This window comes from Psychrobacter fulvigenes (assembly GCF_904846155.1).
GTDB lineage: Bacteria > Pseudomonadota > Gammaproteobacteria > Pseudomonadales > Moraxellaceae > Psychrobacter > Psychrobacter fulvigenes.
On record NZ_CAJGZP010000001.1, the window covers coordinates 1,268,006 to 1,325,676 of the forward strand.

Sequence of the window (57,671 nt, forward strand, 5' to 3'; positions counted from 1 at the left end):
AACTAATGAGGAAACAAGACATATTTATTATGAGGTTGAGTCTGGAGTTTTTAAGCAAATAGCTAAAAAAGCAGGAAACACTATCAAAAGTGAGAAGTTTGAGGGGTTATCTAATTCTCCAAAAATATGGAAATTATCAATTGGCGAAGTTAAAGAAAGAGAGTTTAGAAAAAGCTGTCTTGATAACAATGAAGCAAGAATTGGATGGCACAAAACTGGAGATTTGAGTGTTGATTACGATAATAGAACGTTAGTTGAAAAAAGTTACTGGGATAGTCTGAAAAAGGCTCAGTCCTCCCTAAATTGTTTTGCTAACGATATTTCAGTTGGTGACGTAATACTTTGCCTAAAAAGTGAATTATCTATACAAGCTATCGGAATTGTTACTTCAGATTATAAATATGACGAGAATGCTGAAGGTTTAAACAATCACTACCCGCATGTTAGAAGTGTCAAATGGATTGCGAGAGGTGTGAATTTAAATATACTTCCATTAAACAATAATTACAAGATGGTGCCTCAAGCTTGCTATGAGCTATCTAGGTTTAACTGGGACGATTTATTGAATGAAGCAAAAAAACAGAATCAATATCAGTTCCTTAGATTACTCATTCAAGAAACAGTTGATAAAGAAAATTATGTATTGATCGTTGACGAAATCAACCGCGGCAACATATCTCGTATTTTTGGTGAGCTTATTACATTACTTGAGCCTGATAAGCGTAAAGGTGGTACAGATGCGCGCGAAGTCATACTACCTTATTCTAAAGAGAAATTCTCAGTCCCCTCAAATCTTTACGTGCTAGGAACGATGAATACCGCTGATAAATCTCTTGCACAGCTAGATTTAGCATTACGCCGACGATTTGATTTTATTGAGCTATTACCTAAGCCTGAACTTTTAGATGGCATAACAGTTCATGGCATTGCTGTATCTGAAATATTAACAGTAATAAATCAGCGTATTGAAGTGCTGTTAGATCGTGAACACACCATAGGTCATTCGTACTTCTGGTCTTTGAAAGACTTGGATTCAGATGCCGAAAAAGAAATTGAATTAGGTAATATTTTTAAGAGACGGATTATCCCGTTACTGCAAGAATACTTCTTTTTAGACTGGGAGCGTATTGGTTGGGTGTTGAATGACCCTGCTAAAGATTTTGAAGATCGGTTTATACAGACTGAAAAAATAAATCCTACTATGAATCAACTTTTTCCTAGTAAAGTTCTAAGCCAGATTACAGCAGATAGACGCTATTATATTAATGCTGATGCACTTTCTAAACCTCAAGCATATAAAGGTATATTTCACTTTGATACTGCTACAGGTGAAGAATGATTCAAGTCAGAGAATATGCTCAGCTGACTACCGATCAGACAGTATTTCCTAGCTTAGACTTGGCTATCATTGAGCAAGAAACTTTTGATTGGTTAGTGGAATTAAGTGAAAAAGAGAGCTATGGACGGTTTATTACTTATAAGCGTCCAAATTACTTACAGTTGCATTCTTATGTAGGTTATTTGGAAAGCCCTTGCCGCGAAGGTATTGAGATACTACCAAAGACAGGATTAGGTACTCAAGAGTCAGATAAGAGCAGAGAGGTCTTATGCAAAATGCTAAGCTCCGTATTAAACCTATCCTATAAAGAGGCTCAATCTGCCAGTCTCAATCGAATGAACTTACCTATTCATGAGTGGATATACTACCAGTTTTTATATTTGCTAAAGGAGCTGGTAGCGTCTGGGCTCAGATTTGACTATCAAAGAATTGAAGAAGAAAGTAGATTTATTCGTGGCCAGCTTGATATTACAGTTCAACAAAGGCAAACGGTTGGCCGAGCTCATCTTTTTCATATTCGTCATGATGTCTATCATCCAAATCGACTTGAGAACCAACTAATCAAAACAGCATTGGATTACGTACAGCAGCACTGTAGGAGTTCTGAGAACTGGCGACTGGCTAATGAGCTCTCACACATCTTAGACCCTATAACGAGTCTTAGAGAGCCTCTAAACTCAATGCATAAGTGGTCAGACATCAAAATATTGCAATCCTACCGAGCGATAAAGCCATGGTGCCAACTAATACTTGAAAAGCTTAATCCAAACTTTCAAAAGGGAGAGCATCGGGGTATTGCATTGTTATTCCCAATGGAAATTTTGTTCGAGAAGTATGTGGCAAAATGCTTACGACGAGATATCAAGTCGCCCTGGCAACTAACAACACAGGCTTCTAATAAGCACATGGTGAATGACCAAAAAGGTTTAAAATCGCGCTTTCAATTAAAGCCTGATCTATTAATCAGTAGAGAAAGAAAAAATTACCATGTACTTGATACCAAATGGAAGTTAATAAACTCAAATAAAAAGAATTTTGATATAGAACAGGATGATATTTATCAGCTATTTGCTTATGGTCACAAATATTTGAATGGGTGTGGAGACATGATGCTTATTTATCCTAAACACCATCAGTTCGAAACACCTTTGGAATGTTTTCATTTAGCAGAAAAATTGAGGTTGTGGGCAATACCATTTTGTATTGAAACTGACAAAGTGGTTATCGGTGAATGGGTAGAAAGGTTTCCGTCTTTACCTCAAACTTAGTTTGAGGCTGATCCTTTAAGCTCCTGAACTTATCGATAAGCATAAAATTTGGGGGTCAGTTACCATCAGCAACTTTTAATAATCTTGGTCACAAAATGGTCACCGTTTGGTCACCGAGCACTTGGTCACCGATTTTCAAGAAGCAGAGTGCATGTATGCAGACTTATAGAAAATACATTATTAAAGAGTGGACTACTTCTTAAGGGTTGATAAAGAAAGAATAACCAACCCTTATGGATAAAGGCTTTAAGCGGAAATTCAGACAAAAAAAACCTCAAGTAAACTAATACTTGAGGCGAAACTTGCTTAAACTCGAGAGTTTAAATTCGTTTTAAATATGGCGCAGCGGACGGGACTCGAACCCGCGACCCCCGGCGTGACAGGCCGGTATTCTAACCAACTGAACTACCGCTGCTTAGGTCGTCTTTAGCGTTTTGCTCTTTATAACCAGAGCCCACTTCGCTAAATGAGTGGTGGGTGATGACGGATTCGAACCGCCGACATTCTGCGTGTAAGGCAGACGCTCTACCAACTGAGCTAATCACCCTGAGCGCCGTAAAAAAATTGCAGTGCAATTTTAAGCGCGCAAGAGAATTTTCCTTAAAGGGAAATTCTAAAAGCTTTGATATTCAAAGTTGTCACCCTTTGAAAAGCTCTTAACAGAAGATAGCTCACTAAAGCCTCGCTCTGTGGGTGTGTATTATATACATTTACACATGGCTGTCAAATGGTATTTTGACAATTTTATCAAATAAGCATAAATACCCTCTGTATATCATCAATTATAGTAGCCTGAGTCAGAGCTTTATTAGCGTTGCTACAAAGAGACTTATTATTGTTACCTATTGTTTGGTGGCTAAAAGCTATTATACTGCTTATGTTTTTGTTTTATCTTGATTGGTGGAGGCCATTATAGACGCTTTAACTACTGGGCAGTACTTTGCAGCATGGTCGTGGAGCGACTTTGCAGGGATGGGTTTGGTATTGCATATTATCCTGATGGTAGTGATGAGCTTACGTGTTGTGTCGGTACAGCGCAATATTGGGGTGACGATTGCGTGGATAGCGGTTTTGTACATACTGCCTTTGGTGGGGTTCTTCGCTTATATTTTGGTGGGCGAGCCGATGATTGGCCGTCGTTATCGTGAGCGCATGGGTCAAGCAAGTCTGCTCATGAATGATATGGCAGTGCGTGAGCGTTTGATATTCAATCAAGGGCAAGAGCTGTTATCGGACAGCTATAGCGGTGTCAGTCGTATCGGGACACGGCGGACGGGGTTTGGAGTGTTCCCTGGGCATCAGATGCAGCTACTGACGTCTCCGCAAACGATTTTTAATCATTTTATCCATGATATCGAAAATGCTAAGCGCACTATTTTTATGGAGTTTTATATTATCTATCCTAAGGGACAGGTGCTGGATGTGTTAAAAGCTCTAGAAGCAGCTGTCAAGCGTGGGGTAGAGTGCCATCTATTGGTCGATAGTGTCGGTAGCTTTAGTTTCTTTAACAGTGCTGAGCACCGAGCTTTGGAGCGCGCTGGGGTGTTTGTGCATCAATCATTGCCAGTAGGACTGCTCAAAACACTGTTTAAACGCTCAGACTTGCGTAACCATCGCAAGATTGTGGTCGTTGATGAATATATTGGCTATACCGGCAGTTTTAATTTAGTAGATCCTAGGTATTTTAAACAAGATAAGAATGTCGGGCAGTGGATTGATTTGATGATACGTAGTGTCAGTGAGCAGCCGGTTAGTATCGCGACGGCGATGGCCAAAGTAGTGGTAACTGATATAGGTGCTGAAAACAATGATAACCTGCATGCCTTACATCAACGTGTAAACAGCTATACACGTAAATTATATGTATTGAACCCGACTATCAACGATATTAATAGTCGTATAGAGGTATTGGCTGATGAGACACATGATGTCGTACCAGAAGTAGGATCGACATCGATTTTGATTCCGCAGATGCCTGCAGTTGATAATGTGCTCGCGCAGCTTATTCCTTCAGCACCGCAGTTGACCGCGCATGTGATCTATAATACGTTGGTCACCGTGATTCATCGTGCTAACAAGCGCATTCAAATCACCACCCCATATTTTGTTCCTGATGAGCCATTATCAGGTGCCTTGGTCACAGCAGCCAAGCGTGGGGTTGATGTGACGCTTATTATTCCAGAAAAGGTTGATTCGTTTTTGGTGCAGCATGCTTCACAAGCTTATTATCAAGAATTACTGGAAGTAGGGGTAAAGATTGCGCTGTTTAAAGGGGGGCTGTTGCATGCCAAGACGGTGGTGGTTGATGATGATTACTGTCTGTTTGGGACGGTAAATATTGATATGCGCAGTTTTTATTTGAATATGGAGGTCAGTCTGGCGATTTATACTCCTGAGATGGTCGCTCAAGTTGCTGATTGCCAAGAAGTTTATTTACAAAACTGCCGATTCTTAAGCCTAGAGGAGTGGCAACAGCGTCCTGACTCGCAGCGTTTGTTTGATAATGTGGTGCGCTTATTTAGTCCTCTGCTATAGTGGTTATGGGTTATGGGTTATGGGTTATGGGTTATGCTCAAGTGATTTTTATATAAAGGATTTGTCTTTCTTATGTCCGCTCATACTAATAGAAAAACAACCAAAACATCTCTAGATTATATGGCTGAGGGTTATTGGCAGGACTTTTTGGCAGCAGAGCCGATCGCTGGTGGTATTGCATATGAAGTGCAGCTACATGAGTGTCAGTTAGATGAAACGCTAGAAAGCCTGCAGCGAGTAGATACGCTGATCTCGCAAATTCGCCGTGACCATACCAAGTCAAACACCTTAGATGAGGCCAAACTGTTGGCTGATGATCGCTATCGTCATTTGCTATGGTTTTTAGCTTTTTATGCTGGGCGAGTGCTGGCAAGGCAGTGGCAAAGCTTCCCGCATTGGTATGGTCAGTTTGAGCTGAAAAAGCACTATCCTAAGCTTGTCTTAACTACCGATGACTTTTATCAGCAAATGGCGGTGGTATATCGTGACAGTGGTTTAGCTGATACTTTAAGTGACGTTTTAGATGATGCTTTAGGCAGTGCGAGTGTATTTTTTGCATTAGAGCCAATAGGTCAGAGACTATTTGGACATATCGACCGCAAGTTTCAGGCGGTACAAGGCGGAGGGCAGGTTGCAAGTGGTCTATATCAAGCCGTCAGCTCTCGATTGCCACCTAATAATATCGGTGCTATAGCGTCTAAAGCACCTTCTGAACATGCAGAGCTTCGTCCAGTATTAAATACAAATCAGTCTTCTGTAGAGGCAAGAGCTTCTGTGCAAAAGCACTCTACGACCAGAGCTGCGTTACAAAAAGCGCCTGCGGAAGAAGTCGTTAAAAAAGACGTTTTTCCAAAAATAACGGTTAAAAATTCACGCACCCAACAACAAGTCGTGCAAAAGCAAGCTGACACAAATGCTGCTGCTATAACCTCAGCAGTGAATAATGACACTGTAGATACGAGCTTGCTATTGCCATCACAGCAAACAGTTGAGTCGAGTGCTACTCCCACTTCAACTTCTACTACTAAAGGTGCAGAACCAACAACAGAGATATTTACTCAACTGCTAGCAGAGCTCGATAATATTGACGTGTCACAGAATGCAGGCAATGATGAATATCAACAAGCACGTAAAATACTGGATCAGTTTGAGCGTCATATTGCACGGCAATCAAAGCCGCGCCATGACGTAAAATTTTCAGAGCAGCACCAAACGTCTCGCCAGCAAGCGTTGTTACTGTTGGAGAGCTCTGCCAAGCTGGGTAATACCGCGGCTATGCTGCGACTGGCAATGTATGAGCTATTGAATGAAGGGTTGGTAACAGGGATAGCGGCTGGCAAAGAAGCAGGTGCGGCCCTGGTCAAACAAGCGGCTGATAAACAAGATATCCGTGCTCAGCGGTTATTGAGCAAAATGTATTATCAAGGTATTGGTGTGCCACAAGACATTAATAATGGTCAACACTGGCTAGAGCAAGCCGCTAAAAATGGCCATGAAGAAGCGGCAGAGCTAGTAGCGCAGTGGCAAAAAGCGCAAGCGTTGATAACGACGCAGCAGCAAGAACAACATAGTATTAAGCGCTATCAATTATTGATAGGAGCAATAGTTGTGTTTGCTTTATTGTTAGTGGTTTTTGTATAAATAAAAGGCTAACTTATCTTTCTTTAACTGTTGATATGTTTTAACCTGACTCTCAAATTAATGTGGGCTATCGTAGGCTGTGGCTTTAGCCCAGCTTAAATATTTGCAAAAGCAAAATGCTGGGCTAAAGCCACAGCCTACGCCAACATATTTAGATAGTGGAGAGTGGGACATATTTTACCGATTTGGCAATAAGAGATAGGGTTGGTGTGTCAATTACGCTAAAATTGGCATATTTTTTGCCAGTTTTTCAATAGTACCTTTTGCCATTATTTTGGCTGGTTTTTTCATACCATTTGGTTTTTTTGACTAGGGCTTGTTGAGCACTTCTTTGCATGTGCCACACGTTCTACTAATTTGGTTTACTTCATGCCATCTTCTTCTACGCCGCCTTCAAGCACTGAATCTAAGTCGCCCTCTAGACAGGCATCGCTAAGCAAGCGCGCCGCTGTCAAGCCGCCTTGGTATTATCGGCTTATCATTGCTTTATTAAAGCCCCTGTATCGAGTGCAAGTATGGCGTCGTTCGCATAAGCGTGAGAACTATCCGCAAGAAGTGGCAGAGCGGTTTGGCAAACAGTATCCACCGCGGCCTATGTCTGATGTAGATGATGCCAGTAATAAGGTGGTTTGGTGCCATGCGGTATCGTTAGGAGAGACCAACACAGTGGCGCCCCTACTGGATGCATTGTTAGCGCAGGGCTACAAGGTTTGGTTGACCAATACGACGCAGACGGGTCATGCGCGCGCTGCTAGCCGTTTCGCTGACGAGATTGCCCAAGGTCGTATGAGCCATAGTTACGTACCAGTAGACACGCCTACGGTTATCGAAACCTTTTTAGCGCATGTACAGCCAATAGCCGCTTTATTTGTGGAGACTGAGCTGTGGGCAAATATTTTGGCAATACTCTCTCAAAAAAATATCCCCAGTATCCTCGTCAATGGGCGTTTATCCGCGGCATCTTTTACACGCTATCAAAAGATAACGGCGGTCAGTGCCAGTATGATGCAAAACCTCAGCTTAATCATCGCCCAAGATGGTGAATCTGCTAAACGCTTTCGCGCGTTGGGCGCGTACTGCACTCAGATACGTGTTGCTGGCTCGCTTAAATGGGTGATTAATACCCCCAAAGCGACTGAGGCTAAAAAAGTCACTGAGCCCAAAAAAACGATTGAGCACGAAAAGCTGACTGATGAAACCAGAGTAGACGTCGCCACTGCGAATCCGCAAGGCTCAGGTCATGCAAGGTATTTAGATCGTCCCGTTTGGATAGCTGCGAGTACTCATAACGATGAAGAAAAAGTGGCTTTAATATTACAAAAGCAACTGTTAGACATAGCTGAATTGAACAAAACCTTGCTGATTATCGTGCCCAGACATCCTGAACGCTTTGATGAAGTGGCGGCACTGATTAAAGAGTCAGGATTACAGATGGCAAGGCGTAGTATGAACGAAGCTATCACTGAGCAAACGCAAGTATATCTAGCGGATAGTATGGGCGAGCTCATGCACTGGTATGCGCTGTCAGATGTAGCGCTGGTTGGTGGTTCTTTGGTAGATATTGGTGGGCACAATCCAGTTGAGCCTATGAGTATCGGAACTCCAGTGCTAATGGGTCGATATACGCAGTCATGTCAGAGCGTGGTGGATAAGCTTGCGAGTGTCGGTGCTTTGTATCAGCCAAATAATGACTTTTATCAACCGCTTTATCAACTGCTTGCCTTAGATGATCAGCCAGAATCTGAGTCTATGGTCGCGTCTCTAACACCGTCATCTATAACAGATACTGACGTTGCGATAAGCGATGATGTTGAACTCATTTATCAGCAGTTAAGGCTTTGGCTCAGTCATCCAAACGTTGCCAAGCAGGCAGGGCAGGCAGGCGAGCAAATGACGGTGCAGCAGCAAGAGGTATTAACCCGTCAGCTAAAAATGATTGAAGAAACCATTGAGTATTTTGTAGATATTGAAGATTAATAAAGTCCATTTTCTTGTTTTTATGAAGCGATATGCTGTATGAACTGTATCTTATTGCCTGAATCCGATATTGCACTGCCTTATGCGCAAATTAATGACCCTGCACAAATTACCCATGTTCATAAAGTGTTGAGTCTGCAGCTTGGTGACACTCTAAAAATAGGCCAGCTTGGTGGTAATCTTGGTACAGCGATTATTAATGAAATGACGCCTAATAACATACAGCTTGCTGATGTGCAGCTTGATACTGCACCGCCGCCAAAGCTCGATGTTACAGTAGTGCTGGCTTTGCCGCGCCCAAAAGTATTGCGACGCTTAATCATGGATATGACCGCACTGGGTGTGCGCGATATTGTACTGATTAATAGCTACCGTACTCAAAAAAGCTATTGGCAAAGTCCATTGCTGGCGCGACTTGATGAGTTTGTCTTGGAGGGTTTGCAGCAAGGCGTTGATACAGTAGCGCCGCGTATCAGCATGCAAAAACGCTTTAAGCCGTTTGTTGAAGATGAGCTTGCCAGTTTAATCACCCATGATGCTATCGTGGCGCACCCTTATAGTGAGCTGTCATTAACACAGTATTTACAGCGGCACGCATTGCAGTCAGCACCCTCTACAAAAGCCGCTTTGCCAAGTGTGGTTTGTATCGGTAGTGAGGGTGGCTGGATTAATTATGAGATTGAGCTGCTTGCCGCGCAGGGTTGTCAGGCCGTTCATATGGGGTCAAGGATTTTACGCACGGAGGCCGCGGTCAATGTGCTTCTTGGGCAGTGGCTATTACATAACAGCTAATAGCCGTGAATAATAGCGAAAATCAAATATCAAAGCTAGCATCCAAACCGAAAATAATGAGATGTGAGTCGTTAAAAATACTGTTAAAGGCATTCTTGTCAGTTATGCTGTTATGAATGACAAAAGTATTGATAATTAATCTCATTTAGATTAGTATATGGTTTAGTTTTTATGATTGGTTGACTGGCTTTTTATTGGTTTTAATTTATTAGTCTTAATTATTACTCGACAGCTCAGCACATAATGCTATAAATGCACTCTCACCTTTTTATTATCTATCGCACTAATTATGGAGAAAACCATGTCATTGACTGCGATTACCCAAAATCTATCGTTGACTCGTCCCGTTAAAGCCACTTTGTCTGTTGCTATATTTAGCATGATGATGGGTCTTGTAGGCTGTAATAACGCCTCAACGCCTGCAGAAAATGCCGATGTCGATTCGCAAGCCCCCGACCAAGAGACGGTAACGGATACCGCAGCAGTGGCGACTGATAGTGATCAAGTGGTTACCATTTATTCATCACGTAATGAGCAGCTGATTAAGCCGTTATTAGATAAGTATACCGAAGCCACGGGCGTAAAAATTGAGCTGGTCACTGATAAGACGGGTCCACTCATGGCGCGCCTTGAAGCTGAAGGCCAGAATACGCCTGCAGATATGTTGTTGACGGTTGATGCGGGTAACCTATGGCAAGCCGCACAGCAAGGATTGTTGCAGCCAGTCGCTTCGACGGTACTAGAGAGCAATGTACCCGCCAAATACCGTGATCCAAAAGGTCAGTGGACCGGTCTGTCACTACGTGCACGGACTATATTTTATGATCCAAGCAAAGTAGACGCCAATCAGCTCTCTACCTATGCAGATCTTGCTGATCCAAAGTGGAAGGGTAAGCTGTGCTTGCGTACGTCAAATGCGGTCTATAACCAGTCATTGGTTGCTAGCATGATTGAGAATTTGGGCGCGGAAAAAACGGAAGAAATCATTCGTGGCTGGGTAGATAACCTAGCGACGGACGTCTTTAGCAATGACACCAGTATGTTAGAGGCCATTGCCGCAGGTCAGTGTGAAGTTGGGATTGCCAATAGTTATTACTATGGCCGTGTACTTGATGAGAAGCCTGATTTCCCTGTGCAAATATTCTGGGCTAATCAAGGCACTACAGGCACGCATGTGAATATTTCTGGTGCTGGCGTGGTCGCTAACTCAGACAATCCAGATGGCGCGCTCAAACTGATGGAGTGGCTATCTTCTGATGAAGCACAAGGTATCTATGCCAGTGCTGATAAAGAATATCCTGTCAAAGAAGGTATCGATGAGTCAGAGATGCTCAGATCTTGGGGTACGTTTACGCAAGATAATATCAATGTGCAAAAGTTTGGTGAACTGCAAACTCAAGCCATTCAAATGATGGATAAAGTGGGCTATAAATAATCTGTTATAAAATAGAGCGTGTTTTGCATTCACAAATAGCCGCTGTCAGTGCTATGATTGCATGCTAAACACGCCCTATACAATTTGGCCTTTATGCGTATGACACGGTAGTATTTTTATTATGACAATGACAAAAGCTTCTACTAAAGAAGGTAATGCTGTCAAAGAAGACACTGTCAGTGACAACCATGCTATCGGTCAAGAGCATGTCATCATTAAGCGTATTTTATCGAAATCAGTCCTAGGGCTGATTTCGTTGTTTATGCTGATTCCAATTATAATTGTACTCTTTTCATGGACGCAGCCAGTCGCAGATATCTGGCAGCACATGACGGACTATGTACTGCCACAAGTAATTAAAAACACTGCCATCTTATTGCTGATGGTGACGGTGATAGCCGGTAGTATCGGCACCGCATTGGCTTGGATAACAAGCATGTACCGCTTCCCCGGACAGCGGTTTTTTTCGTGGGCGTTGATGTTGCCGCTAGCGATGCCCGCCTATGTGCTGGCCTTTGTCACGGTCGGAATCGTTGATTTTAGTGGGCCATTGCAGACTGGGCTACGTGATTTGGGCTTTAGCACCGCGATACCATCAGTACGCAATGTCTGGGGTGCGGGGCTGATACTGTCTCTGGCGTTTTATCCTTATGTATACTTGCTGGCAAGGCAGGCTTTTTTGTCACAAGGAAGGCGGGCGATTGAAGCAGGTCAAATGCTAGGGCTTAGCCGTGGTAAGGTATTGCTTCGTTTGGCATTACCACAAGCGCTGCCTTGGATAATTGGCGGGTTGTTATTAGCCTGTATGGAGACGCTGGCAGATTTTGGCGCGGTCTCAGTGTTTAATGTTGACACTTTCACCACGGCTATTTATAAAGCGTGGTTTGGCTTTTTTAGTCTAACCACTGCCGCTCAACTGGCCGCGCTACTCATTGGGGTGGTGTTCGTTGTAGTGTTCTTTGAGCAGTATTGGCAAGCTCGGCGCGGCAGTACGGTGACCCAAGGCAGCAATCGCCGCTTTGAAACCAGCACTGCTGCCAAAATTGCGATGACGTTATTCTGTACGACCGTGTTTTTGATTGCGTTTTTAATACCGTTTTTACAGCTTCTGTATTGGACAGCGATGAATTTTCGCCAAGATTTTGATGCGCGTTACATCGATTTTGTCACCAATAGTCTGATGATAGCGGGTATGACCACGCTGCTGATTGCCTTTCTTGCCGTTATCATTGCGTGGATTAAGCGTCAGTATGCTGACAAATCAACCAAGCTCATGATAACTCTGGCCAATTTGGGCTATGTCGTACCGGGTACGGTATTGGCAGTCGGTGTTTTTATTCCTATCGCTTGGCTAGATAATCAGTTAATCGCCTTTGGTATTACCTCAAAACAAGTATTATCAGGCAGTGTCATTATCATGCTGCTTGCGCTCTCAACCCGTTTTATGACAGTGAGCTTTCAACCTATCGACCGTCAGCTACAGCGCTTGACTGTCAATCAAGAAGCTGCGGCAAAAATACTCACCACCAATCCCCTGCAGCGGTGGCGTCAAGTGGTCTTGCCGGTACTCAAACCAGGTATGCTGACTGCTTTATTAATGGGTTTTGTCGAAGTAATGAAAGAGATGCCGATTACGCTTATGACGCGGCGGCAAAGCTGGGATACGCTTGCCGTGCGAGTGTTTGAGATGACCAGTGAGGGGATGTGGGCGAGAGCAGCCTTGCCAAGCTTGCTTATTGTGCTGGTTGGACTGATTCCTGTTTGGATATTACTGCGGCAAAGTGATAAAAATAGCTAGTGTTTTTTGTCTAGTCCGGTTTATTCGCTTATCATTATTCTTTTTATTCATCATTATTGTTATCATATTCATCCTTTTACTCATCCCATCGCTTATTGGTAACGCTTATGCATACTGACCTGATTAAAGACTCAGCCGATCAATCCAAGCAAACTCTTACTCATCACAAAGCCCAGTTTGAGAGTGTCAAGCAAGCGACAGCGACTGCTGATGAAAAGCCTTATTTGAGCGTTAAAGATTTGGTGGTTGGCTATGATGACATCACCATTGTTGATGGCTTGTCTTTGATTCTGAAGCAAGGTGAAATAGGGTGTTTTTTGGGATATAGCGGCTGTGGTAAGACGACAGCATTACGGGCTATTGCAGGGTTAGAGCCTACGCGTCGAGGGATCATTAGTTTGAACGGTCAGCGTCTCACGGAGCAGACAGCGCGTACATCTTTTGCCGTCGCTCCTGCCAAGCGTGGCATGGGTATGGTGTTTCAAGACTATGCGCTATTCGGACACTTGACGGTCGCCAAAAACATCGCTTTTGGACTCAATAACTGGTCAAAGGCAGACAAGCAGGCACGAGTGACTGAGATGCTGAGTCTTGTTGAGTTGACTGAGCATGCTGATAAGCGTCCTGCCGAGCTTTCAGGTGGGCAGCAGCAGCGTGTCGCTTTGGCACGAGCTTTAGCGCCCAAGCCAAAGTTGCTATTGCTTGATGAGCCGTTTTCCAACCTTGATGTGGTACTGCGTGAATCACTTGCCATGAGTGTCCGCGATATCCTAAAACGTACCAATACCACGGCGATACTGGTCACTCATGATCAGAACGAAGCATTTGCTATCGCTGATAAAGTGGGTGTCATGTATAAAGGAAAGCTGGTGCAGTGGGCAACACCGAGCGATCTCTATCATGAGCCTATCAGTCCGTTTGTTGCCGAGTTCGTCGGTGAAGGGGCGATGATAGATGGGATTATTCAAGAGGGACACGTTGAGACCGCACTCGGTGATATCTATCGGCGGATGGAAGTCTATGATGAGTCAGGGCAGCCGCAGTACTGTGAGTACGATTATCCAAATGGTACGCCGATCAAAGTATTGGTGCGTCCAGATGACATCATTCATGATGATGAGAGTACTCAGACAGCACTGGTTGTCGGTCGCGTCTTTCGCGGTGCCAATTATCTATATCGCTTACAACTTGCGGATGGTCAGACCGTTCTCTCTCTCGTCCCCAGTCATCACAATCATGAGATCGGCACTCATATCGGTATTTTGCCCATACTAGAGCATGTGGTGGTGTTTGATGAAAAAGACATCAATGCCACGACTTGGTCAGAATATGATCGAGCTTCGATGGTGGATGAAACCGAATAGCTATTCAATATGATCTGATAAAGCTTGAGTTTAAGACGGTGATATTTATCGAGTGGCCATCACATGCAGATAGCGTCCGAGCCATTTATAAGGCTCTTGCTGTGAGTAGCGTAACTCCATTCGAATGACCGCTTCAGGGTCATTAAGCCCACCGCGCTTTAGCGGTGCATAGTCATGAAAGACCCGCAGACCGCTCTCTAGCACGATTTTATAATCATGCTGCTGTAGCCAAGCGGCTACTTCTTCTTTGGCGACTGGATGATTGGGGGTCAGGCTTTTTTTATTGTCTGCTTTATTGCCACTCTCATCAACCAAGGCATCAAGCATGTTGAAATTACCCATAATTAAATTGCGATAGTCAAAGCTTGCTGGATTATAAAAGCATAATGACAACACGCCATCGTCAGCCAACTGCCTATCAAAAAAGTCCATCACCGCCTCAGGCTCTGCTAGCCATTCAAGTAAGGCATGGCATAGTATCAAGTCAAACTTATCAGTGATGCTATCTTCAACACCTGTATTATCTATTGCTAGCTTATCTTCAAGCGCTTGATAAGGGCAGGCATACCAAGTGATGTCTAAATGCTTATCAGTCTGGTTTGCGTTTGTTTTGGCTTTTTCAAGCATGTTCTCTGAGATATCGTTAATCACCACGCTATGGCCTTGTTTGGCAAGCTCAAGCGCAATCTGAGCTAGACCAGCGCCCACATCTAAGATACGTAAAGGCCGCCCAAGATTTTGGCTCATCTGTGCGCTATATGCAAAAATATCACGACGTAACACCGCCAGTCGAATCTCACCTTTTAGACCACCGTAGACCTTTTTTTCAAAATGATCCGCAATGCTGTCAAAGCTACGATCAGTCCGTTTTTCTTGTCGCTCTATAGAGCTGTCTACTTGATTTTGCATATTTTGATTATCAGTTTGCATAGGAGGTTTAGGTCATTAAAAAGTTTGGACTTATTAGGACATTTGACTGGCTTTGTATTTAAGGTGTTCACTTAAGCTCTTAGCGCTTCAGCCTTCTGTTAATCACCCATTTAAAAACTACTTTGGATAAGGTGATGATGACAAAGACCACTGCGACAAATACCCACATACCATTGCCTTGTAGGTTTTCTTGGTACGCTTGCGCTAAATAAGCAGATAAAGCCATAGCGGCCAACAGTGAGCCCCAGCGGATATAAGGCAGGGCGCGGTTGTTATGGCTAGGGAAGCTGGCAACATAATCGCTAGAAAAGCTATACAGCACCATGGCCAAAATCCAGACGATAGCAAGAATGATATCCATAATAATGAGAGCCTGTTTAATAGTTACTTAAGAGTAGTGACTTAAAATAATAACATTTAGGGTAAAAGTGATGAGACAGTGTAGCGGGTAGAAATTTTTTGTCTACAATATCTGAATGTTTTTATGGTATCAAAAGTGATTTTTAGAGGGGTGCGTAACTTTAGCATCGAAAGAGGAGAAGTATCTAGTGAGACGTTTTGCGGTAGCTTTTTATAAGGGTTTACGGTATAAACAGTAAGGTATAAGAAATAATATTAAAGATTTATACTTATTAAAAAAAGCTCACAAAATGGCTTTTATATACTGCCAAGGATACAAGGTAGTTTTCTATTTTATCACTGCTAAGGATAGCAATCATGATTAAATCTAAACCTGATACTGCACAAGACTTCCGTCCAGATTCGTTATCTGTTTTAACCAGTATCAAAAATACATCAACATTAACGCGCTGTATGCTGACAGTCACGCTAGCAAGCAGCCTACTAATGGCGGGTTGTGGAGAAGATAGTAACTCTAGTATTTATTATAATAATGCTCCCAAACCGATCGCCACCTTTACTCCGAGTCAAATAGATGCAGAGTTGTATAAAGCCTCAGAGATAGGCAAAGCAGTCACGCCAGATGCCGTCTGCGGCGTTGCAGTAGAAAAAATCAGCTATCAGACCAAAGGTTCAGCAGGTGAAACGACTAATGCGACTGCGGCTCTGATGTTACCAACTGGTGATAGTGAAGACTGTCAAGGTGATCGTCCTGTATTATTGCATGCACATGGTACGGCGACTGAGAAGTCGTATGACTTTACTCAAGTAGGCAATATTGATAATCCTGCTGGTGCGAGAGCAACTTTGATGGCGGCAAACTTCGCTGCCCAAGGTTATATCGTCGTCGCTCCTAACTATGCGGGATATGACACATCTACGCTCGATTATCATCCGTATTTAAATGCCAAGCAGCAATCAGAAGAGATGGTGACTGCCTTAGACACTGCGCGCGATCTTATTCATCAGCAGCAAATTGCCAAAAACGCTAACTACATTCATATAAAAGATTCTGGCAAGTTGTTTTTGACGGGCTACTCTCAAGGAGGTCATGTGGTCATGGCGACGGCACGTTTACTTGAGCAGCAAAGTAAACCAGTCACAGCTATTGCACCCTCTTCAGGTCCATATGCCTTAGCAGCATTTGGTGATGCGATATTTGCAGGTAATGTCAATCTTGGTTCAACTAAATTTGCGCCGTTGTTAGCGCTTAGCCTGCAAAAAGTAAATAATGACATTTATCGCAATCCAACTGAGATTTTCTCATCGCAGTATGCAAATACGGTGTTGCCTAACGCTACAAGTTTTGAGAATCTTGTTAGAGCGGGCAAGATACCAGCAAATGCACTATTCCAAAAAGCTCCGACAGGTATTGCTGCAATTGATAACTTAGAGCCAAGTGAGCTACCTTTTGCTAGTGTAGGGTTTGCTGATACCGAGTATTACATCCAAACTAGTTTCCGCGCCGCTTATCTAGCAGATGTTCAAACAAATCCTGACGGTTTACTAGCGCCAAATGGTAATGCTATGGTAGCAGCTAGCCCGCAGAACAACCTTCGTAAAGCGTTAAAAGCGAATGATGTGCGTGATTATACTCCAAAAATGCCAACACTGATTTGTGGCGGTAACCAAGATCCAACCGTATTTTTTGATCTAAATACGGGTTCAGTCGCAGGAATATTGCAGAGAGTAAGTGCTAGCAATCCAGCAGCGAAACTCAACGTAACAGTATTAGATGTTGACGCTACTAATAGTTCCAAGCGTCCTGATAAACCCACTTTGACTATAATTGGCAATGCTTCAGGAAATAAATGGGACTTACCATCAGTGGTTAGTGGCGTTCAAAACAACTTCGCAGGCAGCCTACAACAGTTAGCTGATGATGCAGTCAAGCAAGGTGTCTCTCCTCAAGCTGCCATACTCAGTAATTATCATGCTGGTCTTGTGAGTACTGCTTGTACCAACGCCACACGCCAGTTCTTTGATCAAGAATTTAATTCGATCTAAAAAGCTTTAAAACTTACGTTAGGCAAATAGTATTAGCATTAAAAGACTGTATCCATTGGATGCAGTTTTTTTATAAAAACGGCAAAATCTGTCAATCTAAATAGATATGTCGCTAGGGTCAGTGAAATGTTAATAAATGGTCTAAATAATGACTACTAGTAACCTGATTTGCTTGATTTTAATACCGTGCAAATGCCCCTAACACGGCAAATTTGTGCTAAAATGGCTTCTTTTATTCAACATTAAAACTGTCGCTATTTCTCTATAGGTTTGAGTTGTTTGTAAGCTTTTTTGATGGTCCCTAACTTAATAAAATAACGGCGCATTTGTGCCGTTATTTTTGACTGTAAATGCTTATATATAAATACTAGAGAGTAGGTGTGAGTGAAGGAGTGTATATGAGCGAATCGGTCAGTCCTATTGGCATCGTAGAGGAACTAAAGCAATCCTATTTGGATTATGCGATGAGCGTGATCGTCTCGCGTGCGCTGCCTGATGTGCGTGATGGGTTCAAGCCTGTACACCGCCGTGTGATGTATGCCATGCACGTGCTATCTAACGACTACAACAAGCCTTACAAGAAGTCGGCGCGTGTGGTCGGTGATGTCATCGGTAAATATCACCCGCATGGCGATATTGCCGTCTATGATGCGATTGTGCGGATGGCGCAGGACTTTAGTTTGCGTTATCCAATGGTTGACGGTCAAGGTAACTTTGGCTCGATCGATGACGATCCACCGGCAGCGATGCGTTATACCGAAGTGCGTATGACCAAGCTTACCCACCAGATGCTCGCTGATCTGGATAAAGACACGGTTGATTGGGAAGATAACTACGATGGCTCTGAGCGCATGCCAAGCGTGATGCCAGCGCGTATACCCAACCTATTGGTCAACGGTGCGACTGGTATCGCAGTCGGTATGGCGACCAATATGGCGCCGCATAATCTGACCGAAGTGATCAATGCTTGCCTGGCTTATGCTGAGAATCCGCAAGTTTCGGCGGAAGAGCTGATGTCACATATATCAGGTCCCGACTTTCCAACAGGCGGTATCATCTATGGCCGCGCAGGTATTTTAGATGCTTATCGTACTGGTAAAGGTCGTCTACATGTACGTGGTCGCTACCATATCGAAGCCATGAGTGAGACGGGTGTCAACCGTGATCGTGAGCGTATTGTCTTCACTGAAGTTCCTTATCAAGCCAACAAAGCCAAGCTGATTGAACGTATCGCAGAACTGGTACGTGACAAGAAAATTGAAGGTATTAGCGAGATTCGTGACGAGTCTGATAAAGACGGCATGCGTATCGCCATCGACCTGCGTCGCGGCGAGACGGCTGAAGTGATCGTTAATAACTTATTCCTACAAACGCCACTAGAATCAAGCTTTAGTATCAATATGGTGGCGCTGGATAACGGTCAGCCAAAACTACTGACCTTGCGTCAGCTGATTGCTGCTTTTGTCCGTCATCGTCAAGAAGTGGTGACCCGCCGTACTATTTTTGAGCTGAATAAAGCGCGAGTTCGTGGACATTTGCTAGAAGGCCTAACCGTTGCACTGGCGAATATTGACGAGATTATTGCGACTATTAAAGCCTCTGCTAGTCGCGGTGAAGCACGTGAAAGCCTATTGAACAATACTTGGGGTTCAGGTAGCGTGGTAGCCATGCTAGAAGCTGCTGGCAGTCAGTCTGTACGTCCTGAGTTTATCGAAGGTGAAGACCCAAAAGCACCGTTTGGCTTAATCGATGGCAGCGTTGAAGGTGAACAGCGCTATCGTTTGTCGCTCGATCAGGTCAATGCTATTTTAGAGATGCAGTTGCATCGCTTGACGGGTCTTGAGCAAGACAAATTGACTGAAGAATATCAGGATCTCTTGCGTGAGATTGCTCACTTAGAGTCTATCCTTGGTGATTTTAATAAACTGATGACCATTATCTCTAACGAGATGATCGAAATCCGTGATAACTTTGGTGACGAGCGCCGCACCGATATTATTGATTCACGTACTGACTTTAGCCGTGAAGACCTGATCCCTGAACAAACGGTTGTAATGACCGTATCGCGCACTGGCTACGCCAAAACTCAGCCGATTGATGATTATGTCGCGCAAAAGCGTGGCGGCAAAGGTAAGTCTGCTACGGCGATGAAAGAAGATGATGTGATTGATCATCTGGTCGTGACCTCCACCCATGCCACTGTACTTTGCTTCACTGATAGTGGCCGTGTCTTTAGCTTACGTGGTTTTGAAGTGCCTATTGCCAGTCGCGGCTCTCGTGGTCGTCCACTCGTAAACCTAATTGGCTTGAACGGCGATGAAACCGTCACGACGATATTGCCCATTCCAAAAGTAGTGGAAGAGTTATCTGCTAAAGGCGATACAGCATTAACAGACACTTCAATAGATGGTGATGACCGCTTATTAGAAGATAGTAACGAAGGCAGCAACGAAGCAGAGCCGCCTTTTGTATTCTTTGCAACTGCCAATGGTACGGTGAAGCGGGTAGAGCTCAAGCAGTTTGCTAATATCCGTTCGAACGGTTTGATTGCGGTTGGTTTGGAAGAAGGCGATAAGTTGGTGAGCGCACGTATCACTAGCGGTAGCCAAGAAGTGATGCTGTTTGCTTCAAGTGGTAAAGCCATTCGTTTTGATGAGAATGATGCCCGCGCTATGGGCCGTACTGCAAAAGGCGTTCGTGGTATGCGTCTGGCTGCCGATGAGTTTATCAAGTCATTGGTCGTTATCGAAGATGATGTACGCGAAATCTTAATCGCTTGTGAAAACGGCTATGGTAAACGTACCTTTGTCGATGAGTTCAACACCCAAAATCGCGGTGGCGGCGGTGTGATCGCTATCAAGACCAGTGACCGTAATGGTGCGCTCGTTCGTGCCACTAAGGTTGAGCCTGAAGATGATATTATCTTAATCTCAGACAAAGGAACGCTAGTACGCACGCCAGTTGAGCATGTGGCCAGCTCTGGTCGTAATACACAGGGTGTCACTCTTATTCGTCTATCAAAAGATGAAAAGCTAGTCGCTATGGCGCGTGTTGAGCATGAAGAAGATGACAATGAACTAATCGACGCCATGAAAGAAGAAGGCACTTTTGAATCAGAGTCTCATGCGCAAACAGAAGTAGATGCTACGGATACTCTTGTGAATGATGACATCTCCATTGACAGCGATATTGATAATGAAGATGGCGGTGATGAGGCTAAAGATGACGAATAAAAGTCCATCTAAATAGTTTTTAGTCTGGTTTTTATAACTGTTCTAAAAAAGCCTCTGACGTTATCGTTGGAGGCTTTTTTTCTGCAGTCAGTGCAAAAAAATGAAGTAAATTGACCATAGGTCTTTTTTTAATTCTTAACGGCTCTAAGATTTCTTATAAATAATGCCAATAAAGTTCTATTTTTTAAGGCTGTTTTCATGATAACTACCAATCGCACCTTTCAAGGAACCGTTGCCTCGGTATCATCAAGTTTTTTATTCTCATTGATGTTTTTGTTTGGCCTGTTTATGCAGCCCTTATCGGGTACCCAAGTAGCGTCATGGCGCATACTCATGATGCTATTAAGCTTGGTGTTATTGGTCAGTTTTACCAAACAGTGGCAGCATGTTTTTGATTATATAAAAACGTTAAAAGCCCCCAAAGAGTGGCTGTTATTTGTGTTGCCAACGCCGATATTGGGTGGGCAAATCTGGCTGTTTATGTGGGGGCCAGTCAACGGTTATGGTCTAGATGTGACCTTGGGTTACTTTTTACTGCCATTGGTGATGATACTGATTGGGCGCTTTTTTTATCACGAAGATATGAGTATCTGGCAGTGGGTAGCAGCGCTCTGTGCTGCGATGGGTGTAGGCTTTGATATCTTTCAATATGGCTCGATATCTTGGGTGACTTTGTTTGCGTGCTTGGGTTATCCACCCTATTATCTATTGCGCCGTAAACTTGCCGTACCACCGATTACTGGTTTGCTGTCTGATTTGACCTTACTGTCGCCACTGATGTTAATCATGCTTTATAGTAGTGGTGGCTTTAGTCTGGCGTTGGAGTCTGTCAAGTTTTGGTACTTGTTGCCGCTATTGGGTGCGCTTAGTGCGCTTGCTATGGCGCTGTCGATGGTTGCCAGTCGTAAATTACCTGTCTCGTTATTTGGTGCTTTGAGCTACCTTGAGCCGATGCTGTTGTTTGTGTTGTCCGTGACGGTATTGAATCAAAGTATCGATGAAGGCGGCTCTCTATTTATGTATGGCATGGTCAGTTTGGCATTATTATTTATGATTATGGACAGTATAATGGGCTATATTACCCGCAGCCGTGAGGGTAGCTTGCATGGGTACAATGAACCACAAATAGACACGTACCCGCCGCGTCAACGCTTGATAAATCGCCGTATAGAAGGGGCATTAAGGGCACATAGATTTCGCAGAATTCGTCTCTATCAAGAGCGGATAGATAGAATCAAGCAAAAAATTGAGCAGTTAGATTCAGAGTAAGGTGTTATATAAAACCAATTAATTAAACTGAACGTATAAGTTGACGGATCAGTTGCGTAAGTTCATTGTTTATCTGCTCTGACTTTGACATAATGCTGCCAATGATAAAAGCTAGGTAAACCCAAAGCATTTATCGCAGAATAAATACTATGATTATCTTTGTAGTATAGATATCGTATAGACAAAAAGCCTCCGACGTTCGCGTCTGAGGCTTTTGTTTTTTTCTAAAATTGCCAAGGAAGCGCGCTAACTCTTTAAGACTATTGTTATGTTCACCACCAACCAAACTGCGCAGGGTACTGTTACTGCGGTGGCGGCAAACTTCTTATACTCGTTATTGTTTTTATTCGGTTTGATTATGCAGCCGCTATCAGGTACGCAAGTGGCTTCATGGCGCGTCCTTATGATGCTGTTCAGTTTGGTGCTATTAGTGACTGTGCTGAAGCAGTGGCAACATATTTTTGATTATTTAAAGACATTAAAGACCCCGATGGAGTGGTTTTTATTCATCATTCCAACACCGATTTTGGGTGCCCAAATTTGGATCTTTATGTGGGCGCCAGTGAATGGCTATGGTTTGGATGTTACCCTGGGCTATTTTTTATACCCGATGATCATGATTATAGTGGGGCGGTTTTTTTATAATGAAGAGATGAGTCCGCTGCAGTGGCTTGCAACCATATGTGCAGGCGCAGGCATTGCTTATACCAAACCCAACAATTAAAGTTGCGCCCAGGTACGAGCAGTTAACGACCGAATTCTTTGTGGCTGTTTAAGCAAATTATTCCAAGCCAAGCAAGTGGCATCGACAATAGCCTCATAACTGTCATAACAACGATTAGATAGCTCATTTTGCTTAAGGTACTGCCATACTCTCTCAGAGGGATTGAGCTCAGGTGAATAAGGCGGTAGTTTAAGCATAGTGACATTAGCCTGATTCAAGCTTGGTTGATGCCATAATGCGCCGTCCATCACCACCACCGCATGACGTCCTTTTGGAACGGCTTTACTAATCTCTTGCATATGCAATAACATGGTGTGTTTATTAACGAAAGGCAGTACTAAGCCGACAGCCTTCTTTGTCGCTGGACAAAAGGCACCAAACAGATAAGCGGAATGAAACTGTTGCTGCTTGATCAGTCGAGGTCGCCCACCGCGGTAATGCCAAACTCTGGTCAATGAGCCTTGTTGTCCTATTCGAGTTTCATCTTGAAACCAGATGTCCACTTGATCTAGGCTCACATCAGTAGGCAGTGACGCCTTAACCTGTGCTATAAAGTTTTTTTAAAAGCGTCTTGAGCTTGTGGGTCGGCTTTTGGATGCTGACTACGAGCACTTATCCAACTCATATCAATACGCTTGAGTAGCTCGTAGATACCGTTAACGGTGTAGTGAGCGTTGTAGTGTTCTTTAGCCAATTGCTGAATGTCTTTGCCGGTTAGACGACCGCCAGCGCGCTTTTCTTGTTCAGAGACTATCATGGCTTTAAAAGCGGCTGTGTCTGCTTCTGCCAATTTGCTGCGACGACCTCGACGATGACGATCGTAGAGACTCTCAAGTCCTCGTTCATAATATCGCTTCAATGTCCGTCTGGCAGTTTCAGGATGTATGCAGAGGTCTTTGGCAATATCGTTGGTGGCTTTGCCTATACTATATTGGTATAAGATGAGCAGGCGTAGTCGGGCTCTGGGATTGCGCTCAGTCTTTGAGTGTTTGCCAAAGTCATGGTCTTCTAGGTTATGTATTGGTATAGTCATAAGTGGATTATACTATATATTTTGGGTTTGGTATTATGATATATTTCAATACGGTACGATTTCTTGGGCGACCCTGTTTGTCTGTCTGGGATATCCGCCTTACTATCTTTTACGCCGTAAACTAGCAGTTCCGCCAATCACAGGGCTTATCTCTGACCTGATTTTACTGTTACCAGTGGTGTTGGTAGCGCTCTATGTTAGCGGTGGTTTTGAGCTTGCCATCACGACCAATAAGCTTTGGTATCTATTGCCGTTATTGGGTGTCATCAGTACGGCTGCGATGTCGCTAACGATGGTTGCGAGCCGCAAGCTGCCAGTCTCTTTGTTTGGCACTTTGTGCTATCTTGAGCCGATATTTTTGTTTATATTCTCCATCACTATCTTTCATCAAAGTGTCGATGAGGGCGGCTCTGTACTGATGTACGCTATGATCTTCGTCGCACTGATGATTATGATCTTGGATAGCGCGCTTGGTTACTTAGCACGCCGCCGTGACAATCGGCTACATGGCTATAATGAGCCACAAGTCGGTAGCTTTCCGCCGCGTCGTCGTCTAAAAAACCGCCGAATTCAAGGTGTGTTGACGGCGCATCGATTCCGTAAAATCAGACGTTATCAGCACAAAATAGATAAGATGGCGCATAAGATTGACCAGCTATATTCTAAGTAGTAACAATATCTGCGATATAATTAAACACTTGAAAATAGGTACAGTGCTGCTGGTATTGATTTTTCGTAGCCTCTGTCGGCGTAGGCACAGCACGCAAGGAAAATTAATGCTAGCAGCACGTGACATAGAGCGTGCCAGTATTATTTAGGATTAACGATAAGGTGGTCACGACGCCTAATACGATGGGTGAATAACTGATGACCGCATCAGGCGCAGAATGATAAATCAACGCTGGCTATAAAGCTGACTCTACAGGCACAGTTTTCTTGATGTTTTCGCGACGATTGCCTGTCTAAGTTATATTAATAGTAGAACAAGTGCGTTATTATCAACAGCAAATTTGTGTCGCTCTGCGGTATTGAGGCTACAGTTTAAAATACTTTGCTGAGTAAAATATAAATCTGGTTCATCAGCATTTACTACTATGAGGATAAGTCTATGTTACACCTGCATCATTTGGAAAACTCACGCTCGTTTCGTATCATATGGTTGTTAGAAGAGTTGAATGTCGACTATCAGCTGACAAGTTATCAGCGCAATAAAGAGTTTCGCGCGCCTGAGAGCTTGAAGCAAATTCATCCACTCGGTCACACGCCTATATTGGAAGTGAATGATCGGCCACTGGTTGAGTCTGGTTTTATCATTGAATATCTGCTCAAGCACTATGATAAAGAACAAAAATTTAAGCCTGCTGATGATAATGAAGAAGCGTGGGAAGCTTATACTTTTTGGCTACATTTCGCTGAGGCTTCAATCATGCCGCTATTGGTGATGCGTTTGGTTTTTACCAAAGTTGTCGAAAAATCGCCATTACTCATCAAACCTGTTAGCAAAAGTATTCATAAGCAAGTTGAAAACAATATGATTAATAGCAGTTTGACAAAGATGCTGACGATGATGGAGCAGCAGCTACAGGACAATCATTGGTTCGCAGGCGATACCTTTAGCGCTGCGGATATTCAAATGCACCTCGCCGTCGTCGCTACCAATGCTGGTGAAGGGCTGGACAAGGTCAAATATGCAAACATACTGATTTGGCTGAAACGCTGCCAGGAACGTGAGGCCTTTAAACGTGCTGAAGCTAAGGGTGGTAGCATCCAGTTTTAAGCAATACCAAACCCAAAAAGTACGATTAGCGGTGTCAAACTCGCTAAGTCTACTAAGTGTAGTACTTGCACTCGCTTTCCTAGCTACTCTGATTTTTGGAAATGGTATAAGTCTCGTACTCAGTGTGGCAAGAACTCTCAAAAGGTAAAACAATGACAGATCCTAATAAACTCAATACTAAAACCACGGATACTGAGGCCGATAGCCTTGCAAGGCAACAGGTGAATGCGCAGCAAGTATCCATTAAAGCATGGTCACAAAAGCTGTTGGTGGTTTTGTTATGTGTGGCAAGCTTTTACGGCGGCTGGAAATCGCATGAATCCAGCATGGTAAATCAATGTTTTGCCAGTGGTGGGCAAATCGTTGAGGGCGCTAAAACCATCCTGTGTGAGCTACCTTAAGCGGCATTAGCTATTATGAATCCATTATATGAATGACAACGCATGCTACAACTGACTTTTTTGGGCACATCTGCAGGTGTACCGACCAAGCAGCGCAATGTGACCGCGCTGGCTATTGAGTGCCTCAATCCCTATCTATCAGGCTCCAAGCAGTATAGGAAAAAGTCGCGTCCGTGGTTGCTCATCGATTGCGGCGAGGGTACGCAGCAGCAATTGCTGCATACCAAACTATCGCTGCATCAGCTCAGCGCTATTTGCATCACTCATGTGCACGGCGACCACTGTTATGGGTTGCCTGGGCTGCTTGCCAGTGCTGCCATGTCAGGACGGACTGCGCCACTGACGCTTATCGCACCAAAAGCGATCGCTAAATTATTAGACACTATAACGCTCACCACTGAACTGTACTTTCCATTTGCCATCAACTTTATGGCCATTGAAGATTTGCTATCGCAACCAGACAGTGAAAGTAACGGTAAGGTAGACATCAGTTTAGATATAAGTGTAAATAAGCAACAGCAGCTGACGATTGATATTCATCCCTTATCGCATCGGGTACCTTGTTACGGGTTTGGCATTACTCAGACCATCAGTCGTCGCACCTTGAATACCGATAAATTACTGGCAGAAGGTATCCCAGCCAGTGAATTATGGGGAAAGTTACAGCAGGGCAAAGATGTGTCTACCGAGGGTGGCAGACAGCTACGCTCGAAAGACTACGTCGATAGTGAGGTGCTGCGTAGCAGAATCGTAGTAGCAGGCGATAATGACACGCCAGCTTGCTTGACCGCGGCACTTAAGGATGCAGACCTATTGATACACGAAGCGACCTATACCGCTGATGTGCTCGCAAAAGTACAGGCTAAGATGCAAGCCAGCCATTCGGACTACAGCCATTCAGACTACGACCCGATGCACAGTAGCGCCGCGCAAGTCGGTCAGTTTGCGCAAGATATTGGTTTGCCCAATTTAATACTGACTCACTTCAGCGCCCGTTATCAAAGCTTTGATAATCCTGAGAGTGATACGCCAAACATGGGACATATCCGTTTAGATGCCGAAAATACTTACAAAGGCAATCTATGGCTGGCCGCTGATTTTGCTCAATATAGGGTCAATGGTGGGGCAGAAGTAACGGAGGATCAAAGCCGCGTACAGTATTTAGGCTCTGTACGCAGCGATGCAAAATCATAGCAAGTCCACTCTGCGTTACTCTGATTTTTGCAGATGTCATCATCTAAGATTGGCGGTGGTTGATTTAATTTAAAAGAATTACAAGGCAACCGAATGCAGATGTATATGTCATACTTTAAGCGAGGTTAACGCTGTTACTCTTTTAAAGTGGATTGACTATTATCATCAGCGGCCAGTTTTGCTTGCCCTATCCAGTAGCGGCTAAATTGATAGGCGACACGTCCCGAACGTCCACCACGTTGTGATGCCCAGCGTAATGCTTCTGCTCTGATGTTTTCATCAAGCGCTTGATCATCGCTGTCGTTGCTAGTATTAGCGTTAGTATCAGTGTCGGCATTAACATTAGCCACACTGTCAATTATCTGCGCTTGTTGCAAGCTTAAGTAGTGCTGAACGATCTGCAAATAGGTCTGTTGGTTCATCGGATAAAAAGACAACCACAAGCCAAAACGATCAGAGAGGGAGACCGTCTCATCAATGGTCTCATAAGGGTTGACCTCGTCGGTTTGCCCATCATAAATATTGACATTGTCTTTCATCAATTGTGGCAATAAATGGCGACGATTACTGGTGGCATAGACCAATAACTTGTCTTGCTCAGAATCAAGAGATCCATCAAGCACACTCTTGAGCGTCCGATAGCTCTCATCTTGACCATTAAAAGCAAGATCATCACAGTACACCACATAGCGGCAACCACAATCCGCTGGTAGCTCATTGATGGCGGCACGAATCTTATCTAGCACCAATAAATCATCACGGGCGATTTCGATGATGCGCAGCCCTTCGCTATGATAGGCTTGCAGTAATGCTCGGATGAGGGAAGATTTACCCGCGCCGCGTGTACCCGTCATCAGGACATGATTGGCCGGATAGCCTTTGAGAAACTGCCGCGTGTTTTGTACCAGTTTGGATTTTTGCGTATCGATACCTTGCAGGTCGTCTAAACTTAAAAACAAATTGACCGATAAGGGTTCTAAGTGTCCAGTGCGACCACCGACCCAGCGATAAGCCAACTGGCTAGTCAATTTCAATCGTTGGGGTCACGCGCTCCTTTAAATATTGACTTAATAAATCCAGTAAAGGGGCGGGCAGGGCATAATGTTCAGATGAGGTAGACGAAGTAGATAATGGAGACATAATGACTCTAATAATTAAGGTGACGTTTGATTTGGTTGATAATACGCTTATAAGGGCATTACTATATCATGAAAGATAGTGTCAGTAATCTAGCCTCTATACCAGCTTTGCAAGTGCAAGCGACGCAAATACTGCCACCAGTGACGGCGGCATTGTCAAAGCTAGGCTATGCCGAGATAGTGCATCAGCGTATTGCTCAGCAAAACACTGAGCAAAATGTGTATGATAACGATACTATTTATCAAGGGCTCACACGTGCGCAGCAGTCACAGTTTGGTCGTGTGATGATTAAATGGCAGCTTGACACTCATCGTATGCAGCAAAAGTTAGGCTTACCCTATGAAGTGGGTATTTTAAAAGAATTAAACCATCTATGCTTATCTCAAACTTATGCTAAGCCTGTCTCATTTATAGCGCCGCCCGTCTTAAGTTATGAGGCGCTACAGATACAAGTTCTACAGCAGAGTTGGCAGCTGAGCCTCCTTACCATGCCGTACTATACCAATGGTAGTTTGGCGAGTCTAATCGATGGTAAAAAATATCGCTCATTAATTGACAAGCACAAGCAGCAACTCATCCTACAAGCCGCCCACCTCATAAACAACCTACATCAAGTCGGTTGGCTACATAACGATATCAAGCCAAGCAATATTTTGCTAGAGAGTTTCTTGCCCAATAATGCGGATAATAGCAGCATCTCATTTCGTTTATTGTTGACTGACTTTGCCTTGGCGGAGCGGCTTGAGAGGGCTGATGAAAATAACAGGGTTGATAGCGATAAATCGGCCGGCACGCCTGCTTATCTGGCACCTGAGCGCTGGCAAGGGCAGAGTGCAACGCTGCAAAGCGATATCTATGCATTTGGCATCATGATGTATCAGTTATTAATCGGTGAGCGCCCTTTTAAGGTTGCATCACAAAGCAGCGAGCCGCTAAGAGACTGGGCACTGCAGCATTGCCAACAGCCCATTCCATCGTTGCCGATAGAGTACGAGCATTATCAAACGATCATCAATCGGGCATTAGCCAAGCATGTAGAGAAGCGTTATCGGAGTATGGAGGAGGTATTAAGGGATTTAAAGAAACTACACCAGTAGCGCGTTTAGATATATAACAGCTCTACTTTCAACTGATTATAGCCAGTTAAAGATAAAGTGAGATAAATGCAGCATTAAAAAAGGAATGAGGGTTTTGTTGACCAATCATTCCTTTCTTTTTGCTAGCTTACTCTTACTAAATACTACTGTCTAAATAGCCTTACCAAGCAGTCAATGATGAGGCGCTGCTTTGACTGACAAAGCCATCTGGTGTCTGACCGTTATCCGCCTGCCAGCGCTGAAACGCTTTACGGGTGTTGGTACCGAGAATGCCATCTGCACCTTTGGTATCGTAGCCAGCACTGGTCAAACGCTGCTGCAAGCGCGTGACTTGAGAGGTTGAGAGTGGACGTTCATAGCGTGGCCATGAGGTGCGTAGACCAGTTTGGCCAGCGATTGCCTTCGCCAGTAAGCTGACACCTAGAGCATAGTTTGAAGAGTTGTTATAGACTTTGATCACATCAAAGTTAGGGCTTAGTAGCAGTGCTGGGCCGTTTTTTCCAGCAGGCAACCAAAGCTCCATCTGTGTATCAGCATCCAAAAATACATCATCTATGGTATCAACCCCAAGTGCTGCCCATCGAGCGGCAGGCAGCTTAGTACTGACAGTAGAGTAATCAAAAGACGGTGGCAATACCATTTCATAGAAGGGTGCTAAGCCACGTACCCAACCAGAATTACTTAGATAGTTAGCCGTTGAGGCGAGGGCATCAGCCGTTGACCAGGGATTACGATGTCCGTTGCCATCACCGTCGACACCATGATCAAGCCAAGTGCCAGGGATGAACTGAGTCTGTCCCATGCCGCCTGCCCAAGAGCCTTCGAGCTGTGACCAAGAGACATCACCGCGCTGTAACAGCGTCATCAGAGACAATAGCTGAGTCTCTGCAAACTCTTGGCGACGACCATCATAGGCCAAGGTAGCAAGTGCGCTCGGCAGGTGACTGTTGCCTGTCACTGCACCAAAAGACGACTCCATTCCCCAGATCGCTGCGATGATCTCGGCATTCACCCCGTATTGTGACTCTAGACCTGAGAGATATGAGCGCTGCTCTGAAAACTTGTTTTTACCTGTTGATACTCGGCCACCTGACACGGCAGAATCTGCGTAATCCCACGGCATTTTAGCAAATTCAGGCTGACCTCTATCCAGCGAAACCACTTGTTGGTTTAGGTAGGCGGAGCCTAGTAAACGCTGCACATCCGAAGCACTGTAACCAGCAGACATGGCACGCATAGAAAAGTCTGACTTCCAGTCCGAAAAGCTACCATAGGTCGGCTTGGGCGTTATGACCGTTTCTTTTTGAATGATGACGGGGGCAGGTTTGACTTGAATGGTCTGGGTTTGCTCAATCTTAACATTGCCTTGGCGCACCGGTTTACTGGTTTGCTTGGTTGGTTGGCTGACACAGCTGGCAGCGAGCACGATGGGTAACAGGGCAAAATAGCGCTTTTTTAACATCATAACAGGTCTCGGGTATCGGTAAGGACGACAAAGGGTTGTAGAAAAATAGGTCAAATTTACAACAAGGTTAAGCTCATAAAGCGTCTGTGCTGAGGGTTGTCACTTAGCAACGCTGAAAAATAACTGTAGCAATAAATAGGGATAAAGTCGATGGGTTAGATAAGCTTATTACTTTGTTTTAGTAAATGTGCTCGAATCACATTGTTAAGTGCTATCAGTCACTTGTATATATTTTTGATAAGTCATGGCAGTGGCTATGAGTAGCCGGCCACCAATAAACTATAATTTTTGACATCAAATTAATATGTCTGTATTATTGGACATATGGAAATAACAAATGCTATCGCAAGCTTCGCTGCGCTCTCTCAAGATACTCGTCTCAAAGCCTTTAGGTTACTTGTCAGTCAAGAGCCCGAGGGTTTACCTGCGGGTGAGATAGCCCGTCAGCTGTCTGTACCACATAACACTATGTCGGCGCATTTATCGGTGCTGGCACGAGCAGGGTGGGTAGTGTCAAAACGCCAAAGTCGGCAAATAATCTATCGCGCCTCGCTTACGCATATGGAGGCGGTCGTGCAGTTTTTATTGCAAGATTGCTGTGCGGGACATCCAGAGCTGTGTGCCTCGCTCATAGATAGTTTAAGCGGCTGTGAGACTGCCAAATCTAATAACCAAGACAGTTTTTAGGACAAGCACTAAGCAGCTAGCTACTATTAATAAACATCTTCTTAATAACTATAGTCGATTCTAAATAAAACAGATACATTATATGTCAACGTGGAACTGGTATAAATTTTTCTGGCGTGCTGTGCCTGCGCAGATAGAGGCTGCGTAAAATTCATCCCAGTTCCACTGTATCGTTTTTATGCTGAATTCTCTATAGATTCAAAAATAGGTGAAATCGCTATGAAACCATTAATTTTTCATAATCCAAACTGCGGTACCTCTCGCAATACGCTTGCCATCATAAAGGCATCAGGTGAGCAGCCAGAAGTGGTGGAGTATCTAAAAACCCCGCCGAGCCGTGATGAGTTGGTTGCGTTGCTATCGAAGATGAATATCTCGCCAAGAGAGTTACTACGTAGCAAAGAAACCATCAATGATGAGTTGGGCTTAGATAAGCCTGAGTTATCTGATGATCAAATTATCGATGCAATGATTGCCCATCCTATCTTAATTAACCGTCCTATCGTGGTCACAGATAAAGGCGCAGCGTTATGCCGACCATCAGAGCGAGTGTTTGAATTGTTAGAAAATCCAGTGAGCAGCTTTACAAAAGAAGATGGCGAGACGATTTATCATGACAAAAGCGAATAAAAATCAGCCTCACGCAGAGGATTCATTGAAGCTAGATGACTTGCCCAACATTGATGCCAGTCAATTACAACCGATCGATATTGAATCGCTGATTGCCCCAAATGATCCACGTCATCCGCCAAAGATACTCGTGCTATACGGCTCATTACGTGAGCGCTCGTTTTCTAGGTTGGCAAGCGAGGAGGCAAGTCGGCTATTGCGTTGGTATGGCTGCGAGGTAAGGATGTTTAATCCATCAGGTCTACCGCTACCTGACGATGCTGATAGCGATCATCCAAAGGTACAAGAGCTGCGCGAGTTGGCGCAGTGGTCAGAGGGTATGCTGTGGGTGAGTCCAGAGCGTCACGGTAGTATCACCAGTATTATGAAAGCACAAATCGATTGGATACCACTCGCACTGGGCGGCGTACGTCCAACCCAAGGCAAAACCTTAGCGGTGATGCAAGTCAGCGGTGGCAGTCAAAGCTTTAATACCGTCAATCAGCTGCGTATTCTTGGGCGCTGGATGCGTATGATTACTATCCCCAATCAATCGTCTATCCCTAAGGCCTTTTTAGAGTTTAACGACGATAATCGCATGGACAAGTCGCCCTTATATCTGCGTTTCGTTGATGTCTGTGAAGAGCTAGTAAAGTTTACTTGGCTCACTCGTGGACGCTCAGCCTATTTGACAGATAGGTACTCTGAGCGGGTGGAAAGTGCCGAAGCAGTGTCGCAACGTGTCAATCAAAAGTCGCTTTAATATCTCCTAGTTATAATCAACACGCTGTAAATAAGGTTGCCCCATGCTCGCATTAACTATCTTTATCGTGACTTTGGTTTTGGTGATATGGCAGCCTAAAGGATTAGGCATTGGTTGGAGCGCGCTGGGTGGGGCTTTAATCGCCTTAGCTTTTGGCGTGGTGCAGTTATCCGATGTCGGTATTGTATGGGACATCGTCTGGGATGCGACCTTTACCTTTGTGGCGCTGATTATTATCTCGCTTATCTTGGATAGAGCGGGATTTTTTGGTTGGGCGGCGCTACATGTGGCCAGACTTGGCAATGGGCAGGGACGGTTATTGTTTCCCATGATTGTGATATTGGGCGCGTTTATCTCGGCGTTTTTTGCCAATGATGGCGCTGCATTACTTTTGACACCGATTGTTATCGCTATCTTGCTACGGCTTAAGTTTTCACCGCCGTCGGCATTGGCTTTTATCATCGCCACAGGCTTTATCGCTGATACCGCAAGTTTGCCGTTAGTGACTTCTAATCTGGTTAATATCGTCAGCGCCAATTATTTTGATATCGGCTTTGGGCGTTATGCGGCGGTCATGGTGCCAGTCAATATTGTCTCTGTCATCGCAACATTAGCAGTGTTATGGGTAGTATATGCGCGCCAAATTCCAACATACTATTCCATTGCCAATCTTAGCGCACCTGCATCCGCTATCGAAGATCCGCTGGTGTTTAAAGCCGCCTTTCCGCTGCTCGCCTTGTTGTTGGTTGCTTATTTTGCCACCGAGTCACTAGGTATTCCTATCTCCCTCGTCACGGGAGCGGCGGCATTGGTATTAATGGCCATCGCTGGCCGCTGGTGGCAAGGCGGACGAGATGCCGTTGTTTCTGTGCCTGATGTTGTACGTCACGCGCCTTGGCAAATCGTCTTGTTTTCTGTGGGTATGTATTTGGTGGTGTATGGCTTGGGTAACGCAGGGCTAACGGCTTATGGTGCCCAAATACTGAATTGGTTAGGGCAGCAAGGCAATATCATCGCTACAGTAGGGACTGGATTCCTTTCAGCAATCGTGGCTTCTATCATGAATAATATGCCATCGACCTTGGTAGGTGCACTGGCTATCGATAGTGCGCAAGTACCCGCAGCGACTCGCGAGCTGATGATTTATGCCAATGTCATTGGCAATGATTTGGGACCGAAGTTTACGCCCATCGGTAGCCTTGCGACCTTGTTATGGCTACATGTCTTAGCAGAGAAAGACTATAAAATCAGCTGGGGCCAGTATATGAAAATCGGGCTGATTATCACACCGCCAGTGTTATTAGCCACGCTGTTGGCCTTGGTATTTTGGTTGCCCATGCTGCCAAATCAATAAAAGCCAGTTTTATGTAGGATCAACTCTATATTGGTTTTATAGTGTATGGATCATAGGAGAATTTCTTTAAAGTCTTGGCTGTGTCATCCTCAAGGCATGCTGTCATCTAATAAACAACTGTTCTCCAAATCAGAACTTTGATTTGTGATTGCTGCTGTTTATTTCGCTTGAGTTAACCAGTACACTGTTATTATGCTTTGGCGAAATATTACAGACATTTCAGATCTTTAAAGCGATAATGCCTAACAAATCCTAATTAAGAATACGTCATTAAAAACAAATAATTGGAAATAAATACTAACAAGGAGCGCGATATGGGTTTATTAGTCGATGGCAAATGGCAGGATAAATGGTACGACACAGACGCGAGTGACGGCCGTTTCCAGCGTGAAGAATCTGGCTTTAGAAACTGGATCACCGCAGACGGCAGTGCTGGGCCATCAGGTATTGGCGGCTTTAAAGCCGAGCCCAATCGTTATCACTTGTATGTGTCTTTGGCCTGTCCTTGGGCGCACCGTACCATGATTTATCGCAAGCTAAAAGGCTTGGAGGACATGATATCGGTTTCGGTGGTGCATCCGTTTATGGGCGAAAACGGTTGGACGTTTGCAGAAGGCGAAGGGGTGGTCGCTGATCCAGTACTCAATGCAAATTATCTCTATGAAGTCTATACAGCAGCCAAGTCCGACTATACAGGGCGCGTCACTGTACCGACGCTGTGGGACAAAAAAACCAATACCATCGTCAGTAATGAGTCGTCTGAAATCATTCGTATGTTTGATTCGGCATTTGACGAGGTTGGTGCTTTACCAGGTGATTGTACACCGTCCGCGCTGTTAGCAGACATCGAGGCGATGAATGAGCTGATCTATCCTGCGATCAATAACGGTGTGTATCGTACTGGCTTTGCGACGACGCAAGCAGCCTACGAAGAAGCGGTCATAGAGATTTTCGATGCGCTGGATATATTAGAGCAGCGTTTGGAGGCGCAGCGTTATTTGACAGGTGATACCATCACTGAGGCAGATTGGCGCTTATTTACAACATTAGTGCGTTTTGATGCGGTGTATGTGGGTCACTTTAAATGTAATATACGCCGTATCATCGATTATCCAAACCTTTGGGGCTATCTGCGCGACTTGTATCAGGTACCAGGTATCGCAGAGACGGTGGATATGGATCATATCAAGGAGCATTATTACGGCAGTCATGCAAACATTAATCCAACGCGTATCGTGCCTGTTGGGCCGTATTTGGACTTTACCACGTCTCATGATCGTGAGCGTTTATCGGCTTAAGGGTTTATAAGTCGTGAACCAGAAGAGCAGGTGGTAAGCTCATGACCTCTGCAACCATATCCTTATACCAAACCCAAAAAGTACGATTAACTTTGTCAAACTTGCTAAGTCTACTAGGAGTAGTACTTGCACAAGTTTTCCGCGTTACTCTAATTTTTGGGAATGGTATTAGATATGGACTCATTAAGAAGTTTCCAATAAATAAAAACAAACCTATCGTTGCGATAGGTTTGTTTTATGTTGGTTTAAAGAACTGTTCTAAAGCACAATTTTCTAAAGAACTATGTTTTCTTGTTCGCCTTTTTGCCATTTAACAATGTTTTCAAAGGTAATTTCGGCTCTTCTTACCATCGCTTCTTCTGTTGCAAAGCCGATATGCGGCAGTAGAACGACATTCGGAGCCTCTAGGATCGGGTAATCTGCGGGAACGGGTGGCTCCATATCGACTCTATCTAAACCAGCGCCCGCGATTTCTCCCTTGCGCAGTGCCTCTGCCAATGCCTCATTATCAACAATCGGACCCACAGCTGTGTTGATTAAGAATGAGCTGGTTTTCATCAATGCCAGCTTGTCTTTATCAATTAAGTGTTTGGTTTCATCGGTGAGAGGCGTATGCAGGGTCACAATATCACTCGTCTTTAAGACTTCATCTAACGACTTATACTCTACGCCTTTACTTATCAACTCTGGCTTTTCACTTCTGTTATATGCGATGACCTGACAGCCGAACGCTAAGCCTAGTTTAGCGACTGCCCCGCCTATGTCTCCCGTACCTAAGACGCCCAAAGTTTTACCTTTTAAATCAAGCTGTCTGTAGCCATCCTTGGTACCGCCGTCTCTGACGACCGCCTCTAAAGGTACGATATTACGTAACAGTGAAATGATCAGCCCAAACGTAATTTCTGCTACAGAGTTGGTGCTATAACCCGCAGCATTGGAGACTTTAATCCCTTTCTCTTTGCACTTTTCTAAATCGATATGATTGAAGCCCGTGAAGGCGACGGAAATATATTTTAAATTTTCTGCAGTATCGATGACTTCACCGCTCAGTGGTGTATTAGCGAGGACTATAACCTCTGCATCTTTGATCCGTGTTTTGAGCGTCTCATCGTCTAATTTTCCATCGTCATATACCAATAACTCATGGCCATTATCCGTCAAAGGTTTTGATAATGTATTTAATACTTCATCACTAATTCCTAGCGACTCTAAGATTACAATTTGCATTTTTTTATTTTCCCTCTATTTTATAGCAACATTTAACAATACGGTTAAATTATTAACTAAGTGTATCATTATTCAGGGTTTTTTTGAAATGTCTTCATGTGGACAATAAAACTACTTTATAAAGCGAATCTGCAAATTCAAATTAAAATATAAATCCTCACCTTCTTGATAAATACTGCCAAAAGCATATCTTGTCGTGCTTGCTGTTTCTAGTTTGGTATTAGCAAACAAATAGTCCTCAAAGTCATTCCTATTATAAAGGTGATAGCAAAGTACCTCGCCATCATCTTTAACCACTAAGTACCCGCCAGTAGCATCATATTTTCCAGTCCAAACCTTGGCAGGTGTTAGGCCTAATGCCATATCGGTAAGCATCTTTTTTACCTTGTAGGTGTAAAAACGGTGTTCATTTGAATTATCAAAGCCGATAGGGTTTGAGTTTTCTATCAGTTGAACCAAGTCAGCTACAGTAGATGAGTCTTTAGTATAAAAACTAAGAAGCATCTCACTGATTATTTGGGGCAAAAGGCTATCAATTAATATGAGGTTATTTGAAAAGGTGCTATTTAAGATTTTATCAAACGTCAGAATACCACCCAGTATTTTTATTTTTGCGACCCTGTCTATAATTTTTTTGCGACCCTCAATGGCGTTTATTTCAGCTAATTGAGTGCTTGTTAACCCATTAACTTTATAGCGAAAGTTTGTTGTTTTCCCTGCGTTTAATAAAGTCGAGGGGCTGCCAAGCTGCGATTTGATACTAAAGCCAAGGACAGGTTGTTGATTGGTTTTTTCATCGTGAATCACGATGGTGATATCGGTTTTTTGGGTGGATGATGCTTTTAAAGATTTACAGTGGATTTGCTCCATAAAAGCTTCTATTTCTGGAATAGCAAAAGTAGTGTTTTTAAGTTTTTTATTATTTAGAACTTGCTTAAGAGTTATCTGTGCTTTTCGCGTAAATTCTTCGGCAGGTAATCTCAATAGCTCTTTTCCATTTGAGGATATGAATACTATGTTTTGATTGATTTGGTATTCAAAATTTCCGCTTGCTTCTGTTCTTAAGACTTTGATTACTGGGTAAACAATATCTTCTAGCTTTTCTAGCGACTCGTTACCTGCATAAAGTTTTTCTTCACCTAACACTTTGAGGAGGGTATAAATCTCGCTCCATTCACCGATATTGCCTTTTATCGTCATTGTATTTCCAAAGTATTAAGTATTTGTTTAGCGGTTGCTTGAATAGCCGGAACTGCTACCGAGTTACCAAACTGTTTATACGCCTGAGCATCTGAAACCACAAGTTTATAACTGTCTGGAAAGCCTTGAAGTCTTGCCCATTCTCTCGGTGTCATTTTACGGACACCCTCACGGTTTACTTCACCTTTGATATTAGTGACGGGTGTGAAGTTGGTTAATCTATTGTCTAATACTAAATTACGTTCTCGTCCCATGCCACCACAAACGACTGCATTGGCAATACCATCATTTTTCAAAATTTCATAACCAAAACCATTGCCTTTATCGGCATGTCGTTTTTTATGTTCTACTAATGTAGATAGATATTGTTTGGATAGATAGTATTTAACAGACACTTCTTTTTCTTCAATAATATCGCTAACACAAGTATCCAAAGACAGTGGCTCAGGGTACTGGAATGAATTTATATTTAAGTCTTTTCTAAAACCCACTATAAATATGCGCTCTCGGTTCTGAGGTACTCCAAAGTCTTTTGCATTCATTATCTTTGGTTCTGGCACATAGTATCCAAGATCTTCTCTTAGCACATTTAATATGGTTGCTAAGGTTCTCCCTTTATCATGGTTGGTCAAACCTTTAACGTTTTCTAAGAAAAAAGCTTTAGGTTTGTGTTTGGCAATAATTTCAGCGACGTCAAAAAAAAGAGTCCCTCTAGTGTCCTCAAACCCACCTCTTTTGCCAGCGATAGAAAACGCCTGACAAGGAAAACCTGCACATAAAATATCAAATGACTTAGGGATGGCAGCCTTAGTTTCAGGAAGGGTAATATCACCAAAGGGTAATTTTCCAAAATTGGCTTTATAGGTTTGCTTTGAATAAGTATCCCACTCACTCGAAAAAACACAACTGCCGCCAAGGTTCTGTAGTGCCAATCTAAAACCACCAATACCAGCAAATAAATCTATAAAAGTAAATTTCGGGTTGTCAGGTGCTAGGAATGGGTAGTCTATGTTTACATTGTTCTCAAGTGAGTTCATAACATCTTCAACCAAATCCTCAGATATGGTCTCATTAGGAAACTTCCATGATAATGCGGCTTCTAAAAAGTCAAATGCTTCAACTTTGAAGTGATCAGAGTATAAGTTGTTTGTATTATTCAAAAAGTGCGTCAGTGCTGCAATCTTATTTTGCTGATGGATGAAGTCTTTTTTAAACTTCCTATTTTCAAGGATTTCTTGCAAGAAGTTATCTGTAATTTTCATGAATAGGTCTCATAGTTGAGTAGGCTGGATTTTTAACCCAGCATATCGTTAAATCTTTTCCTGAATACTGGTCTAAAGCCACTTAAAAGCTATTATATCGCAACTGGATGTGCAACTTTGTGCTATCTGGTCACTGCATTTTTTTAATCTATATAGGCTGGTTTTTAGCCAATCACTATAATGTTTCAGGGTTTGTGCTGGGCTAAAGCCTCAGCCTACTAGCTAATCGTTTATAGAATAGTCTTCTGCTAAAGTAACCTGTATATCTAAAAGCCACCGAATAAGGGATAATAGCCGTTATAGATTCTACGACACTATAACAGTTAAAATAAACCGAAACTTATAGCCATAGATAGACATCCAATACCGCGAACTTACATAACAAGGCAGTCCTGCATGACCAATGATAATCCTTATAATTTTTTGCCCCTACAACCTACCGGCAGAAACGAAGAAGACAACGTAAATACCTATGCTCCTGAAGACATGATAAAGATATACGAGCAGCAGTTTCTCACGCAAGTACCTGAAGACCAGCTAACCGAGTTTTTACCTGCGCTAAAGAGATTTTATGATATCGATAATAATACTTTAGACATCAGTGCGGTCATTTTTGACGCCATAGCCGACTCTACTATCATCTATAATCACAAAGTAAAAACAGGCGATTATCAAATAGTAGGAAGCTTAGTCACAGAGCAGATGGAAGTAGAAGAAGACGAAGAAAGTGATGAAGGTCAAGAAAGCCTAGACAACCAAGCCTACACGATAGACTGTATGCGTACCTTTTTTATCAATGATGTAGAGATACCTTATCACTTTAATTTATTCATCCAAGGCGACAGCTACTCCACCTTGACCGAAAAAAACACCGTACTAGAAAAAATATACTGGCTGGTAAATGCGGGGTTTGAAGAGCATCTATTGGGTGATCCTAAAGAGTTAGCAAGCTTAGAGACTATCAACGAAGAGCTGGCCAGCTTAGGTATCAGGGAGATGGATCTGAACACCATCCATCAATTGGTCAATTATATTGAAGACAATCTGATCGATGATGAGATGGCAGAAGCGCTGAATACCCTAATAGATGACGCTGAATAGGGTTGGCTGTAGTCGTAGGGTGATATTTGCGCCCTTGTCTCTTGATCAGATGCAAATGACAGCCATTTTAAAACAATCACGCAAAAAAACACCGCTAACAATAAATCGTTAGCGGCGTTTTCGTATTGGTACCAGTGGTCGGACTCGAACCGACACGCTTTTAAAGGCAACGGATTTTGAATCCGTCATGTCTACCAATTCCATCACACTGGCATGTAAGGTGATAAGCTTATACTGCTAAACATTATCGAATTGGGCTACAGGATTAACTGTATAGGCGCGTATTATAGCAGGCTATAATAAGCCGTCAAGAATTATTTATCGAATTATCGCTTAACCGACAAAGGCACGCTCAACCACATAGTCCGCTTGCACGCCCATACGTGGTGAAACCGTGAGACCAAAGTCATCTAAAATCTTCGATAGATCAGCATTAAAAGGCATACTACCGCAAATCATAACGCGATCATCCTCTTTATTTATCGGCGGTAGACCGATGTCTTCAAAGAGCTTGCCTGATGTCATAAGATCGGTCGCACGTCCCGTGTTTCTAAAGTCTTCACGGGTGACGGTAGGATAGTAGATGAACTTTTCACGGTACCATTCACCAAAGATCTCATCATTGGGCAGCTCGTTTTCGAACATCTCACGGTACGCCAAATCCTCTACATGACGCACGCCATGCACCAAGATGATTTTCTCAAAGCGCTCATAAACCTCTGGATCACGTGACAATGACAAAAATGGTGCCAGGCCTGTACCTGTGGCAAGCATATATAAGTGTTTGCCAGGCAACAAATCGTCCAATACCAGCGTGCCTGTGGGTTTTTTACTGACCAATAGCTCGTCACCAACTTTGATATGTTGCAGACGTGACGTTAAAGGGCCGTCTTGCACCTTGATCGAAAAGAACTCTAAATGCTCTTCATAATTCGGACTGGCAAGTGAGTAAGCACGCAGCAGCGGCCTGCCATCGACGACGAGACCTATCATCGCAAACTCGCCATTGCGAAAGCGCAAGCCGTCATCGCGCGTGGTTTTGATGCTAAATAGGGAGTCGTTCCAGTGATGAACCTCTGTGACCGTTTCGGTGCGAAGTTTTGACATAAAGTCCTCGTTTATAAGTTGCTGTCTGCGTCGATAGGTTTAAACTTATTTAATTAGGTACTAAATAAAAAATTTCAATGGTAAAAACAATGCGTTAAATGTTATCAAGCTACGGAAGTTATTTTAGTTATAGAAAATGCTTATTTTTCGAAAACGCATCCAAAATCTCAATAATACGGCGTACGTGTCCATTAGGCTATGGGGCACTATTCTAACATCTTATGGTGCATTATAAATAAGAAGAGGTGCCTATAGCGTATAGAGGATGCTTATGGCGCTTAGTTAGAGTACGGTAAGGTACGAAATTAAAAGGCTTTTCTCAAATTTCCCGCTCATAATAGCAAACTTTAAAATAAAAGTCCGTCTGGCAGCGACTGTGTGGCATGATAAAATGGAATATCGTTAGCGAGTAATTTTGTATCATGGGATATATCTGTTTTACCCAAGGTAGATTGTCACTATTGCAGAGATTTTTAGACATTTTTTTGGAGAAGGTTTTGGAGGGGTATTTGGAAGTTTTTTTGGAGGGATTGTATGTCTGCTGACAAGGCATGGTTAGATCATGACCATCAAAATGATGTTCATCGAGACAGCTATCATCAAGCGCCCATTATTGGCTATCACCGTGCGCCACTATCACAAAAATTTGGTGCGCCAAGACAGCCAAACTTGGTTGCGCTGATGAGCGTGATAGAGATGGTGGCGCCTTACGATGTGCCCGAGGCGTTTGTCGGTTTAGAGCATTTTAGCCATCTGTGGCTCAGTTGGCAGTTTCATCATAACTATATTAAACAAGATAAAGCTAAGCAAAATGAAACCAAAGGCCATTCTAACGAGCGCCATAACGAGCAGTCGGACACAGCAAATGCAAATAGTACTACGTTTCGTCCGCAAGTCCGTCCGCCAAGACTCGGCGGTAATCAAAAGGTTGGCGTATTTGCCAGTCGTAGTATGTATCGACCGTCAGCTCTGGGACTGTCTGTGGTCAAGCTTGAGCGCATTGAGGTGATCGAAGGGCGCGTGCTACTGATGATTAGCGGCGCTGATATGATCGATGGTACACCGATTATCGATATTAAGCCTTATATCGCTTACAGCGATGCTGTGGCTGACGCTAAGAGTGGCTTTGCGACCGCTGCGCTTGAGAAGTTAGTAGTGCAGATGACTGACACAGCCAAGCAGCAGTTTATGCAAATAGCTCATGAGCAACAGCAGGCTCAGCAAAACGCTGACAAACAACCATCGACGCATGACAGCGTGCTCTATCGTCTACAAAGCCGCTTGATAGATGCAGATATTGAGCGTATTAAAGACCTTATCGCCTATGATCCGCGCCCTGCTTATCGCCGTGATGAGATGAATACCACTTTTATCATGCGTTATAAGTCGGTCGATGTGAGTTTTCAGCTCATAGAATCGGGGCAGTTGCAGATAACGGCTGTTGTAGAGGTTAAGGATGCCTTATAGTATTGCAGGCTGATTTTTAAGTTGTTGAATCTACTATACCAATTATATTTGACCATTATAAAAGAAGAAAAATATGTCTGCTCAGAAGTATTCGATAATGATTGATCTGCGTTGGTGCTTAGATGAGCTACTAGCGGATAGAGTCATTGATCAGCGCGGCTATAATTTGGTGATGACCAGTCGCCGTGATAAAGATCAGCATCCACTGTTGACCATCAGTGAGTTTGGGCTGCCGAATGGCCACGCCTTTGGTAGCGACCCAGAGCAAACATTGACGCTGGCATGGCTCAATCAGTGGCTAGCAGCCAAAGCAGATATGGCGCTCGTGCGTATTGATCCGCTAAAGATCGATGTGCCCGCCGTGACGCAGCTGATGTCGTTTGAATACGCGCGCTCGCAGCATATTTTGCCGATTGAAGTCACGATGGATGAAGTGGTCATCGGTACTGATCAGCCGTTTTATACGGATTGGCACGCTAATATAGAAAAGCTGATTAAATCCAAAACTTATCGCACCGTCTATATCAATCCTGAACAAATCAATCGCTATCGGCAAGAGTTCTATCAAGTCACGCAAGCGATTGCAGGTGCCAACTCCATCCATAAACGCGCTGCTGCGGATGTAACCAACGTCGAGGCGCTATTACAGCTGGGCGACAACAATAATCCCGATGCCAATGACCAACATATCGTCAAAGTCGTCGATTGGCTACTGCAATATGCCTTTGAGCAGCGTGCCAGTGATATCCATCTAGAGCCACGGCGTGAGACAGGCAAGGTGCGCTTTCGTATCGATGGAGTGCTGCATACGGTTTATGAGATGCCACTGGCGATTGTAGTAGCAGTGACGGCGCGAATCAAAATCTTAGGGCGGCTCAATGTCGCAGAGAAGCGCAAACCGCAAGACGGGCGTCTAAAGACCCGTACTCATAATGGCATGGAGACCGAGCTGCGCCTGTCTACCATGCCGACTGCTTTTGGTGAAAAGCTGGTCATGCGGGTATTTGACCCTGAAGTGCTGGTGCGCTCGTTTGCTCAGCTTGGCCTGTCAGGTAAGCAGCTCGAGAGGTGGCAGGAGCTGACGGCGCATCCAAATGGCATTATTCTGGTGACAGGCCCGACTGGCTCTGGTAAGACCACCACGTTATATAGTACGCTCAAGCAGCTCGCCACTGAGCAAGTAAATGTCTGTACCATCGAAGATCCTATTGAGATGATTGAGCCAGCTTTTAATCAGATGCAAGTCAATCCAGGCGTGGATTTGCACTTCGCTGACGGTATTCGCTCCCTGATGCGGCAAGATCCAGACATTATTATGGTTGGCGAGATTCGCGATGCTGAGACTGCCAATATGGCAGTGCAGGCCTCACTGACTGGACACTTAGTGCTATCAACTTTGCATACCAATGATGCGCCCAGCTCTATCACTCGTCTGCATGATTTGGGTATTCAGCCGTTTTTGACGTCGGCGACCATATTGGGCGTGATGGCACAAAGATTGCTACGTACATTATGTCCATACTGTAAGCAAGCAGTGGAGGTGAGTGCAGATAGTGAAGTGGCCATCCAGTGGCAGGAGTTGGTACAGCCTTGGCGTGCTGCAGTGCCAGCTCAAGTTTATACAGCTCGTGGCTGTGAGCACTGTCGTCATACGGGCTATCAGGGCCGAGTCGGTCTCTATGAAATCATGCCCTTATCAAATGAGCTAAAAAAGCTGGTAGCGGCTGATGCCAATTTGGATGTATTGAAGCAGCAAGCCTACCGCGAAGGTGTGCAGCCACTGCGCCTATCTGGTGCCAAGCGCATCAGTGAAGGGGTGACGACCATAGAAGAAGTGATGCGCGTGGTGCCTTTACATTGATCGGACTTGAAAACAGCCCTCTTTAGAGCAATGATTAGTATTACGATCACCAAATTTGATTACCAAATCTATTGTTTAAAATATTCCACTTACTAATGTTTATTAACGAGATAGTTTATGTTTACTGATAGTCACTGTCATCTTAACCGTTTGGATTTAACGAAGTATGATGGTCAATTATCTGGCGCGATTGCTGCGATGAAAGACGCCCAAGTCACTCGTGCGATGGCAATTATGTGTGATTTTGCTGAATACGATGAGATTGCCAACATTGTCAGGACCTATGGTGATGAGACGCTAAATCTAGGGATGAGTGTTGGTATTCATCCTTGTGAAGACATCAAAATCTTGCAGTCAGCGACCGTCGAGCGTTTGGTAGAAACTGCCAATGCCGAGCATGTGTGGGCAATAGGCGAGACGGGTCTGGATTACTACTGGTCAACCGAAAACGCCCATGAGCAGCGTGAAAGTTTTGCGCGTCACATTCATGCTAGCAAGCAACTCAAAAAACCGCTCGTTGTGCATATGCGTGATGCTAAAGAAGACACCATGGATATCTTAAAAGCGGAAGGTGCTGAGCATGGCATCATTCACTGCTTTACTGAAGACTGGGAGACGGCAAAGCGCGCACTGAATTTAGGGTTTTACGTGTCGTTTTCGGGCATTGTTAGCTTTAAGAGTGCAAAAATGATTCAAGATGCAGCTAGACAAATGCCTAGAGACCGAATACTTATCGAAACCGATAGTCCTTATTTAGCGCCTGTACCCAAACGTGGCAGACCCAATGAACCTGCATACGTACCCTATGTGGCAAGCTATCTTGCAGACATGTATGGATGCAGTAGCGATGAAGTCGGCGCACTTACTGCAAAAAACTTTGAAAATCTACTGGCACAGTACCATTAAAATGGTTATGCTATGACCAGTCAGTCATTCACTGGATAATTTGAGCGCTGTGCTATTGCATACTTTGCGATAAAGCTAACAGTATGATTATCAATGACTATTCAGAAAACATAAGCATGGAAGCCTTTTATAGTCATCGTATGGTTTTTGTACGGTCATCATGACCTATTGTATATTTAGCTATTGCAACTATAAACCTATGCTTCATCTTGTCAGATTTTAGGAGACGTTATGAGTCGTCAACACCAATTTAAAGTACGAGAAGAAAATATCTTGGCGATGGCTGAGCAACTGTTACTTGAATCTGGCGATGGTGATATCACTTTGGATAGCTTGGCCGATCAGCTTGATTTGGCGAAAGGCACCCTATACAAGCACTTTTCTAGCAAAGATGAGTTGTATTTGCGTATTATTATTCGCTACGAAGAGCAATTGTTTGAGATCAATCGTATCGATGATACGCCAGCAGCAGGCATTTCACGTATGATCCTGCAGCAGCTGATGAATCCACAAAAAGCCATGCTGCTCAATCAAATCGAGGAGCGTCTGGCGGCTTCTGTAACGGGTCTCAATCGCTTATTTGGCGAGCTATACGATATTCGTCGTCAGCGCATGAAGCGTATGATTGACATTATTAGCTTGTATCTAAAAGATGAGCGCAGCCGGATGACGACTCGTGACTATTTGTCTTCCCTTTGGGCGCTGGGTCAGGGCGGTGCTGGGCTGTTAAATTCAAGCTTCTATCAGCGCTATCTTGGTCGCCGAGATACCCTACGCTATGCTTTTGTGCAGCAGATTTTAGAGCTGCCCAGTCATTATCCTATCTATGCCGATGATGAAGAGGTGATGGATGAGGACATGCAAGAGCTTGTGGAGCAAATCGATACGGAATCAGAAGAGCATCGTAAGACGACTTATTAATCACTTAAAGTATTAACCAGTCATTATTTACACTGGTTAATACTCAAAAGTTTAGCTTACCCTAAAGACTGTCCTCTCAAATCACCTCTATTGCGATATCTCACATTAATGATAATAGGTGCCCTATGCCGGTTACTGTCAAAACTCAGTCCAGCTCAGCGCCTTATCCATCTGCTGCCAATCATATTAAATCTTTATCCTCTGAGCACATATCTATTAAGCGTATACCTTCTAGTTCTAAACAGCTATGTTTTAAAGAAATACCATCTAAACATATAGACAACCATGCACAAGCTGGCTTCACCTTGGTTGAGATTGTGGTAGTGGTGGTTATTTTGTCCATATTTGCTGGCATGATGAGTCTGTCTGTCGGTAGCAGTGAGTCTCGCAAAAACCGTGCTTTTTATGAGCATCTGACAGATTCACTCAGCTACGTTAGGCTGTTAGCTGCTGAGGGTATGCAGCCGATGGGGTTAAGTTTGCAAGCAGACAAGCAAGGTCAAGTGACGCCTGTCATTGTGACTTTATTAAATCCATATATTGGTTACCAGACACAAGTGCTACCGACAGGTGGCGGTGATAGTACGCTCAAAAACTCAATGGAGTTGTCTGCTGATTTGTCTGGAATGTCAGGCACCTCTGGAAACCAACCAGCAACCCCAAGTTGGGAGCTTGAGCCTGCAGTATCTTTGCCAACCTTGCCTGCTGGGGTGAGCTTGAGTATTGAGAGCTTGGAGTCGAATATGTCTGGTATCGCACAAACGCAAACCTTACAGCCGTGGTTTAGTGCACAAACAGTGCCGCAAGTATTATGGTTTGGTAATGGACAGGCAACGCCTGTGACGATAGAGGTGCGTCATGACTCGCGCTTGGTCGGGGAAGTCATTACTATCATGCCTGATGGTAGTATAAAGATAGGGCATGGGCGTTAGCAGATGAATGACAAGAATAAACTAATAAAGAAACCTATCAGCCAAGCCCCAACGCTATCCAAGCGAGAAGGCGGATTTACCTTGATAGAGGTGATGGTGGCGCTCGCAATTTTAGCAGTGGTTGCGGTTGCGGCTAGCCGTGCCAGTAGCGCTTATTTGAGCTCAGTCGATGTACTGCGTACACAAACGCTTGCGCACTTCGTGGCACAGAATGCCGCGGCTGATTTACGGATTCAAGAGGCTTGGCTCACGGCCAGTCGCACGCAAACCATCAACGCTCAAGGTCGCGCGTGGCAAGTAGTGATGACGGTTTCGGACAGTCTTACGCCCGCATTAAAAGAGGTGAATATCAGTGTCGCTCCTATTGTTGATGGGCAAGCGCGTTCAGCGGTGACGGACATTGATGTGATGATTAGCAATGAGCAGCAAGAAATTGGCAGTCTCGACTTGAGTGGTTTAGGTCAAGGCAATCTGGGGATGTCGGGAGGTGTCCCGTGAGGCAGCAGCAGCGCGGCTTTACCTTGCTCGAGCTGATGGTGGCCATGTCGATATTTGCCATGCTTGCCGTTGCAGGTTGGCAAGTGTTTGATAGTGTCAACCGTGCTCGCGAACGCGCACAGTTTCATGCTGATAACTTAGCTGCATTGCAGTATGCCTATTTACAGTTGCAACAAGACATGGGGCAGATCATTGCTTATCAAGCGCCACCGACGCAAAATATTAGGGCAGATACTGCCAGTGCGCCTAACTTGAATAACAATGTTAATAAAAATGCTAACAACAATGCTGAAAATAACAACAACGTTAATAGCAATTCAGGTAATAACCAAGTTAACCCGATAGCTGCTGAGCCTTTTATGAGTTTGGATGCTGAACGGGTTAGCTTTGTGCGTTATGCCGATCCAGATCCGCGTTATCAAACCAGCCCAAGCATACAGCGTATAGACTATATCTTTGCCAATCAGCGCCTTATTCGTCGGCAATATAATAGCGTAGAAGGGGGTTCTGAGAGCATCAGTTTAGATACGGTACTGCTAGATGAGGTGACAGCAGGACGTTGGCACGCCTACCTACCTGAGATAAGTACCAAATTTCCTGATGCAAATAGCCAACAGGGTAACAATGGCAATAATCTTATAAATGCTAGTGAAGTCAGCAGTGACAGCAATAAAGCGCAGCCTATGTTGCCTAAGCTACTGCCAAAAGGGGTGGGCGTCAGCTTTACTTATCAGGACATGCCAATCACCTGGCAGTGGGCACTTGCTCCGCAAACCGTACCGCGTAACGGTGGTGGTCATGCTGCTAAGACAGCTAATAATAACGGTAACAATCCTGAAAATAATTCTGGAAATAAACCTAAAAACACTCTTGAAAATAACCCTGAAAACACGCCAACAGATCAATAATACGAGGGACTTATGACAATGCCATCAAAGCTGCCATCAGACTCCCAGTGTGGCGTGGCACTATTGACCATCTTATTATTGGTGGTCAGTATCACAGTCGTGGCAGGGGCGATGCTCGCCAGTCAAAAGATTGTCATTCGCCGTAGTGGTTTATTATTCAATCAAGATCAGTTGTTGCAAGGCATCAATGCAGGGCAGCAGCTGGCATTGACGGTGATACGTGCTGACAATCAGCTCAATGATACCGATAGCGAGCAAGACGTTTGGGCACAGCCATTAGCCCGCTATACTATGGGTAGGCACAGCGTCACTACCGAGCTACGTGATGAGGCCAGTCGTTTTAATATCAATAATTTATATCATGATGGCGCGGTGGATACGGCTGCACTTGCTGTGTTTCAGCGTCTATTGAATCAGCTAAACCTAGAGTCTGATATAGCCGTTGCCGTACTAGATTGGCAAGATGCGGACAGCGAGGTCTATAATGATGGTGGTGATGAAAGCGTGGTCTATGCTCAGCAAGACAATATAGCGGATAAAAAACTCCCAAATCAGCCGTTTATAAGTATTGAGCAGTTAGCAGAAGTGCGCGGAATAAGCGCTGAGGTGCTTGCGACCCTACGACCTTATATTACTGCAGTGCCTTATTTTTTACCCATTAACGTCAATACGGCAAGCCCGGTGTTACTCGCAGCACTAATAGAAGGAGCGACCACAGAACAGATGCAAACGCTGATAAAACTGCGCGAGCAGCAAGTATTGAGTGCCATCGATGAGTTGTGGCAGCTACCACCTCTTAGTGCTTTAAATACTGAGCAGCGTCAAGCACTGACCCCATTATTGGCAGTAGAGAGTCAGGCATTTATGGCGCTGATTACGGCGACTGATAGTAGTCCTGATGAGGCACCGCGGCAGAGGTTTGCGACGGTGCTGATCAGTAAGGTAAGTATCAGTAAATTAAGTCATAGTAGTGAGAGTAATGGTGATATTAACAATAATGGCAACAATGGCAACGACCGTTCTAATAGCGCTGACAGTGACGCTAATACGCCAAAAGTGATAAAAGTAGTTTCGCAGCGGTTGTGGGCATTTCGTCCTAGTTTTTAACCCCCACCTCAAGGCTATCAATCATTAAGCTGCGTCTCTTCGCTGGATTTCCAATTATAAGCGCCATAAAACAGCATCTGTGCCTGACGGGTGCAATTGTGTAACATCAGCTGCTTTTTCGCTTCAATCTCCGCTGAGTCAACCTCATCGTCATGCTCTTCAGAATAGGTTAACTCTAGCCAGTCAATAATCCAAGAAAAAAACATATTGACCCCAGCTTCAGCGAGTAGGCGACGGTCATAATCATTGATATGAGCAAAAGCAGGCTGTAATGCCAGATCTTCCCCTAAAATCTTGCCGTGCATTTTTACCAAGTTACTAATGGCTTTACGCACTGACTCTGAACCACCAAATCGTTCACTGACTAGGAACTGCCAATATTGTGACTGGGCGCTGACGGTGTGCAAAAACAGTTGAATACTCTTGGCAATTTGACGATCAAAACTGCGTTTACGGCCGATTTGTAAGCCGTCACGTAAGATGGCGAGCGTGCTGCCGAGCTCCTCAACCACCAGTGCCTCGCCCAAGGATTCCATGTCATCAAAATGACGATAGAAAGCCGTCGGCACCACGCCAACCTCACGAGTTACCTGTCGTAGGCTGATAGAGCTAAAAGACTGCCCTGTCATACACAAGTCTAATACCGCACTAAAAAATGCGTGCCGAGTTTGAAGTTTCTTTTTTTCGCGACTGCTCATAGTATTTAATCATTATCCAATAAATGTTTATGATACTCATTTCAACGCAAAGATACGAATGAAATTCTTATTACTCATATTTCAGAATGCTTAACATGGTCTAGTTATTAGACGATTGTGCCCAGATGTCCCTGCAATTCTTGCGCCAATCTATAGGCTTCGTGGTCATTCATCCCAGTGATAAAGTCTAGAATGTTGAGAATGTTTTGATAGATATCCTCTGATAAGACACGGCGATGCTCATCAAGATGTGGTTGCAATAGGTTTAATAGTCTTTGCTGCTCAAATGGCTTTGGTGCTTTCGTCAGTGCCATCCATGCTAGAGGCATAAAAGCATCAAGCAGGCGATGGAGGCACTGATTGGCCATCAGCTCCATGCGTACTTTGCTAGGATGATTAAAGATTTTTTCACGGGCCAAGGCTTTGGCTTGATTGATGCCGCTCTTTATCGTCGGATCGCAGTGCGCAAATAAGCTGCCGCTGAGCGTTCCTGCAAGCAAGGCATCGCTATTGGCCACAAAGGCGTCAGTGACGGCATTGACCAAACGCATCATGGCGCGAGCGCGCAGCGCTGCCAGCTGCTGTCTGGCAGACATTTGCGCTGGTAGCGTGATCGTGTCAGGGCGCTCACCGATTAATTGATAGAAGATGTCTGCCACTTCTGCGTAGCTGAGCATATTGAGGTGGATGCCGTCTTCTAAGTCTATCAGCGCGTAGCAAATATCGTCTGCCGCCTCTAGTAAATAAGCCAGTGGATGGCGTGCATAACCGTCATGCTGCTGTGAGCGCGGCAGATTTAAGCACTCTGCCAACTGTTCTAGCTGAGCGGCTTCACTATAAAAACAGCCAAATTTCTGTACATCGTCAGTGAGCTTGTCTGCATCCTTGTTATTACTATGAGTGGCCAGCCATGGATACTTCATAAATGCGCCCAAGGTGGCGCAAGTCAAGCGCATACCGCCATTATCAGGGTGGTGCTCGTTGCGTACCAATAGTCGAAACCCTTGGGCATTGCCTTCATAAGCGAGCAAGTCCAAACGCTCATTGATGCTGAGGTGCTGCAAGATGGGCTCGCGATCTGAGTGCATAAACCAATCGCGAATGGCGTACTCGCCAGCATGACCGAAAGGTGGGTTGCCGATATCATGGGCGAGACAAGCTGCTTGTACGATGACGCCTACATCCGCTGGCGTGACACCTGAAGGTAGGCCGTTATCTAATTTAGCATGGAGCTTTTCTGCTGCCATCATGCCAAGCGAGCGCCCAATGCAGGAGACTTCTAGCGAATGGGTCAAGCGGGTACGAATACCCAGTTGATTGGTCAGCGGGTGTACTTGGGTTTTTTGATTGAGCTGACGAAACGAATGTGAGAATACCAAGCGATCATAGTCTTTATGAAAAGAGGAGCGCGCGCTATCTTGAGTAGGTGGCAGCTTGTCGCTTCCTAAGCGTCTGGCATTGAATAGTCTTGCCCAGTGCTCGCTTGCGTTCTTTGGTCTATCTAATTGAGTGCTCATAAATTATATTCCATTATTCATTTATTATTTATTACCTCACTCTCAACTATTTTAAAATTATTGGTGTAGCCTGTGGCTTTAGCCCAGCATTTTGCTTTTTTAAAGGATCAAAGCTGGGCTAAAAGCACCAGCCTACGATAGTTTATAATAAGTTGAGAGCCAGATATTTATTATGATTATTTTTTAAAGTGGTTTGTCTATTTCAACTTTTATTTTTTAAGTCTCGTTAGCTAAGTTATTATAATAGAAAAAGCCAGCAATGCAGCTGGCTTTTGGTTGTTCTATGCTAGGCTTTGTAAGCGCTGTATGGAAATGTCGAATTGTTTATACGTTAAAGCGGAAATGCATCACATCGCCATCTTGTACGATATAAGTTTTACCTTCCAGACGAGACTTACCAGCGGCAGCTGCGCCTTTTTCACCGTTGTATTCGATAAAGTCCTCATAAGAGATCACTTCGGCACGAATAAATCCGCGCTCAAAGTCAGTGTGAATCACCCCTGCTGCTTGCGGGGCAGTTGCGCCAATGGCTACCGTCCAAGCGCGTACTTCTTTGACACCCGCGGTAAAGTAAGTCTGCATGTCAAGCAACTCATATCCGCCGCGAATCACTTGATCAAGGCCAGCTTCTTCCATGCCCATGTCTTCTAAGAAGTCTTTTTTGTCTGCTTCATCCAGCTGGGCAATCTCAGATTCGATTTGATTGCATAGGGCGATGACGATGGAGTCCTCGCCAGTCGCATAGTCACGTACGGCATCCAGGTACGGGTTGTTTTCAAAACCGTCCTCAGAGACGTTGGCGATATACATGGTTGGTTTTAAGGTAATCAAACCATAGCTTCTAATGAGTTTCTTTTCATCATCGTCTAGGTTGGCTGCGCGCGCGGCTGTGCCATCAGCGAGTAATGGTTCGATTTTTTTGAACACATCAAGCATAGCAGCAGCGTCTTTGTCGCCGCCTTTGGCTTTTTTGGAGAGGTTCGTTATCGCCCGCTCGACTGCTTCTAGGTCAGCGAGCGCCAACTCGGTATTGATGGTTTCGATGTCATCAATGGGACTGACGCGGCCATCGACGTGTACCACGTTATCATCGTCAAAACAGCGTACCACATGAGCAATGGCGTCAGTCTCACGGATATTGGCTAAAAACTGGTTGCCCATGCCTTCGCCTTGTGAGGCGCCAGCGACTAGGCCTGCAATATCTACAAACTCCATAGTGGTCGGTAATACACGCTCAGGCTTGACGATATCGGCCAGTTCTTTAAGGCGTGGGTCTGGTACAGGCACAATGCCAGTGTTGGGATCTTTGGTACAAAACGGAAAGTTTTCAGCCGCGATACCTGCTTTGGTTAAAGCGTTAAATAGAGTGGATTTACCCACGTTTGGTAGGCCGACGATGCCGCAGTTAAAACCCATAATAGTCTCTCGATATTTTGATAAAATCAGTTAGTGATATGTTGAATAAAAATTGGCGCTATTGTAGCAAAGTTTAGCTATTAGCGGGCGTATAGATGTGCTAATTTCATAGTAACGCATTGTTAAATAATGCGAAACTGAGGCAAGTGCATGAAAAGCTTGAACGAAAAAGAAGCGGTATGGATGGCATTGTCAGATTTTTTCATTGATAATGAAATAAATCACGAGTACATCGCCAAACGAGTTGCCCATCTGACCATCCCTGAAATAAAACACATTTTGTTTTATGAAGTGGCGCCGATTTGTATGAGTAACTTATTAGTACCCACGCCTACTGTCTGGGAAGGGTTTGATGAAGATTGCATTATCCCTGAGATACAGCAGCACTTGCAAGAGATGCAGTCTAATTGGCTTTATAACCACAAAGTCTTATTAAAAATAAAGTTTTATAAGGTTTTTTTGAATAAAGATTGGTCAAAGTTGATGGTAAAAGTAAGTCAGGAGCAAGCCAAACAAACAGATGATCTTTAAGCTTGAAAGCAGTAAATCCTTAATTGTCTGTATCAACTACTCCGATTATCACGCCCATCTCTTTTTTGTCATGCTTGTCGATACTGGGCGCATAAAGTGCCGAGGCGATACCGCCATCCAGAAACAACGCATTAGGACACTTTAAATCATCCCTAAACAATGACGCAAATTGATAGAAGCTCACAGGCTCGTTACTATTGACAAGCTGTATGCTGCCATCGCTGCAAACGCCTGCGCCATTACGAAACTTCAATGAGGTGCTGTCTGGATTAAACTGCGGATGAATCTCTCCATCGATGACCAGCATCGGCCCTGATTGAGTCGCATACCAAGGCTGCGCTTGGCCAGTTTTAAGCTGGGCATTTAGAGCATTACTTTCGCTGATTTGTACCTTGCCAGCCTTATCCCACCAGAGCACCCCGTTAGGCAATAAGTGAAAGTTGCCGCCACCTTCTTTGGTATTTAATGCGCGAATCTCTTTACCTTCGATGACGGTATAGCCAATCGGCGCGTAGCTTTCGTTATACATGCCTGCGTTCATTGCAAAGGCAAGGTTTTGCTGCGCTGGCAAGGCATCTACCAGATTATCAAAAGTGAGTAAGGGCTCAGAGCCATCGGTCTGTTGCCAAAATAGCTGTAGCGCATAGGGCGAGTCTGTTTTATCACCCAACACATCGGCGTTTATGTGACAAGCGCTATAACGAAAGGGCGAGTCTTGCACCTGACATGACCAATCCTCAGTTGAGGACATATAGGCATCTGAGGTGGTAGGCTGGCACGCGCTTATGCTCAAAGCAAAAAGCGCTGCTGCCAGTAAAGTATAAGGCGTTGTCAGAGTAGAGCGGGGCATGAGTCACTTATCTTTGGTCATTTAGAAATGAGCGGTCGTCTCTGTTTTTGTTCATATAAATAGCTATATAGCTGTTAAGGCTCACGCTCCGCGCTTTTTCTTTTTACTCATTGATGGGCGGAAAGTCGCGAAAGGTATTATTGACATTACCAATCAATCTGCCACCGTCTATCTCATCGTACTCTGGGCTACCAATAGTTTCTTCGGTTGGCGCATTGGTTTCTTTACCTTTATCACGCGAGTCTTTGTTGTAAGCGATTAGCGCATCGTTATCGGCTAGGAAGCTATCAGGATTTGCCATCACCCACATCTGATTGAACACGTCTGCACGGGCGCTATGATCAAGTAGCGCACCTGTATCAGTAAAGTAAAAGAACTTCGAGAGCAGTTTGATCTGTCCATCATCGAGACGTCTGGCAATATGATACGGTTGCAATTGACTTGGATGCTGTAGACCAACGGCAGCCACGATACTGGCGAGAGAATTCAAAGTGTTTTTGTGATAATTTGCCACGCGCTCAGCCTTACTTGGTACATCGAGTGCTTTTTGGCGATAAGGGTCTTGAGTGGCAACGCCAGTGGGACAAGTGTTGGTGTGGCAAGAGCGCGATTGAATACAGCCGACCGCAAACATAAAGCCACGTGCTGAGTTACACCAGTCTGCACCCAGTGCGATTAAGCGCGCAATATCAAAGCCTGAGACGATCTTGCCACTGACGCCCAGCTTGACCTTGTCACGGATACCGGCACCGACCAAGGTATTGTGAACCAACAAGAACCCATCAACCATTGGCATACCCACGCTGTCCATAAACTCGACTGGAGCAGCACCTGTACCGCCTTCTGCACCATCAATGACAATAAAGTCAGGATAGTTATCAGCTTCTATCATGGCTTTGACGATTGCCATAAACTGCCAAGGTTGACCGATACAGAGCTTAAATCCAACAGGTTTACCGCCTGATAGCTCACGTAGCTGTTGCCAAAAATCAACCAGCTCACGCGGGGTGCTAAAAGCACTATGTGATGAAGGCGAGATGCAATCCTCACCTACTGGGACTTCACGCGTATCAGCAATCTCTTGCGTGATTTTTTCTGCCGGTAGCACGCCGCCTTGACCAGGCTTGGCACCTTGAGAGAGCTTGATTTCAATCATTTTGACTTGCGGATCGACGGCTTTTTCGGCAAAAGACTGAGGATCAAAGTTCCCATGAGCGTCACGGCAACCGAAGTAACCCGTGCCCAGCTCCCAAATCAAATCACCACCAAACTTGCGGTGATAAGGACTGATTGCACCTTCACCCGTATCATGGGTGAAGCCGCCCATCTTAGCACCTTGGTTGAGCGCCATAATCGCATTGGCTGACAAACTACCGAAACTCATCGCTGAGATATTAAACACTGACATATCGTGGGGCTGCTGGCAACGCTCGCCACCGACAATGATACGAAAGTCTTTATTCTGCAGTGGTTCGCTGATAGATGACTGCAAAAACCACTCTTTACCATGCGTATATAAATTATCAAGGGTACCAAAAGCATTGGTATCACTGACGTTTTTGGCGCGTTGATAGACGAGCGCCCGCTGCTGGCGTGAGAACGGCACTTGTTCTTTATCGTCCTCTAACAAATACTGGCGAATCTCAGGACGAAAATCCTCAAGCACATAGCGGATGTGACCAGCGATGGGGTAGTTCTTTAAAATTGAGTGCTTAGACTGTGCTAAGTCATAGATACCTAAGGCGACTCCCAAACCACCGATAACTATCAACCACCAGTTGATAAGCAGCAGTCCTGCAAAGAAGAGCATGACGACCGCGGCAAAGGTGCTATAGCGTAGCAAGACACCAGTCAGGTAAGGGGAGTTGCTTACAGGCTTAGGGTTTAAATTGGTACGAGACTCAGGCATAGCAAAACTCAACGATAAGGTATAAAAGTTAAAAAACGCGATAGTAAGGGACTGTCAGAAAATAGCCACCCTACTTAACGCGCGTATTATAGCCCTATAATATCACGGCTTGATAATATTTGAGTAACAGTGTGCTAATGTTGGTTTTTGACATGAGATTACTTTTTCCTTTTCAGCCAAGCACAGCTTAGCGCTTGCTGCACCTTGCGAAGCAGTGCTTCTCACCCCTTCACACAAACCACCTGACGCAGCGTATGCACCACCTCTACCAAGTCACTTTGCGCTTTCATTACATCATCGATGTCCTTGTACGCTGCTGGAATCTCATCAATCACTTCTTTATCTTTGCGGCATTCTACGCCTTCGGTTTGCGCGATCTGATCCGCGACCGTAAAGGTCTTTTTGGCCTCAGTGCGCGACATGATACGACCTGCACCATGCGAGCAAGAATGAAACGACTCTGCGTTACCTTTTCCGCGCACGATAAAGGATTTTGCGCCCATGGAGCCGGGGATGATACCGTATTCACCGACACGCGCACGTACCGCGCCTTTGCGAGTGACGAATACTTCCTCGCCGTAATGCTCTTCTTTATCCACGTAGTTATGGTGACAGTTCACCGCTTTTCTTTGGGCATTGAAAGGTTTGGTAACCACTTTTCGCAGTGCTTTAATGGCATTTTCCATCATAATTTCACGGTTTTTAAAAGCAAAACGCTGCGCCC

48 protein-coding genes, 3 tRNA genes and 1 pseudogene (2 of these 52 running past the window's edge) are annotated in these 57,671 nt (G+C 44.4%); 33 read left to right on the forward strand and 19 right to left on the reverse strand.

Annotated features, from left to right (window positions below; genetic code table 11):
• Window positions 1-1,339: the 3' portion of an AAA family ATPase gene (locus JMX03_RS14940; RefSeq protein ID WP_227695373.1), read on the forward strand. 986 nt of this gene lie to the left of the window's left edge; the window shows 1,339 of its 2,325 coding nt (coding positions 987-2,325); its start codon lies beyond the left edge, outside the window; the stop codon is at window positions 1,337-1,339.
• Window positions 1,336-2,607, forward strand: a complete 1,272-nt coding sequence (locus tag JMX03_RS05605) for an McrC family protein (protein WP_201595097.1) — start codon at window positions 1,336-1,338, stop codon at window positions 2,605-2,607. Before JMX03_RS14940 ends, JMX03_RS05605 begins: the two co-directional genes overlap by 4 nt.
• Window positions 2,608-2,945: 338 nt before the next feature.
• On the opposite strand, the gene JMX03_RS05610 is transcribed toward JMX03_RS05605, so the two are convergent.
• A tRNA-Asp gene (locus JMX03_RS05610) sits at window positions 2,946-3,022 on the reverse strand.
• A gap of 56 nt (window positions 3,023-3,078) precedes the next feature.
• A tRNA-Val gene (locus JMX03_RS05615) sits at window positions 3,079-3,154 on the reverse strand.
• Between the two features lie 353 nt (window positions 3,155-3,507).
• On the opposite strand from JMX03_RS05615, the gene JMX03_RS05620 reads away from it, so the two are divergent.
• The 7 genes from JMX03_RS05620 to JMX03_RS05650 all read left to right on the forward strand — a co-directional run bounded on the left by JMX03_RS05620 (window position 3,508) and on the right by JMX03_RS05650 (window position 14,149).
• A complete protein-coding gene (locus JMX03_RS05620; RefSeq protein WP_227695908.1) occupies window positions 3,508-5,142 on the forward strand; it encodes a cardiolipin synthase in 1,635 nt (544 codons plus the stop codon).
• A gap of 72 nt (window positions 5,143-5,214) precedes the next feature.
• Window positions 5,215-6,783, forward strand: coding sequence for a tetratricopeptide repeat protein (locus JMX03_RS05625; protein ID WP_201595099.1), 1,569 nt, complete (start codon window positions 5,215-5,217; stop codon window positions 6,781-6,783).
• Between the two features lie 369 nt (window positions 6,784-7,152).
• Window positions 7,153-8,760: a 3-deoxy-D-manno-octulosonic acid transferase gene (locus JMX03_RS05630; RefSeq protein WP_201595101.1), complete on the forward strand. Its 1,608-nt coding sequence runs from the start codon at window positions 7,153-7,155 to the stop codon at window positions 8,758-8,760.
• Between the two features lie 39 nt (window positions 8,761-8,799).
• A complete protein-coding gene (locus JMX03_RS05635) occupies window positions 8,800-9,552 on the forward strand; it encodes a 16S rRNA (uracil(1498)-N(3))-methyltransferase (RefSeq protein WP_201595103.1) in 753 nt (250 codons plus the stop codon).
• A 301-nt stretch (window positions 9,553-9,853) separates the two neighbouring features.
• Entirely contained in the window at window positions 9,854-10,987 is a 1,134-nt protein-coding gene (locus JMX03_RS05640) for an extracellular solute-binding protein (protein WP_201595105.1), read from the forward strand.
• Window positions 10,988-11,114: 127 nt separating this feature from the next.
• Window positions 11,115-12,785, forward strand: a complete 1,671-nt coding sequence (locus tag JMX03_RS05645; RefSeq protein WP_201597827.1) for an ABC transporter permease — start codon at window positions 11,115-11,117, stop codon at window positions 12,783-12,785.
• A gap of 107 nt (window positions 12,786-12,892) precedes the next feature.
• A complete protein-coding gene (locus tag JMX03_RS05650; protein WP_201575055.1) occupies window positions 12,893-14,149 on the forward strand; it encodes an ABC transporter ATP-binding protein in 1,257 nt (418 codons plus the stop codon).
• 45 nt (window positions 14,150-14,194) lie between these two features.
• Here the strand turns inward: JMX03_RS05650 and JMX03_RS05655 are convergent, their stop codons facing one another.
• Both JMX03_RS05655 and JMX03_RS05660 read right to left on the reverse strand, forming a co-directional pair.
• Window positions 14,195-15,079, reverse strand: coding sequence for a methyltransferase domain-containing protein (locus tag JMX03_RS05655; protein ID WP_201595107.1), 885 nt, complete (start codon window positions 15,077-15,079; stop codon window positions 14,195-14,197).
• Between the two features lie 79 nt (window positions 15,080-15,158).
• Window positions 15,159-15,440 carry a hypothetical protein gene (locus JMX03_RS05660; protein ID WP_201595109.1) on the reverse strand — a complete coding sequence of 94 codons (282 nt, stop codon included), beginning with the start codon at window positions 15,438-15,440 and terminating at the stop codon, window positions 15,159-15,161.
• 356 nt (window positions 15,441-15,796) lie between these two features.
• On the opposite strand from JMX03_RS05660, the gene JMX03_RS05665 reads away from it, so the two are divergent.
• The 4 genes from JMX03_RS05665 to JMX03_RS05680 all read left to right on the forward strand — a co-directional run bounded on the left by JMX03_RS05665 (window position 15,797) and on the right by JMX03_RS05680 (window position 22,711).
• A complete protein-coding gene (locus tag JMX03_RS05665; RefSeq protein WP_201595111.1) occupies window positions 15,797-17,485 on the forward strand; it encodes an alpha/beta hydrolase family protein in 1,689 nt (562 codons plus the stop codon).
• Window positions 17,486-17,883: 398 nt separating this feature from the next.
• On the forward strand, window positions 17,884-20,718 hold the full coding sequence (gene gyrA / locus JMX03_RS05670; protein WP_201595113.1) for a DNA gyrase subunit A: 2,835 nt from the start codon (window positions 17,884-17,886) through the stop codon (window positions 20,716-20,718).
• 198 nt (window positions 20,719-20,916) lie between these two features.
• Window positions 20,917-21,987: an EamA family transporter RarD gene (gene rarD, locus JMX03_RS05675; RefSeq protein WP_201595115.1), complete on the forward strand. Its 1,071-nt coding sequence runs from the start codon at window positions 20,917-20,919 to the stop codon at window positions 21,985-21,987.
• A 268-nt stretch (window positions 21,988-22,255) separates the two neighbouring features.
• Complete coding sequence (locus JMX03_RS05680; RefSeq protein WP_227695375.1) at window positions 22,256-22,711, forward strand: EamA family transporter; 456 nt, start codon at window positions 22,256-22,258, stop codon at window positions 22,709-22,711.
• On the opposite strand, the gene JMX03_RS05685 is transcribed toward JMX03_RS05680, so the two are convergent.
• Together JMX03_RS05685 and JMX03_RS05690 are read right to left on the reverse strand one after the other, a co-directional pair.
• Window positions 22,708-23,214 carry an IS630 family transposase gene (locus JMX03_RS05685; protein ID WP_201594333.1) on the reverse strand — a complete coding sequence of 169 codons (507 nt, stop codon included), beginning with the start codon at window positions 23,212-23,214 and terminating at the stop codon, window positions 22,708-22,710. The two genes, JMX03_RS05680 and JMX03_RS05685, sit on opposite strands and share 4 nt — an antisense overlap.
• Window positions 23,215-23,258: 44 nt before the next feature.
• Window positions 23,259-23,744, reverse strand: a complete 486-nt coding sequence (locus JMX03_RS05690) for a winged helix-turn-helix domain-containing protein (protein ID WP_201594188.1) — start codon at window positions 23,742-23,744, stop codon at window positions 23,259-23,261.
• Window positions 23,745-23,925: 181 nt separating this feature from the next.
• Between JMX03_RS05690 and JMX03_RS05695 the strand changes: the two genes are divergently transcribed.
• From JMX03_RS05695 to JMX03_RS05710, 4 genes are all read left to right on the forward strand, one after another.
• Entirely contained in the window at window positions 23,926-24,414 is a 489-nt protein-coding gene (locus tag JMX03_RS05695) for an EamA family transporter (RefSeq protein ID WP_227695382.1), read from the forward strand.
• 438 nt (window positions 24,415-24,852) lie between these two features.
• Complete coding sequence (locus JMX03_RS05700; RefSeq protein ID WP_201595117.1) at window positions 24,853-25,521, forward strand: glutathione S-transferase; 669 nt, start codon at window positions 24,853-24,855, stop codon at window positions 25,519-25,521.
• A 152-nt stretch (window positions 25,522-25,673) separates the two neighbouring features.
• Window positions 25,674-25,922, forward strand: a complete 249-nt coding sequence (locus JMX03_RS05705; protein WP_201595119.1) for a hypothetical protein — start codon at window positions 25,674-25,676, stop codon at window positions 25,920-25,922.
• Window positions 25,923-25,964: 42 nt separating this feature from the next.
• Complete coding sequence (locus JMX03_RS05710) at window positions 25,965-27,116, forward strand: ribonuclease Z (RefSeq protein WP_201595121.1); 1,152 nt, start codon at window positions 25,965-25,967, stop codon at window positions 27,114-27,116.
• 134 nt (window positions 27,117-27,250) lie between these two features.
• Here JMX03_RS05710 and JMX03_RS05715 read toward each other — a convergent pair.
• Window positions 27,251-28,256: pseudogene (locus tag JMX03_RS05715) on the reverse strand (ATP-binding protein).
• 68 nt (window positions 28,257-28,324) lie between these two features.
• On the opposite strand from JMX03_RS05715, the gene JMX03_RS05720 reads away from it, so the two are divergent.
• Entirely contained in the window at window positions 28,325-29,353 is a 1,029-nt protein-coding gene (locus tag JMX03_RS05720; RefSeq protein ID WP_201595122.1) for a serine/threonine-protein kinase, read from the forward strand.
• A 160-nt stretch (window positions 29,354-29,513) separates the two neighbouring features.
• On the opposite strand, the gene JMX03_RS05725 is transcribed toward JMX03_RS05720, so the two are convergent.
• Window positions 29,514-30,818 (reverse strand): lytic murein transglycosylase, encoded by a 1,305-nt coding sequence (locus JMX03_RS05725; RefSeq protein WP_201595124.1) that lies wholly within the window; start codon window positions 30,816-30,818, stop codon window positions 29,514-29,516.
• A gap of 324 nt (window positions 30,819-31,142) precedes the next feature.
• Between JMX03_RS05725 and JMX03_RS05730 the strand changes: the two genes are divergently transcribed.
• From JMX03_RS05730 to JMX03_RS05750, 5 genes are all read left to right on the forward strand, one after another.
• Window positions 31,143-31,505 (forward strand): ArsR/SmtB family transcription factor, encoded by a 363-nt coding sequence (locus tag JMX03_RS05730; RefSeq protein WP_201595126.1) that lies wholly within the window; start codon window positions 31,143-31,145, stop codon window positions 31,503-31,505.
• 219 nt (window positions 31,506-31,724) lie between these two features.
• Window positions 31,725-32,135: an arsenate reductase (glutaredoxin) gene (gene arsC, locus JMX03_RS05735; protein WP_201595128.1), complete on the forward strand. Its 411-nt coding sequence runs from the start codon at window positions 31,725-31,727 to the stop codon at window positions 32,133-32,135.
• Window positions 32,119-32,877: an arsenical resistance protein ArsH gene (gene arsH / locus JMX03_RS05740; RefSeq protein ID WP_201595130.1), complete on the forward strand. Its 759-nt coding sequence runs from the start codon at window positions 32,119-32,121 to the stop codon at window positions 32,875-32,877. Before arsC ends, arsH begins: the two co-directional genes overlap by 17 nt.
• 43 nt (window positions 32,878-32,920) lie before the next feature.
• Window positions 32,921-34,231 carry an arsenic transporter gene (locus JMX03_RS05745; protein WP_201595132.1) on the forward strand — a complete coding sequence of 437 codons (1,311 nt, stop codon included), beginning with the start codon at window positions 32,921-32,923 and terminating at the stop codon, window positions 34,229-34,231.
• A 314-nt stretch (window positions 34,232-34,545) separates the two neighbouring features.
• Entirely contained in the window at window positions 34,546-35,529 is a 984-nt protein-coding gene (locus JMX03_RS05750; RefSeq protein WP_201595134.1) for a glutathione S-transferase family protein, read from the forward strand.
• Window positions 35,530-35,802: 273 nt separating this feature from the next.
• Here JMX03_RS05750 and JMX03_RS05755 read toward each other — a convergent pair whose 3' ends face one another.
• The 3 genes from JMX03_RS05755 to JMX03_RS05765 all read right to left on the reverse strand — a co-directional run bounded on the left by JMX03_RS05755 (window position 35,803) and on the right by JMX03_RS05765 (window position 39,218).
• Window positions 35,803-36,756, reverse strand: a complete 954-nt coding sequence (locus JMX03_RS05755; protein ID WP_201595136.1) for a 2-hydroxyacid dehydrogenase — start codon at window positions 36,754-36,756, stop codon at window positions 35,803-35,805.
• Between the two features lie 111 nt (window positions 36,757-36,867).
• Window positions 36,868-37,956 (reverse strand): HpaII family restriction endonuclease, encoded by a 1,089-nt coding sequence (locus JMX03_RS05760; RefSeq protein WP_201595138.1) that lies wholly within the window; start codon window positions 37,954-37,956, stop codon window positions 36,868-36,870.
• Entirely contained in the window at window positions 37,953-39,218 is a 1,266-nt protein-coding gene (locus JMX03_RS05765; RefSeq protein WP_227695384.1) for a DNA cytosine methyltransferase, read from the reverse strand. Before JMX03_RS05765 ends, JMX03_RS05760 begins: the two co-directional genes overlap by 4 nt.
• Before the next feature lie 396 nt (window positions 39,219-39,614).
• Here JMX03_RS05765 and JMX03_RS05770 point away from each other — a divergent pair, with 396 nt between their 5' ends.
• Window positions 39,615-40,319 carry a hypothetical protein gene (locus tag JMX03_RS05770; protein ID WP_201595140.1) on the forward strand — a complete coding sequence of 235 codons (705 nt, stop codon included), beginning with the start codon at window positions 39,615-39,617 and terminating at the stop codon, window positions 40,317-40,319.
• A gap of 126 nt (window positions 40,320-40,445) precedes the next feature.
• Here JMX03_RS05770 and JMX03_RS05775 read toward each other — a convergent pair.
• Both JMX03_RS05775 and JMX03_RS05780 read right to left on the reverse strand, forming a co-directional pair.
• Window positions 40,446-40,532: transfer RNA gene (locus JMX03_RS05775), tRNA-Leu, on the reverse strand.
• A gap of 120 nt (window positions 40,533-40,652) precedes the next feature.
• Window positions 40,653-41,426, reverse strand: coding sequence for a ferredoxin--NADP reductase (locus JMX03_RS05780; protein ID WP_201595142.1), 774 nt, complete (start codon window positions 41,424-41,426; stop codon window positions 40,653-40,655).
• A gap of 534 nt (window positions 41,427-41,960) precedes the next feature.
• On the opposite strand from JMX03_RS05780, the gene JMX03_RS05785 reads away from it, so the two are divergent.
• From JMX03_RS05785 to gspK, 8 genes are all read left to right on the forward strand, one after another.
• Window positions 41,961-42,893: an SAM-dependent methyltransferase gene (locus JMX03_RS05785; RefSeq protein WP_201595143.1), complete on the forward strand. Its 933-nt coding sequence runs from the start codon at window positions 41,961-41,963 to the stop codon at window positions 42,891-42,893.
• 73 nt (window positions 42,894-42,966) lie between these two features.
• Window positions 42,967-44,754 carry a GspE/PulE family protein gene (locus JMX03_RS05790; RefSeq protein WP_201595145.1) on the forward strand — a complete coding sequence of 596 codons (1,788 nt, stop codon included), beginning with the start codon at window positions 42,967-42,969 and terminating at the stop codon, window positions 44,752-44,754.
• Between the two features lie 117 nt (window positions 44,755-44,871).
• Window positions 44,872-45,660 carry a TatD family hydrolase gene (locus tag JMX03_RS05795; RefSeq protein WP_201595148.1) on the forward strand — a complete coding sequence of 263 codons (789 nt, stop codon included), beginning with the start codon at window positions 44,872-44,874 and terminating at the stop codon, window positions 45,658-45,660.
• Between the two features lie 231 nt (window positions 45,661-45,891).
• Window positions 45,892-46,581, forward strand: a complete 690-nt coding sequence (locus JMX03_RS05800) for a TetR/AcrR family transcriptional regulator (protein WP_201575024.1) — start codon at window positions 45,892-45,894, stop codon at window positions 46,579-46,581.
• A gap of 125 nt (window positions 46,582-46,706) precedes the next feature.
• The gene (locus JMX03_RS05805) at window positions 46,707-47,513 is read left to right on the forward strand and encodes a prepilin-type N-terminal cleavage/methylation domain-containing protein (RefSeq protein ID WP_201595149.1); all 807 of its coding nucleotides are present in this window, start codon (window positions 46,707-46,709) and stop codon (window positions 47,511-47,513) included.
• A gap of 3 nt (window positions 47,514-47,516) precedes the next feature.
• A complete protein-coding gene (gene gspI / locus JMX03_RS05810; RefSeq protein WP_201595151.1) occupies window positions 47,517-48,011 on the forward strand; it encodes a type II secretion system minor pseudopilin GspI in 495 nt (164 codons plus the stop codon).
• On the forward strand, window positions 48,008-48,919 hold the full coding sequence (locus tag JMX03_RS05815) for a type II secretion system protein GspJ (RefSeq protein WP_227695392.1): 912 nt from the start codon (window positions 48,008-48,010) through the stop codon (window positions 48,917-48,919). The genes gspI and JMX03_RS05815 overlap by 4 nt, the downstream gene beginning before the upstream one ends.
• Before the next feature lie 12 nt (window positions 48,920-48,931).
• Complete coding sequence (gene gspK / locus JMX03_RS05820) at window positions 48,932-50,026, forward strand: type II secretion system minor pseudopilin GspK (RefSeq protein ID WP_201595153.1); 1,095 nt, start codon at window positions 48,932-48,934, stop codon at window positions 50,024-50,026.
• 17 nt (window positions 50,027-50,043) lie between these two features.
• Here the strand turns inward: gspK and JMX03_RS05825 are convergent, their stop codons facing one another.
• From JMX03_RS05825 to ychF, 3 genes are all read right to left on the reverse strand, one after another.
• Window positions 50,044-50,724, reverse strand: coding sequence for a TetR family transcriptional regulator (locus JMX03_RS05825; protein WP_201595155.1), 681 nt, complete (start codon window positions 50,722-50,724; stop codon window positions 50,044-50,046).
• 107 nt (window positions 50,725-50,831) lie between these two features.
• Entirely contained in the window at window positions 50,832-52,241 is a 1,410-nt protein-coding gene (locus tag JMX03_RS05830; RefSeq protein WP_201595157.1) for a deoxyguanosinetriphosphate triphosphohydrolase, read from the reverse strand.
• A gap of 324 nt (window positions 52,242-52,565) precedes the next feature.
• Window positions 52,566-53,657 carry a redox-regulated ATPase YchF gene (ychF, locus tag JMX03_RS05835; protein ID WP_201575017.1) on the reverse strand — a complete coding sequence of 364 codons (1,092 nt, stop codon included), beginning with the start codon at window positions 53,655-53,657 and terminating at the stop codon, window positions 52,566-52,568.
• Between the two features lie 150 nt (window positions 53,658-53,807).
• On the opposite strand from ychF, the gene JMX03_RS05840 reads away from it, so the two are divergent.
• Window positions 53,808-54,188, forward strand: coding sequence for a DUF7079 family protein (locus tag JMX03_RS05840; RefSeq protein WP_201595159.1), 381 nt, complete (start codon window positions 53,808-53,810; stop codon window positions 54,186-54,188).
• A gap of 19 nt (window positions 54,189-54,207) precedes the next feature.
• Here the strand turns inward: JMX03_RS05840 and JMX03_RS05845 are convergent, their stop codons facing one another.
• The 3 genes from JMX03_RS05845 to JMX03_RS05855 form a co-directional block, all read right to left on the reverse strand.
• Window positions 54,208-55,038, reverse strand: a complete 831-nt coding sequence (locus JMX03_RS05845; protein WP_201595161.1) for a phosphodiester glycosidase family protein — start codon at window positions 55,036-55,038, stop codon at window positions 54,208-54,210.
• A 103-nt stretch (window positions 55,039-55,141) separates the two neighbouring features.
• Window positions 55,142-56,947, reverse strand: coding sequence for a glutamate synthase-related protein (locus JMX03_RS05850; RefSeq protein WP_201575014.1), 1,806 nt, complete (start codon window positions 56,945-56,947; stop codon window positions 55,142-55,144).
• Window positions 56,948-57,168: 221 nt separating this feature from the next.
• Window positions 57,169-57,671 carry the final stretch of an RtcB family protein gene (locus JMX03_RS05855; RefSeq protein ID WP_201595163.1) on the reverse strand. The gene runs 730 nt beyond the window's last position, so 503 of the gene's 1,233 nt are visible here — the last part of the coding sequence; its start codon lies off the right edge, out of view; its stop codon occupies window positions 57,169-57,171.

Excerpts from the sequence above, each read along its gene's own strand:
- JMX03_RS05665 (WP_201595111.1), top strand. The coding sequence starts at position 15,797 with ATGATTAAATCTAAACCTGATACTGCACAAGACTTCCGTCCAGATTCG.
- JMX03_RS05640 (WP_201595105.1), top strand. The coding sequence starts at position 9,854 with ATGTCATTGACTGCGATTACCCAAAATCTATCGTTGACTCGTCCCGTT.
- JMX03_RS05795 (WP_201595148.1), top strand. The coding sequence starts at position 44,872 with ATGTTTACTGATAGTCACTGTCATCTTAACCGTTTGGATTTAACGAAG.
- JMX03_RS05770 (WP_201595140.1), top strand. The coding sequence starts at position 39,615 with ATGACCAATGATAATCCTTATAATTTTTTGCCCCTACAACCTACCGGC.
- arsC (WP_201595128.1), top strand. The coding sequence starts at position 31,725 with ATGAAACCATTAATTTTTCATAATCCAAACTGCGGTACCTCTCGCAAT.
- JMX03_RS05790 (WP_201595145.1), top strand. The coding sequence starts at position 42,967 with ATGTCTGCTCAGAAGTATTCGATAATGATTGATCTGCGTTGGTGCTTA.
- JMX03_RS05850 (WP_201575014.1), bottom strand. The coding sequence starts at position 56,947 with ATGCCTGAGTCTCGTACCAATTTAAACCCTAAGCCTGTAAGCAACTCC.
- JMX03_RS05700 (WP_201595117.1), top strand. The coding sequence starts at position 24,853 with ATGTTACACCTGCATCATTTGGAAAACTCACGCTCGTTTCGTATCATA.
- JMX03_RS05730 (WP_201595126.1), top strand. The coding sequence starts at position 31,143 with ATGGAAATAACAAATGCTATCGCAAGCTTCGCTGCGCTCTCTCAAGAT.
- JMX03_RS05765 (WP_227695384.1), bottom strand. The coding sequence starts at position 39,218 with ATGAAAATTACAGATAACTTCTTGCAAGAAATCCTTGAAAATAGGAAG.
- JMX03_RS05645 (WP_201597827.1), top strand. The coding sequence starts at position 11,115 with ATGACAAAAGCTTCTACTAAAGAAGGTAATGCTGTCAAAGAAGACACT.
- JMX03_RS05800 (WP_201575024.1), top strand. The coding sequence starts at position 45,892 with ATGAGTCGTCAACACCAATTTAAAGTACGAGAAGAAAATATCTTGGCG.
- JMX03_RS05690 (WP_201594188.1), bottom strand. The coding sequence starts at position 23,744 with ATGACTATACCAATACATAACCTAGAAGACCATGACTTTGGCAAACAC.
- JMX03_RS05845 (WP_201595161.1), bottom strand. The coding sequence starts at position 55,038 with ATGCCCCGCTCTACTCTGACAACGCCTTATACTTTACTGGCAGCAGCG.
- rarD (WP_201595115.1), top strand. The coding sequence starts at position 20,917 with ATGATAACTACCAATCGCACCTTTCAAGGAACCGTTGCCTCGGTATCA.
- JMX03_RS05655 (WP_201595107.1), bottom strand. The coding sequence starts at position 15,079 with ATGCAAACTGATAATCAAAATATGCAAAATCAAGTAGACAGCTCTATA.
- JMX03_RS05635 (WP_201595103.1), top strand. The coding sequence starts at position 8,800 with ATGAACTGTATCTTATTGCCTGAATCCGATATTGCACTGCCTTATGCG.
- JMX03_RS05680 (WP_227695375.1), top strand. The coding sequence starts at position 22,256 with ATGTTCACCACCAACCAAACTGCGCAGGGTACTGTTACTGCGGTGGCG.
- gyrA (WP_201595113.1), top strand. The coding sequence starts at position 17,884 with ATGAGCGAATCGGTCAGTCCTATTGGCATCGTAGAGGAACTAAAGCAA.
- JMX03_RS05755 (WP_201595136.1), bottom strand. The coding sequence starts at position 36,756 with ATGCAAATTGTAATCTTAGAGTCGCTAGGAATTAGTGATGAAGTATTA.
- JMX03_RS05760 (WP_201595138.1), bottom strand. The coding sequence starts at position 37,956 with ATGACGATAAAAGGCAATATCGGTGAATGGAGCGAGATTTATACCCTC.
- JMX03_RS05830 (WP_201595157.1), bottom strand. The coding sequence starts at position 52,241 with ATGAGCACTCAATTAGATAGACCAAAGAACGCAAGCGAGCACTGGGCA.
- JMX03_RS05625 (WP_201595099.1), top strand. The coding sequence starts at position 5,215 with ATGTCCGCTCATACTAATAGAAAAACAACCAAAACATCTCTAGATTAT.
- JMX03_RS05705 (WP_201595119.1), top strand. The coding sequence starts at position 25,674 with ATGACAGATCCTAATAAACTCAATACTAAAACCACGGATACTGAGGCC.
- gspI (WP_201595151.1), top strand. The coding sequence starts at position 47,517 with ATGAATGACAAGAATAAACTAATAAAGAAACCTATCAGCCAAGCCCCA.
- JMX03_RS05605 (WP_201595097.1), top strand. The coding sequence starts at position 1,336 with ATGATTCAAGTCAGAGAATATGCTCAGCTGACTACCGATCAGACAGTA.
- JMX03_RS05780 (WP_201595142.1), bottom strand. The coding sequence starts at position 41,426 with ATGTCAAAACTTCGCACCGAAACGGTCACAGAGGTTCATCACTGGAAC.
- JMX03_RS05840 (WP_201595159.1), top strand. The coding sequence starts at position 53,808 with ATGAAAAGCTTGAACGAAAAAGAAGCGGTATGGATGGCATTGTCAGAT.
- JMX03_RS05805 (WP_201595149.1), top strand. The coding sequence starts at position 46,707 with ATGCCGGTTACTGTCAAAACTCAGTCCAGCTCAGCGCCTTATCCATCT.
- gspK (WP_201595153.1), top strand. The coding sequence starts at position 48,932 with ATGACAATGCCATCAAAGCTGCCATCAGACTCCCAGTGTGGCGTGGCA.
- ychF (WP_201575017.1), bottom strand. The coding sequence starts at position 53,657 with ATGGGTTTTAACTGCGGCATCGTCGGCCTACCAAACGTGGGTAAATCC.
- JMX03_RS05825 (WP_201595155.1), bottom strand. The coding sequence starts at position 50,724 with ATGAGCAGTCGCGAAAAAAAGAAACTTCAAACTCGGCACGCATTTTTT.
- JMX03_RS05725 (WP_201595124.1), bottom strand. The coding sequence starts at position 30,818 with ATGATGTTAAAAAAGCGCTATTTTGCCCTGTTACCCATCGTGCTCGCT.
- JMX03_RS05660 (WP_201595109.1), bottom strand. The coding sequence starts at position 15,440 with ATGGATATCATTCTTGCTATCGTCTGGATTTTGGCCATGGTGCTGTAT.
- JMX03_RS05720 (WP_201595122.1), top strand. The coding sequence starts at position 28,325 with ATGAAAGATAGTGTCAGTAATCTAGCCTCTATACCAGCTTTGCAAGTG.
- arsH (WP_201595130.1), top strand. The coding sequence starts at position 32,119 with ATGACAAAAGCGAATAAAAATCAGCCTCACGCAGAGGATTCATTGAAG.
- JMX03_RS05630 (WP_201595101.1), top strand. The coding sequence starts at position 7,153 with ATGCCATCTTCTTCTACGCCGCCTTCAAGCACTGAATCTAAGTCGCCC.
- JMX03_RS05750 (WP_201595134.1), top strand. The coding sequence starts at position 34,546 with ATGGGTTTATTAGTCGATGGCAAATGGCAGGATAAATGGTACGACACA.
- JMX03_RS05650 (WP_201575055.1), top strand. The coding sequence starts at position 12,893 with ATGCATACTGACCTGATTAAAGACTCAGCCGATCAATCCAAGCAAACT.
- JMX03_RS05785 (WP_201595143.1), top strand. The coding sequence starts at position 41,961 with ATGTCTGCTGACAAGGCATGGTTAGATCATGACCATCAAAATGATGTT.
- JMX03_RS05710 (WP_201595121.1), top strand. The coding sequence starts at position 25,965 with ATGCTACAACTGACTTTTTTGGGCACATCTGCAGGTGTACCGACCAAG.
- JMX03_RS05745 (WP_201595132.1), top strand. The coding sequence starts at position 32,921 with ATGCTCGCATTAACTATCTTTATCGTGACTTTGGTTTTGGTGATATGG.